Origin of the sequence: Lacrimispora sp., from assembly GCF_032078915.1 — a bacterium.
Lineage (GTDB): Bacteria > Bacillota > Clostridia > Lachnospirales > Lachnospiraceae > Lacrimispora.
Map to the genome: position 1 here is coordinate 36,579 of NZ_DAMAUN010000019.1, position 45,276 is coordinate 81,854.

General features: G+C 43.8%; 41 protein-coding genes. 30 read left to right on the top strand and 11 right to left on the bottom strand.

Going from position 1 to position 45,276, the window contains the following annotated elements; genetic code table 11:
* From RT269_RS09935 to RT269_RS09950, 4 genes are all read left to right on the top strand, one after another.
* Positions 1 to 774 (top strand): thiamine pyrophosphate-dependent enzyme (locus tag RT269_RS09935; RefSeq protein WP_313182280.1); only part of this gene is annotated, 774 nt, incomplete at its 5' end.
* Between the two features lie 24 nt (positions 775 to 798).
* A complete protein-coding gene (serC, locus tag RT269_RS09940; RefSeq protein ID WP_313182281.1) occupies positions 799 to 1,884 on the top strand; it encodes a 3-phosphoserine/phosphohydroxythreonine transaminase in 1,086 nt (361 codons plus the stop codon).
* 25 nt (positions 1,885 to 1,909) lie between these two features.
* Complete coding sequence (locus RT269_RS09945) at positions 1,910 to 3,073, top strand: phosphoglycerate dehydrogenase (RefSeq protein WP_313182335.1); 1,164 nt, start codon at positions 1,910 to 1,912, stop codon at positions 3,071 to 3,073.
* A gap of 134 nt (positions 3,074 to 3,207) precedes the next feature.
* On the top strand, positions 3,208 to 4,446 hold the full coding sequence (locus tag RT269_RS09950) for a DUF1015 domain-containing protein (protein WP_313182283.1): 1,239 nt from the start codon (positions 3,208 to 3,210) through the stop codon (positions 4,444 to 4,446).
* 27 nt (positions 4,447 to 4,473) lie between these two features.
* Here RT269_RS09950 and RT269_RS09955 read toward each other — a convergent pair whose 3' ends face one another.
* Entirely contained in the window at positions 4,474 to 5,490 is a 1,017-nt protein-coding gene (locus RT269_RS09955) for a helix-turn-helix domain-containing protein (RefSeq protein ID WP_313182285.1), read from the bottom strand.
* Positions 5,491 to 5,765: 275 nt separating this feature from the next.
* Here RT269_RS09955 and arcC point away from each other — a divergent pair, with 275 nt between their 5' ends.
* From arcC to aguA, 4 genes are read left to right on the top strand one after another with little or no spacing between them, the layout of a single operon-like run.
* The gene (arcC, locus tag RT269_RS09960; RefSeq protein WP_313182286.1) at positions 5,766 to 6,710 is read left to right on the top strand and encodes a carbamate kinase; all 945 of its coding nucleotides are present in this window, start codon (positions 5,766 to 5,768) and stop codon (positions 6,708 to 6,710) included.
* A gap of 34 nt (positions 6,711 to 6,744) precedes the next feature.
* Complete coding sequence (gene ptcA / locus RT269_RS09965) at positions 6,745 to 7,773, top strand: putrescine carbamoyltransferase (protein WP_313182287.1); 1,029 nt, start codon at positions 6,745 to 6,747, stop codon at positions 7,771 to 7,773.
* Positions 7,774 to 7,780: 7 nt separating this feature from the next.
* On the top strand, positions 7,781 to 9,145 hold the full coding sequence (locus tag RT269_RS09970) for an APC family permease (RefSeq protein ID WP_313182288.1): 1,365 nt from the start codon (positions 7,781 to 7,783) through the stop codon (positions 9,143 to 9,145).
* Between the two features lie 19 nt (positions 9,146 to 9,164).
* Complete coding sequence (gene aguA, locus RT269_RS09975) at positions 9,165 to 10,265, top strand: agmatine deiminase (protein ID WP_313182289.1); 1,101 nt, start codon at positions 9,165 to 9,167, stop codon at positions 10,263 to 10,265.
* Between the two features lie 84 nt (positions 10,266 to 10,349).
* On the opposite strand, the gene RT269_RS09980 is transcribed toward aguA, so the two are convergent.
* On the bottom strand, positions 10,350 to 11,516 hold the full coding sequence (locus RT269_RS09980) for a M23 family metallopeptidase (protein WP_313182290.1): 1,167 nt from the start codon (positions 11,514 to 11,516) through the stop codon (positions 10,350 to 10,352).
* Positions 11,517 to 11,821: 305 nt separating this feature from the next.
* On the opposite strand from RT269_RS09980, the gene RT269_RS09985 reads away from it, so the two are divergent.
* Positions 11,822 to 13,009, top strand: a complete 1,188-nt coding sequence (locus tag RT269_RS09985) for an iron-containing alcohol dehydrogenase (RefSeq protein WP_313182291.1) — start codon at positions 11,822 to 11,824, stop codon at positions 13,007 to 13,009.
* Positions 13,010 to 13,207: 198 nt separating this feature from the next.
* On the opposite strand, the gene RT269_RS09990 is transcribed toward RT269_RS09985, so the two are convergent.
* Entirely contained in the window at positions 13,208 to 13,504 is a 297-nt protein-coding gene (locus tag RT269_RS09990) for a hypothetical protein (RefSeq protein ID WP_025231402.1), read from the bottom strand.
* A 134-nt stretch (positions 13,505 to 13,638) separates the two neighbouring features.
* Here RT269_RS09990 and RT269_RS09995 point away from each other — a divergent pair, with 134 nt between their 5' ends.
* The 7 genes from RT269_RS09995 (at position 13,639) to RT269_RS10025 (ending at position 23,629) form a co-directional block, all read left to right on the top strand.
* A complete protein-coding gene (locus RT269_RS09995) occupies positions 13,639 to 14,007 on the top strand; it encodes a VOC family protein (protein WP_313182293.1) in 369 nt (122 codons plus the stop codon).
* Between the two features lie 320 nt (positions 14,008 to 14,327).
* On the top strand, positions 14,328 to 16,613 hold the full coding sequence (locus tag RT269_RS10000; protein ID WP_313182295.1) for a helix-turn-helix domain-containing protein: 2,286 nt from the start codon (positions 14,328 to 14,330) through the stop codon (positions 16,611 to 16,613).
* 164 nt (positions 16,614 to 16,777) lie between these two features.
* A complete protein-coding gene (locus RT269_RS10005) occupies positions 16,778 to 18,451 on the top strand; it encodes an extracellular solute-binding protein (RefSeq protein ID WP_313182296.1) in 1,674 nt (557 codons plus the stop codon).
* 114 nt (positions 18,452 to 18,565) lie between these two features.
* Positions 18,566 to 19,486 carry an ABC transporter permease gene (locus RT269_RS10010; protein WP_313182298.1) on the top strand — a complete coding sequence of 307 codons (921 nt, stop codon included), beginning with the start codon at positions 18,566 to 18,568 and terminating at the stop codon, positions 19,484 to 19,486.
* Between the two features lie 12 nt (positions 19,487 to 19,498).
* Positions 19,499 to 20,377, top strand: a complete 879-nt coding sequence (locus tag RT269_RS10015; protein WP_313182299.1) for a carbohydrate ABC transporter permease — start codon at positions 19,499 to 19,501, stop codon at positions 20,375 to 20,377.
* Positions 20,378 to 20,412: 35 nt separating this feature from the next.
* Positions 20,413 to 21,591, top strand: a complete 1,179-nt coding sequence (locus tag RT269_RS10020; protein WP_313182300.1) for a glycoside hydrolase family 88 protein — start codon at positions 20,413 to 20,415, stop codon at positions 21,589 to 21,591.
* A 13-nt stretch (positions 21,592 to 21,604) separates the two neighbouring features.
* Positions 21,605 to 23,629, top strand: coding sequence for a heparinase II/III family protein (locus RT269_RS10025; RefSeq protein ID WP_313182302.1), 2,025 nt, complete (start codon positions 21,605 to 21,607; stop codon positions 23,627 to 23,629).
* A gap of 347 nt (positions 23,630 to 23,976) precedes the next feature.
* On the opposite strand, the gene RT269_RS10030 is transcribed toward RT269_RS10025, so the two are convergent.
* The 4 genes from RT269_RS10030 to RT269_RS10045 form a co-directional block, all read right to left on the bottom strand.
* Positions 23,977 to 24,288 carry a hypothetical protein gene (locus RT269_RS10030; protein ID WP_313182303.1) on the bottom strand — a complete coding sequence of 104 codons (312 nt, stop codon included), beginning with the start codon at positions 24,286 to 24,288 and terminating at the stop codon, positions 23,977 to 23,979.
* Between the two features lie 9 nt (positions 24,289 to 24,297).
* On the bottom strand, positions 24,298 to 25,560 hold the full coding sequence (locus RT269_RS10035; protein WP_313182304.1) for a Y-family DNA polymerase: 1,263 nt from the start codon (positions 25,558 to 25,560) through the stop codon (positions 24,298 to 24,300).
* A gap of 234 nt (positions 25,561 to 25,794) precedes the next feature.
* Positions 25,795 to 26,376 carry a hypothetical protein gene (locus tag RT269_RS10040; RefSeq protein WP_313182305.1) on the bottom strand — a complete coding sequence of 194 codons (582 nt, stop codon included), beginning with the start codon at positions 26,374 to 26,376 and terminating at the stop codon, positions 25,795 to 25,797.
* An 83-nt stretch (positions 26,377 to 26,459) separates the two neighbouring features.
* Entirely contained in the window at positions 26,460 to 27,017 is a 558-nt protein-coding gene (locus tag RT269_RS10045) for an SOS response-associated peptidase (RefSeq protein ID WP_313182307.1), read from the bottom strand.
* Positions 27,018 to 27,282: 265 nt separating this feature from the next.
* Here RT269_RS10045 and RT269_RS10050 point away from each other — a divergent pair, with 265 nt between their 5' ends.
* Positions 27,283 to 27,711, top strand: a complete 429-nt coding sequence (locus RT269_RS10050) for a pyridoxamine 5'-phosphate oxidase family protein (protein ID WP_313182308.1) — start codon at positions 27,283 to 27,285, stop codon at positions 27,709 to 27,711.
* A gap of 98 nt (positions 27,712 to 27,809) precedes the next feature.
* On the opposite strand, the gene RT269_RS10055 is transcribed toward RT269_RS10050, so the two are convergent.
* On the bottom strand, positions 27,810 to 28,565 hold the full coding sequence (locus tag RT269_RS10055; protein WP_313182310.1) for a MerR family transcriptional regulator: 756 nt from the start codon (positions 28,563 to 28,565) through the stop codon (positions 27,810 to 27,812).
* Positions 28,566 to 28,724: 159 nt separating this feature from the next.
* On the opposite strand from RT269_RS10055, the gene RT269_RS10060 reads away from it, so the two are divergent.
* From RT269_RS10060 to RT269_RS10115, 12 genes are all read left to right on the top strand, one after another.
* The gene (locus RT269_RS10060; RefSeq protein WP_313182311.1) at positions 28,725 to 30,146 is read left to right on the top strand and encodes an MDR family MFS transporter; all 1,422 of its coding nucleotides are present in this window, start codon (positions 28,725 to 28,727) and stop codon (positions 30,144 to 30,146) included.
* A gap of 256 nt (positions 30,147 to 30,402) precedes the next feature.
* Complete coding sequence (locus tag RT269_RS10065) at positions 30,403 to 32,340, top strand: fructose-1,6-bisphosphatase (protein WP_313182313.1); 1,938 nt, start codon at positions 30,403 to 30,405, stop codon at positions 32,338 to 32,340.
* Between the two features lie 109 nt (positions 32,341 to 32,449).
* A complete protein-coding gene (locus RT269_RS10070; RefSeq protein WP_313182314.1) occupies positions 32,450 to 32,923 on the top strand; it encodes a DUF1700 domain-containing protein in 474 nt (157 codons plus the stop codon).
* A 195-nt stretch (positions 32,924 to 33,118) separates the two neighbouring features.
* Positions 33,119 to 33,811: a C40 family peptidase gene (locus RT269_RS10075; protein ID WP_313182316.1), complete on the top strand. Its 693-nt coding sequence runs from the start codon at positions 33,119 to 33,121 to the stop codon at positions 33,809 to 33,811.
* Between the two features lie 132 nt (positions 33,812 to 33,943).
* Positions 33,944 to 34,675 carry a C40 family peptidase gene (locus RT269_RS10080; RefSeq protein ID WP_313182318.1) on the top strand — a complete coding sequence of 244 codons (732 nt, stop codon included), beginning with the start codon at positions 33,944 to 33,946 and terminating at the stop codon, positions 34,673 to 34,675.
* 350 nt (positions 34,676 to 35,025) lie between these two features.
* Positions 35,026 to 35,232 (top strand): hypothetical protein, encoded by a 207-nt coding sequence (locus RT269_RS10085; protein ID WP_313182319.1) that lies wholly within the window; start codon positions 35,026 to 35,028, stop codon positions 35,230 to 35,232.
* Positions 35,233 to 35,389: 157 nt separating this feature from the next.
* Entirely contained in the window at positions 35,390 to 35,698 is a 309-nt protein-coding gene (locus RT269_RS10090) for a rhodanese-like domain-containing protein (protein ID WP_313182321.1), read from the top strand.
* Between the two features lie 72 nt (positions 35,699 to 35,770).
* Complete coding sequence (gene yfcE / locus RT269_RS10095; protein WP_313182323.1) at positions 35,771 to 36,319, top strand: phosphodiesterase; 549 nt, start codon at positions 35,771 to 35,773, stop codon at positions 36,317 to 36,319.
* Position 36,320: 1 nt separating this feature from the next.
* Entirely contained in the window at positions 36,321 to 37,469 is a 1,149-nt protein-coding gene (locus RT269_RS10100; protein WP_331664128.1) for a class I SAM-dependent RNA methyltransferase, read from the top strand.
* A 39-nt stretch (positions 37,470 to 37,508) separates the two neighbouring features.
* Positions 37,509 to 38,891: a lectin like domain-containing protein gene (locus tag RT269_RS10105; protein ID WP_313182325.1), complete on the top strand. Its 1,383-nt coding sequence runs from the start codon at positions 37,509 to 37,511 to the stop codon at positions 38,889 to 38,891.
* A 25-nt stretch (positions 38,892 to 38,916) separates the two neighbouring features.
* Entirely contained in the window at positions 38,917 to 39,534 is a 618-nt protein-coding gene (gene rdgB, locus RT269_RS10110; protein WP_313182327.1) for an RdgB/HAM1 family non-canonical purine NTP pyrophosphatase, read from the top strand.
* Positions 39,531 to 40,022, top strand: coding sequence for a metallophosphoesterase family protein (locus RT269_RS10115; protein WP_313182329.1), 492 nt, complete (start codon positions 39,531 to 39,533; stop codon positions 40,020 to 40,022). Before rdgB ends, RT269_RS10115 begins: the two co-directional genes overlap by 4 nt.
* A gap of 152 nt (positions 40,023 to 40,174) precedes the next feature.
* Here the strand turns inward: RT269_RS10115 and RT269_RS10120 are convergent, their stop codons facing one another.
* A complete protein-coding gene (locus tag RT269_RS10120) occupies positions 40,175 to 41,572 on the bottom strand; it encodes a family 4 glycosyl hydrolase (RefSeq protein WP_313182330.1) in 1,398 nt (465 codons plus the stop codon).
* Between the two features lie 256 nt (positions 41,573 to 41,828).
* Here RT269_RS10120 and RT269_RS10125 point away from each other — a divergent pair, with 256 nt between their 5' ends.
* A complete protein-coding gene (locus tag RT269_RS10125) occupies positions 41,829 to 42,686 on the top strand; it encodes a helix-turn-helix domain-containing protein (protein ID WP_313182332.1) in 858 nt (285 codons plus the stop codon).
* Positions 42,687 to 42,794: 108 nt separating this feature from the next.
* Here RT269_RS10125 and RT269_RS10130 read toward each other — a convergent pair whose 3' ends face one another.
* Entirely contained in the window at positions 42,795 to 43,916 is a 1,122-nt protein-coding gene (locus tag RT269_RS10130; RefSeq protein ID WP_313182337.1) for a glycoside hydrolase family 88 protein, read from the bottom strand.
* Between the two features lie 28 nt (positions 43,917 to 43,944).
* Positions 43,945 to 45,276, bottom strand: a 1,332-nt coding sequence (locus RT269_RS10135) for a response regulator transcription factor (RefSeq protein ID WP_313182333.1), incomplete at its 5' end; no start/stop codon positions are given.

Consider the following 45,276-nt stretch of genomic DNA (forward strand, 5'->3'; position numbering starts at 1 on the left):
GACCCGGCGGAGATCAATAAGAACGTTAAGACATATGCCAGCGTCGTTGGTGATGTAAAAGTGATCTTAAGAAAGCTGAATGCCCGTTTAGATCCCATCAATCATGAAGAGTGGCTGGCCCATATTGACCGGTTGAAGGATATGTATCCCATGCGCTTTGATAAGAGCACGCTGACCGGTCCCTATATCATTGAAAAGATTTACGAGATCACACAGGGAGACGCCATCATTACAACAGAGGTAGGCCAGCATCAGATGTGGGCTGCCCAGTTCTACCAGTATAAATATCCCAGAAGCTTCCTCTCCTCCGGTGGTCTTGGAACCATGGGCTATGGCCTGGGGGCCTCCCTGGGTGCGAAGCTGGGCTGCAAGGATAAGGTAGTCATAAACGTGGCAGGAGACGGATGTTTCCGTATGAATATGAATGAGATCGCCACGGCTACCCGCTACAATATTCCCATCATTCAGGTGGTTTTAAACAACCACGTATTAGGCATGGTCCGTCAGTGGCAGACCCTGTTCTATGGAAAGAGGTATTCACATACAGTTCTTAATGATCAGGTGGATTTTGTAAAGGTAGCGGAAGGGCTGGGAGCTAAGGCTTACCGTGTGACCAGTAAGGACGATTTTGAGCCTGTCCTTAAAGAAGCTATAGAGTTAAACGTTCCTGTTGTTATAGATTGTCAGATTCATTGTGATGACAAGGTATTCCCAATGGTATCACCGGGAGCGCCCATCCAGGATGCGTTTGACGCAGAAGACTTAAAGATTTAAGACAAAAGTATGAGGAGGAAGATTATGAGCAGAGTGTACAATTTTTCCGCAGGGCCTGCTGTGCTGCCGGAAGAAGTCCTGAGAGAAGCCGCAGAAGAGATGATGGATTACAGAGGTTGTGGTATGTCAGTTATGGAGATGAGCCACAGGTCTAAGATGTTCGAATCCATCATCGGTGATGCAGAAGCGGATTTGCGGGATTTATTGAAGATTCCGGACAATTACAAGGTATTATTTTTACAGGGCGGAGCCTCCCAGCAGTTTGCTATGGTTCCCATGAACTTATTCAAGAATCGCGTAGGGGATTACATCATTACGGGACAGTGGGCGAAGAAGGCATACCAGGAAGCAAAGCTTTTCGGTACAGCCAATGCGGTTGCGTCAAGCGCCGACAAGACCTTCAGTTATATCCCGGATGTTTCGGATCTGCCGATTTCTGATGATGCGGATTACGTTTATATCTGTGAAAATAACACAATTTACGGGACTAAGTTTAAAACATTGCCAAATACAAAAGGAAAAACACTTGTTGCCGATCTCTCCTCCTGTTTCTTATCGGAACCTATTGACATTTCAAAATACGGCCTGATTTTTGCAGGCGCCCAGAAGAACGTAGGGCCTGCAGGCGTGGTCATCGCCATCATCCGGGAAGACTTGATCACAGAGGAAGTGCTTCCTGGAACGCCTACCATGCTCCGATATAAGACTCATGCCGATGAGAAGTCTCTTTATAACACACCGCCGGCTTATGGAATCTATATCTGCGGAAAGGTGTTTCAGTGGTTAAAAAACCTGGGTGGCCTGGAAGCAATGAAAGAACTCAATGAAAAGAAAGCAGCCATTCTATATGATTATCTGGACCAGAGCCAGATGTTTACCGGTACTGTAGTAAAGAAAGACCGTTCTCTGATGAATGTGCCCTTTGTGACCGGAAGCGAGGAACTGGATGCACTGTTTGTAAAGGAATCAAAGGCAGCAGGCTTTGAAAACTTAAAAGGCCACCGGAGCGTAGGCGGTATGCGGGCCAGCATTTATAACGCCATGCCAATAGAAGGTGTGGAGAAGCTGGTTTCCTTTATGAAAGATTTTGAAGCAAAGCATGGGAAATGACCCTACAGTTAAGAGAGGAGACATGATGAGAAAAATTCATTGCCTCAATGCGGTTTCCGACTGCGGAACCGCATTGCTGACAGAAAATTATACCTTAACAGATGACATAAAAGAAGCGGATGGTGTCCTTGTCCGAAGCGCTTCCATGCATGAGCTTGAATTCCCTGAGGGTCTTTTAGCCATCGCAAGAGCTGGGGCAGGAGTCAATAACATTCCCCTGGATGAGTGTGCCGCAAAGGGGATCGTGGTGTTCAATACACCGGGAGCCAATGCCAACGGAGTCAAGGAGCTGGTCATTGCAGGCCTTATGATGGCTTCCAGAGATATTGAAGGAGGCATACGCTGGTGTAAAGACAATAAGGACGATGAGAATATTGCAAAATCTGCGGAAGCAGCAAAAAAAGCCTTTGCAGGATATGAAATTAAGGGAAAGAAGCTGGGCGTCATCGGACTTGGAGCCATTGGCGCGGAAGTGGCCAATGCTTGCTCTTCCTTAGGGATGGAGGTTTATGGGTATGATCCCTTCATTTCCATAAATGCAGCATGGAAGCTTTCCAGAAATATCAAGCACATCACATCTGCAGATACTATTTACCAGGAATGCGATTACATAACCCTTCACCTGCCGTTAATTGACTCCACAAAAGGAATGGTGAATAAGGCTGTTCTTGACCGTATGAAGGATGGGGTTGTGGTACTGAACTTCTCAAGAGACATCCTGGTGAATGAGGATGATATGGCAGAGGCCTTAAAAACCGGCAAGGTGAAAAAGTATGTGACTGATTTCCCCAATCCAAAGTCCGTTCATATGGAAGGAGCCATCGTTATCCCTCATTTAGGCGCTTCTACCGAGGAATCAGAGGATAACTGTGCCAAAATGGCGGTAGAAGAGATCGTGGATTACATCGATAACGGGAATATCCGCAATTCCGTAAACTTTCCTGCCTGTGATATGGGAGTGTGCAAAGCGGCAAGCCGTATCGCAGTGCTTCACTTAAATATTCCAAACATGATCGGACAGATTACAGGAACACTGGCAGCAGGAGATATGAACATCTCCGATATGACCAATAAAAGCCGTGAAAAGTACGCGTATACCCTGCTTGATTTGGAAAGCGTCCCGGATGAAGAGAGCATACGTAAGCTAAGTGAAATAAAGGGCGTACTCCGGGTGAGAGTAGTTAAATAAAGTAGGAGTTTAGCAGTTTGGGCGTCGGCCCTATAGAAACATGTATGTGATTTGTGTTTAGTGAGCGGGCGCACACGCACAAATCACATGCATGTTTCTGCATGACTGAACTGTAAACAAATAAAGGAGATACTATGGCAATTGTAAAACCATTTCAATGCGTTAGACCTGATGAACGGTATGCCAGGCAGGTGGCAGCCCTTCCCTATGACGTATACAGCCGTAAGGAGGCCTGCCAGGTAACGGCAGCCAACCCAAGGTCATTTTTAAACATTGACAGGCCGGAGACACAGTTTTCTGATGATGTGGATACCTATGATGACCGTGTTTATGAAAAAGCCGGGGAAATGCTGAAAAGCTGGATAGAGGACGGGACTCTTAGGAAAGATTGTCTGGAAGCCTATTATATCTATGAACTGACGATGGACGGAAGGCGTCAGACGGGGATCGTGGCTTGTTCTTCCATTGATGATTATGTGAATGGAGTCATAAAAAAACACGAAAACACCAGGGAAGAAAAGGAAGTGGACCGGATCCGCCATGTGGATACTACCGATGCACAGACCGGCCCCATTTTTCTGGCCTACCGTTCCAATGAAACGGTCAACGAAATTGTGAATTTAATAACAGGGACAAAGCCTTTGTATGATTTTGCGGCAGAAGACGGAATCAGCCACAGGGTATGGCAGATCCAGGACAAAGACAGCATCTCCCTGATCGAAACGGCATTCCAAACGATCCCCTCTACTTACATCGCAGATGGACATCACAGGGCGGCTTCCGCTGTAAAGGTTGGGCTTAAGAGGCGTATGGAAAATCCGGGATATACAGGAGAAGAACCATTTAACTATTTCCTTTCCGTCCTGTTTCCCCATGACCAGCTGATGATCATGCCATATAACCGGGTGGTAAAGGATTTAAACGGCCTTTCAGAAGATGAGTTTCTTCAAAAGGCAGGGCAGTCCTTTGAAGTATCCTGTATGGGAACCGAAGCCTTTGAACCTTTGGACAAAGGATCCTTTGGGATGTACTTAAACCGGAAATGGTACTGCTTAAAAGCTTTTGACTCCTTAAAATCCACAGATCCGGTTAAGGGCCTGGATGTATCCATCCTCCAGGATCATCTGCTTGGTCCTGTTTTGGGAATCGGAGATCCCAGAACGGATAAAAGAATTGATTTTATCGGAGGGATCCGGGGGCTTAACGAACTGGAGAAACGTTGCGGCCAGGATATGACAGCAGCATTTTCCATGTACCCCACCTCCATTCAGGAGCTGTTTGCCGTGGCGGATGCAGGACTTTTAATGCCTCCTAAATCCACATGGTTCGAGCCGAAGCTCCGCAGCGGATTGTTTATCCACCTTCTAAAATAAAACACGCCGTCCCCGGCTGGCTAAGGCCTATGGGGACGGCGTTTCTTTTTCCGGTTCTTTATTTAGCTGTTCATCCCGGTAGGTGGCGTAAACCTCGAGAAGCTGAGGGCGTTTTACAACCCCGATTTTTTGAAAGATATTATGAACATGCGTTTTCGCTGTTCCCAGGGAGATATATAAATCCTCGCTTATTTCCTGATTGGTTTTATCCATTAGAAGCACTCTCAGTATTTCCCTCTCCCTTGTTGTAAGATGGTTCGCTTCGCTGAAACGGTACAGAACACTTTCTTCGATATCAGAGGGCAGGTTCCCCCTGGTATGGCTGGTCACTTCCGAAACAATGGTATTATTCTTTAACAATATCTTTAAGTAGTACATAAGATATCCGGCAGAAAATACGGCATAAATAAGATATAGAATATCAGAGGTTAAACTCCTGTTATTCATATTAATATAATATTTTGAATAAGTATCAAAATTAAAGATGACAATGGTATCTTCCACAATGATGAGGATATTCATGATAACAGTGATATAAAAAAGTCTTTTACACCATTTAAAGAAAGGATCCTGATATTCCTCAGGATTCTTTTTTATTATCCTTAAACATTCCGCTCCTATATAAGCGTTGTAAAGCTGGCTTGGGAGGAAATAGAGCCATATTTTCCAGGCACTGTTGTCCATGGCCGGCACGAACAGCATGAAGGTCACGTATACTGCTAAAATTCCATAATCACGGTAGGTTATCGCTCTGTTTAACAGCCGTTTGAAGATGGTTAAGTATCCCAGTGACAGGATCAGGTAGATCATGGTCTTATGGGTCGGAACGATCATAAAAATCCTATTATAAGATTCTGCAAAATTCCCGAACATTTCTGATGCAAAAATCACAATATCATCCGTTAAAACTGCTCCGAATATTATTCCTATCCATAACAGAATCTTTTCTTTTCCATTAAAAAAGAGCGAAAAAGACATCCAAAAGACTCCGGAGTATACCATGATCAAAACCAGATTGTAAATGAATACGATACCTTTTCCCATAATTCCTCCTGACTTTTGTTCGTCCTCAAGTTGTCCATCATCAGTATAGCAAATAAAAAAGTTTTTTCAACTCCTAAATTTCCCGAAAAGCCCATTTATTAGTGCATATTGCACAAGAGTTTAGAGGAGTTTATGTGGATTAGAGTTAAAAGTGTTATAAATATCTATCCTATGGTTGCATTCTCAACCGGCGTTAGAACTGCTATTTTCATCTTGTGACGACGCAGCAAAAGCAAATCACAGCAAATCAAAAATCACAAAAGGAGGTTTTACTGATGGCAGAGAAAATAGTCCTTGCGTTAGGCGGAAATGCACTGCAGTCAGGAAAGGGAGAAGCAACTGCCAAAGCACAGCTTGAAGTCGTTCATAAGACTTGCGAGTATATAGCAGAACTAAATGAGCGTGGCTATGAGATGGCCATTGTACATGGGAACGGACCTCAGGTGGGGAGAATTTTGCTTGCTTCTGAAACTGCTAAAGATGTAACACCGCCTATGCCATTTGACGTATGCGGGGCAATGTCCCAGGGTTATATCGGATATCATTTGCAGCAGGGTCTGAAATATGCGCTCAATAAGAGGAATCAGAACTTTCCTGTTGTCACCATCGCTACCCAGATGATTGTAGACGAACACGATCCGGCTTTTCACAATCCGACCAAACCCATCGGACCTTTCTATACAAAAGAAGAGGCCAGCGCTTTGGAAGAGGAAAAGGGATACGTCATGAAAGAGGATGCCGGCCGGGGATACCGCAGAGTGGTCGCATCTCCGATTCCTAAAAAGATTGTGGAGATTGAGGCCGTAAAGGAGTTATGGCCAAAGGCAATTGTCATTACCTGCGGAGGAGGAGGAATTCCGGTCATTGAAGATCCAGCCGGCGCTCTCCATGGAACAGCAGCAGTGATTGATAAGGATTTTGCAGCAGAACTCCTGGCAGAAGAAGTGGAGGCAGATATTCTGGTGATTTTAACGGAAGTAGAAAAGGTGGCAGTCAATTACAAGAAACCGGATCAGAAGAATCTGGACCATCTTAGCCTGATGGAAGCAAACCAGTATTGTGAGGAAGGACAGTTTGCTCCGGGAAGCATGCTTCCTAAGGTTCAGGCAGCCATGAAGTTTGTAAGATCCAATCCGTCAAAACGGGCGATCATCACTTCTCTTGACAATGCGGTTGAAGCATTGGACGGAAAGACAGGCACCATATTTACATTTAACTAATTAACAATAAAAATTTATATAAGGAGACTTTGCCATGAAAGCAAACGGAATTACACATTTTATTGACACCAACGATTTTACCAAAGAGCAGTTGTTAGACATTATTGAACTGTCTTTGGCAATTAAAAGAAGCATTAAGGCAGGTTATAATCCCCCTCTGTTAAAAGGAAAAACACTGGGAATGATTTTCCAGCAGTCATCCACAAGAACCCGTGTTTCCTTTGAAACAGCTATGGAACAGCTTGGCGGACATGCCCAGTACTTGGGACCTGGCATGATCCAGCTTGGCGGACATGAGACCATCGGCGATACAGGAAGAGTGCTTTCCCAGATGATCGATGTGGTAATGGCCAGAGTGGTTGAACACAATACCGTGGTGGAGTTAGCCAAAGCATGCACGATCCCGGTATTAAACGGTATGAGTGATTACAATCATCCGACCCAGGAAATCGGCGATCTTTGTACAATCGTAGAGCATCTTCCAAGAGGCAGAAAGCTGGAAGACTGCAAGGTTGTTTTCGTAGGCGACGGAACACAGGTATGTGCTTCTCTCGGATTTATCACCACAAAGCTTGGTATGCATTTCGTTCATTACGGACCAAAGAACAATCAGCTTTTAGAAGAGCACAAAAAGATCATGGAAGAAAACTGCAGGATTTCCGGAGGTACATGGGAAGTAACCGACAACCGTGACAGCGTAAAGGGAGCAGATTTCATTTACACAGATGTATGGTATGGACTGTATGAAAACGAGACTCCAAAGGAAGAGCGTGTTGCTACATTTAAGGATTATCAGGTAAACAGAGATTTAATGTCTCTTGGAAATATCGGCTGCAAATTCATGCACTGCCTGCCTGCGACCAGGGGAGAAGACGTGACCGATGAAGTGCTTGACAGCGACAGCTCCATTGCTTTCTTAGAGGCAGGAAACCGCTTAACCGCAATGAGAGGCCTGCTTGTTTACTTTACACAGTATCAGAGAGATCAGGCTCCAAGCGAGCTTCAGATCGCAGCAGCAAAGGAACAGTTAGAGAAATTCATGGATGATAGAAATATCAGATAGGGGGAGAATGATGTCAGACGCGCCAAAGAAGAAGTTTCGTTTAATTGATGCCATAATGACGGTTATATGCGTTGTATTTGTGGCAGAAGCAGCAAGTCCGGTGGCAGCGATTGGTAATTCCCAGTATTTCTGGTGGATTTTCCTCTTAATAGCATTTTTGCTACCATATGGCTTGATCTCCTCAGAACTGGGGACAACCTATGAGGGTGACGGTGGATTATATGACTGGGTGTCAAAAGCCTTTGGTAAAAAATGGGGAGGAAGGGTGTCCTGGTATTACTGGATCAACTTTCCGCTTTGGATGGCTTCTTTGGCGCTTATGTTCCCCGAGGTCATTAATCTTTTGACCGGAGGACAACTTGGATTTTTCCCGTCCTTGATCATAGAGCTTACGTTTGTATGGATCATTGTTTTTATCAGCTTTTTTTCCGTTTGTGACAGTGCCTGGATCTTAAACGGGGCGGCAGTAATTAAAATCCTCATAGCAGTAATCCTGGGCTGCCTTGGTATCTACGGTGCGGTAACTCATGGAGTTGCCAATGAATACACCTTAGCTTCCCTGATTCCAGATTTTAATTTAAACAGCTTATCCTACATATCAGTTATTTTATTTAACTGCCTTGGATTTGAAGTTGTTTGTACCTTTGCGGATGATATGGAGAACCCAAAGAAGCAGATTCCTCAGGCGATTATTGCAGGCGGAATTGTCATTGCAGCGATCTATATCTTTATGGCATTTGGAATCGGTGTTGCGATTCCGGCCGATCAGATCAGTACCAGTACCGGCTTGGTTGCAAGTGTCCAGCTTTTGACCGGAAGCACCAGAGGGATCATTGTAACAGTGGTTGCCATTGGCTTCCTCCTTACTCTTTTTGGAAATATGGTTTCCTGGTCACTGGGAGTAAACAATGTAGCTGCTTATTCGGCAGAGAACGGGGATATGCCGGCGGTATTTAAGATAAGAAGCAAAAAGAATGATATGCCCATTGGCGCTGCCATTATGAATGGACTGGTAGCCAGCACGGTTCTCATCATCGCTCCCCTTATCCCCAATCAGGATCTGTTCTGGTGCTTCTTTGCACTGAATCTGGTTATGTTTTTGCTTTCCTATATTCCTGTATTTCCGGCCTTCTTAAAGCTTCGAAAGATAGACCCGGATACAGAACGGCCCTTTAAGGTTCCGGGAAGCAATGGTTTCTTAAGAGTTCTGGCATTCGTTCCAATGACGCTGATCATCGTTGCGCTGATCTTCACCGCAGTTCCTTTAAGCTTTGATCCGGAAACTCTGGCGGGAGTCCTTCCGATCACCATCGGGGCAGCGCTGTTCCTCATACTTGGTGAGCTGATTGTAAACAGAAAAAGAGATAAATAAGAAAGAGAAGGGATAAATTATGGCAAAGAGAATTGAGAACACAACACCAAAGCAGGATGGATACCGTATGCCTGCAGAATTTGAAGACCAGGAACAGATCTGGATGTTATGGCCGGAAAGGCCGGACAACTGGAGAAACGGTGCAAAGCCGGCACAGCTTGTATTTACTGAGGTTGCGAAAGCGATTCTTCAGTTTGAGCCGGTCACAGTTTGTGTATCTCCTGCACAATTTCAGAACTGCCGTGCCCATCTTCCGTCTGAAATTAAGGTGGTTGAGATGACAAGCAATGATTCCTGGATCCGTGACTGCGGACCGACCTTTGTCATCAATGATAAAGGCGGCATCAGGGGCTGTGACTGGACCTTTAATGCATGGGGCGGCCTGGTAGACGGACTTTACTTCCCATGGGATCAGGATGATCTTGTGGCACAAAAGGTATGTGAAATCGAAGGAATTGATTCCTATCGTACCGAGGGCTTTGTTCTGGAAGGCGGTTCCTTCCATGTAGATGGAGAGGGAACCATCATTACCACAGAAATGTGCCTGCTAAGTGAGGGAAGAAATCCTCATATGACAAAAGAAGAAATTGAAGACATGCTGGATCAATACTTAAACTGCCAGAAGGTTATCTGGATTAAGGATGGCATTGATCCAAACGAAACCAATGGACATGTTGACGATGTTGCCCAGTATGTAAGACCGGGGGAAGTTGCCTGCATCTGGACGGAAGATGAAGAGAATCCTTTCTATAGGGAAGCTCAGGAAGCTTATAAAACATTGTCCGAAGCAGTAGACGCAAAGGGCCGTAAATTAAAGGTACATAAGCTTTGCCTGACCAGGAACCCTGTTCTGCTTCATGGTGCAGATGCGATTGATATGGTAGAGGGTACCCTTCCAAGAGAGGATGGCGAGATTTCCATCGCTTCCTATATGAATTTCCTGGTCGTGAACGGGGGAGTGATCGTTCCCCAGTATGGCGATGAAAACGATGCATTGGCCTTACAGCAGATCCAGGAAATGTATCCGGACCGCAAAGTGGTTGGGGTACGTACCGAAGAGGTTGCATTTGGGGGCGGAAATATCCACTGCATTACCCAGCAGCAGCCAAAAGTAAAATAAAGCGTTATCACACCTGACTCCTCGAATGTATGGAAATACAGGGGCTGTTGCACTTGCCGCAACAGCCCCTGTTATAGTTAGAGATCAATTTTCTTTTTTAGGAGGTTCAGGCGGAATGAAATTATCAGGGATCCCGGGATCCGTCATATCGTAAACACGGTTGTATTCTTTTGTCTCCTGGTTCTTAAGAGTTTCGGAGCGGTTCATGGAAAGAAATTTGGTCAGCTCATAGCAGTTGACCCAGATCTCATTGTTGCCTTCCTTTTGAGACTCGTCAAAAATAAGCTGAAGTCCAAAGTGGAGATGAGGTTCATTGATATTATTGGTATTTTCATTCCGGCTGTATCCGGTACGTCCCAGATAACCGATCACATCTCCCGCCGTAACGATGCTGCCCTGGCTTAAGGATTTATGATAAGGATAATTCTTTCTTAAATGGGCGTAATAATAATACCGCTTTCCATCAAAGCTGCGGATTCCCAAACGCCATCCGCCATACTGGTTCCAGCCGATGGCCTCCACATAACCGCTTTCCACGGCAATGATGGGAGTCCCTACCTGGCCCATCATATCATGCCCCAGATGCTGCCGTCTGTAGCCATAAGAGCGTGCAACTCCAAAATCGTCAAAGTCATTATAGGGGAAGCCCTTGGCAATGGGGGAAAAGCTTTTCAGCCCATACTTTTTTACCCAGACCTTATCCGGATCCTGGGTGCCGTCGGGAAGGAGGGCAGGAGTGGCGTATAGTGGGGCATTTTGAGAGGAAATCTGAATATCATACTGGCCGACAAGGCCATCAAGCACAGCTCCATAGGCTTCTCTGTAATAGGAATAGTGGGTCATTTTTGCAGTCAGTTCTTCCATGGTTTTACCGGAAAGAAGCTGCTCCGCCAGCCCGTCTAAATCTTTGGTGGAATATCTGGAAAAATCCCCCCCGTACTTGGCACCAAGATAAGCAAGTAAATCCACCCAGTTTAAATGAGGCTCAGACTGGCAGGTGTTGACATCGTATCGGAAGGCCTCCTGCATGGCCTTTGCAGTCACATCAAAATCCACCCATTTTATAAATTTTTTTGCTTCCGAGGGACTGGCGTTACTGTCCTGATTGACTACCGGAAATGAAAGCTTCCCGCCTGGGGATATGAAAAACAAGGAGACCAGCAGAAATGTCAGAATAATGACTTCTATGTAAATGATGATATGGTGTCTGGATACATTGGAAAGTCTGATATCTTTATTAAATAGGTTCATAAGCGTTCTCCTTGTCATTCCATGGCATGATTTACATTAAATAAAGGCAAGCCAGGCCCGGACTGAAAAAAGCAGATCAGCCGTTCGATGAGCCGCCAGGTGAATCGAACTACTTACATATGAAAAAGGAAAGCAGATTACTAAGGCTTTCCTTTATAAGATATGCTGTGATAATAAAAAATATGAAGGGAAACAGGTGGGGAGAGTCCATATTGGAAAAAAGAAATGTTCGTGGTATAATTTCTGTTAAGAATAAAAATGATGCGGAACATGAGAAATAAACCGCAGCGGAAAGTGAGGTTAGAATGAATAATTTTGAGTATTGTGTACCTACAAGGGTGATATTCGGCCGTGATACCCACAAAAAGGCAGGAGCCATTATTTCTGAATATGGATTTCATAAAATCATGATTCATTATGGAGGAGGCAGCGTAAGAAAAAGCGGCCTGCTTGGGCTTGTGGAAGAATCCTTAAGAGAGCATGGAATCGAATATGTTCTTTTTGGCGGAGTGCAGCCTAATCCGGTTTTATCCCTGGCAAAAGAAGGCATGGAGCTATGCAGAAGGGAACATGTGGAGTTCATTCTGGCAGTGGGCGGCGGAAGTGTTATTGATTCGGCCAAATGCATTGCCGACGGAGCACTTAATCCGGAGATTGATCCCTGGAAATTCTTTTTAAAGGAAGAGGTTCCGGCAAAAGCACTCCCCCATGGAAACATTCTAACCCTGTCTGCTTCAGGGAGTGAGACAAGCTTATCCTGCGTGATCACAAATGAAGAGGGAGGCTTAAAGCGAGGGTTTAACAGTCTGACCCATCGTCCTCTGTTTGCCATCTGCAATCCGGAGCTGACGTTTACTGTCAGCAAATTCCAGACCGGATGCGGAACCGTAGATATCATGATGCACACGCTGGAGCGGTATCTGGGAGGGACGACAAAGGATACGCCTTTGACGGACCGGATCGCGGAAGGGCTTTTAACCTCTGTTATGGAAGCTGGAGCTGTGGCAGATAAAAATCCAGAGGATTATGAGGCCCGTGCAACTCTTATGTGGGCAGGAAGCCTCTCCCATAATGAGCTTACTGGCCTGGGAAGGGAATATATGATGCAGGTTCACCAATTGGAGCACGAGCTGTCAGGGATGTATCCGGCCATTGCCCATGGCGCCGGTCTGTCTGCCCTGTTCTGTTCCTGGTCCAGGTACGTATGTGAAGTTGATCCCATGAGGTTTGCCCAGCTGGCTGTCCGGGTATTGAATGAGGAAATGAACTTTGAAGAGCCTTTAAAAACAGCTCTTCATGGGATCAGCAGACTGGAAGGATTTTTTAAGAGCCTTGGAATGCCTGTCAGCTTAAGAGAGCTGAATGCGGGAATAAAGGAAACGGATTTAGAAATACTGGCGGATAAATGCTCCTTTTACGGAACCAGAACTTTGCCCGGAATCCGGTCACTGGGGAAACCAGAGATGATTGATGTATACCGGCTGGCTTATTAATGCTTTTGATAAACCGCTGCCACTGGCGGCTGTTATCAGGGTGAGGACAAACTTTAAATCTATGGCAGCATAAAAGCGGCCTGCTTTGATCCGTTCAAATCATGATCAGGCAGGCCGCTTCCAATGAAAGAAAACCGGGGCAGGATAGATCCAATCTCCGATCTTGGTTTTCGCTTTCATAAAATCACCTTATTTTCACTAACCTTTATAGCATCCCATTTTGCATATACTGGTTACAACCGCCCTTAACTCCTCCTTTTCTCCCTCTTTGCAAAAGGGTTTGAAAATGCATACCATGGTTATGGCATTCTGGGGAGGACGTGTCATAATGAAGGAATTGCAGATAAAGCGGAAGTTGATTCCCCTGGCCTCTTGAATGGATACCAGGTAGGGCTTATAGGTTGCGCCCCGTAATTCCCTTGTGGCCTCATAGAAGATCGCCAGGTCTTTGCAGTTTACATCGCGGTATGGGGTAAAAATGCATGGGCTGCACATATAAGAAACTCCTTTGCTTTTTCTATTGTTATATCATATGCGGAACTTGACCTTAAGGTACGGGAAAATCCAGCGCTGTATTTTTAACCATACCTTTGATACAATGAAATAAATGAGAGTTTATGGAGGGAAAAATGAGACAGGAAGCATTGTTAGGTAATGTAATGGTTGATTGTGATGATGAAAGAAAGTTACAGAAATTTTATGGGGAATTGCTGGGCTGGGAAATGTGTGAGTTATTTGGCCGGCCGGCTGTCAGAAGCGCCACTGGAATTGTATTTTTATTCATGGAAGAACCAGGGTATATCCCGCCCATATGGCCGGAAGCAAATGAAAAGCAGCAAAAGCAAATGCATTTTGATTTTCAGGTTGACGATGTTTTAGAAATGGCAGAAGCAGCAAAGGAATTAGGGGCCGTTATGGCGGAGGATCAATACGGCGGTGATGACTTTATCACAATGTTTGACCCGTCAGGGCATCCGTTCTGCTTATGCAGGAAGTAAGAATAACAGAAAAAAGGTTCAACCGTGAGGGCGGCTGAACCTTTTCGTAATATTATTTGCAGAACTGAGAAATTAAATCTAATAAATCGCTTAAGTTACATGAGCTGAAATCAAAGAACATGATATGTAGCCTCCTTATTATTTTTTGTTTTTGAACAACTTTATTGTAACACTTATGTAATAGAATTGTAACATATAAAAGATGGAATTTAAGGAAGGATTTGGCCGAATTATAAAAAGCAGACCAAGACATCTATATTTAGTTGTATATTTATGATAAAATATACCATAAGAAGATACGATTAAAGGAAGTAAAAAGTATGATAAACAAGGGAAAAGCTTATAAAAAGCTGTATTTATCTTATGGCTTCATTTTTTTAATCCCGATTTCCATGGGGATTTTGTTTTATTTTTATGCTTATTATATTGCAAAGGAACAGGCGGATACCTCTAACCGAAGTTTGATTCAGACTGTGAAAAATACCTGTGACAGAGAGCTGGAATACTATGAGAATATTTTAACACAATTGGCTCTTAACAAGAACGTACAGCAGCTGTCTGTGGTGAAGGGGGAATTTCGGTCCGACAATTCCTATCAGCTTTATACGATTCAGAATGAAATTATGGATCTTAAGGTAACGATCAATAAGAGCGGAGATTACTGCAAAGATATCATGGTTTATTTTAAGAACTGTGACAAAGTGGTCTCTTCCTTTGGTAACATGGATTTTCCCATGTATAGCGATCTTTATTGTTTTGGAGCGGAAGATACAAAATCAGCTGAGATTTTGAAAAAGCATCTGTCTGAATATCACTTTCGTGATTCGATTCCAATGAATTCCAAATGGACGCAGGGGAGACCTACCCTCCTTTTGACCATGAACAACTTAAAAGGAGAATTCGGAGAATCCTCTGCAATGATCGGAATCTGGCTGGATATGGATGCGTTAAACAGCAGTATTGAAATGGCTTCCTGGGAGTCGGGCTTGGATTGGCTGATTATAAACGAGGATAATCAGATTATGAACCGGTCGGAAGATTATTCAAGCATTGGAATCCAATATGACCATTTAAATCAGGATGGGGATCAGAAAATAAGATGGAATGGGGAAGATTATATTATACGCACTGTATTTTCAGATGCGTTTAATTGGAAATATGTTCTGTTGATGCCTGAGAGAATGATAAGCGGTTCCGCAGGAAAGATGCGGAATATTTTCGTTATTGGCATATTTATCTGTCTGTTTACCGGTTTCGGGGCCGCTTCCAGGATGATGAAAATCAATTACAATCCTTTAAAGGTTTTGATGGAGGTATTCCGGAAACACGATAATACTCAGGAGATATTTGTTGACAATGAATATTTGTACCTGGAGGAAAAAACCATTTCACTGCTGGCAGAGCGATCGGATTTTAAACAGATGGTGAGCAGGAGCCAGGACGTGGTAAAACAGTATTATTTAACGGATCTGATGATAAACTCCTTTGAACAAAGTAAAGATACACCGGATCGGGAAGCGATTGTTAAGAAGTTCCGGGAAGAAAGCAACCTTGTACTGCTTATTACAGGAAAGGACGCTTCCGGGCGGGAGGAAAATCAGGAAGAATACATACAAATAAACAGTCTGAGAAAGTTTATTATTGGAAATGTGTTTGGCGAAGGAATTGAAGGCAGCTTTCGTCTGGAGAAGGTGGAGATGGGAGATACCGTTGCGATGATTGTCAATATCCCTGAACGTTCAGCGGGATATGATGAGAGGTTAGAGGAAATCATCGATGCAATGCAGAAATATATTTATGAGAATTTTGGATTTATGACGGTTGTATTGGCAGGAGAAGCTCATAAAGGGCTTGAGGGGATTCATTTATCTTATATGGAAGCAAGAGAAGCAGAGGAATTTGTGGCTGTTCTGGATCCTGATTACATCAGTTATCGGGAAATTAAAAACAGTACCCATAAAAAGTACGATTACTCGACAGATCAGGAACTACGGATCATTGCAGCGATCAAAAGCCGCAACAGCGCATTGGCTTCTTCTTATATTAATAAAATTCTGGATGTCAATTTTCTGGAGAATAAAGCATCTCTGGATATGTTGAAATGCCTTCTGTATGACTTAATGGGAACAATTATGAAAGGAGTACAGGAAGTAGAGGAGATCCCAGGTGAAGATTTAGGATTAAAGCGCATTTCTGTAAAAATGCCTCTTGAGAAAATCAAGGAAACCTTTGGAGAAGCCGTTGATAAATTGTGTAAATCCTCGGACAACTCCAAAGAGTGCGGACAAAATCAACAATTGTGTGAAAAGCTGCAGAAATATATCCAGGAGAATTTCAGCGATCCTGACTTAAATATATCTCAGACAGGACTTCATTTTCATATGACCCCTGCCTATCTATCCTCTATTTATAAAAAGTACACAGGGGAAAGCCTTCTAAAGGTCATCAATCAAACGCGGATCGATGAAGCGGAGAAACTTTTGGCAGAGGGGATTAATGTGGTTGAGGTAGCGGAGAGAGTAGGTTTTCGGGACAGCTCCACTTTTATCAGAACCTTTAAGAAATTTACGGGAGCAACGCCTGGACAATTAAAAAATGGACGGTAAGGATTCGATAAATTGTAAATGAATTTTAGTTTTAGTCAAGAAAGGTTGATGAAATCATGTGATTTTGTCAACCTTTTTCAATATTTGAATATATAAAATGCACATATTACCATGTAGAATATAAGGAAATAAGTGCAATGTGCATAAAAAAAGGAGGAAGTATTATGAAGAGAAATTTTAAAAAGCCGATTGCTGTATTAGTAGCAACGGCGGCTGCCATCTCTCTGCTGGCAGGGTGTGGAAGTAAAACAGGGGCAAACCCAGGTGCAGGCGGGGAGACAAAGGAAACAGCAAAAACGGAAGAAAACAGTTCGAATGCGGAAGCAGGGGGAGAGGTATCTTATCCTCTGACAAAGGGAGGGGAGCTTACCTACTGGCTTGCGCTAAATCCTAACGCATCAGCCAACTATACTAATTTAGGTGAAACTGAATTAGGAAAAGCGTTACAGGAACAGACCGGTGTTACAATTAAGTTCCAGCATCCCGCAGCAGGTGCGGACCAGGCAAAGGAACAGTTCAATTTAATTATTGCGGATGGAAATCTTCCTGATATTATGGAGTGGCAATGGGTAAAGATGTATCCAGGCGGCCCGGAAAAAGCAATTAAGGATGGAGTTATCATTCCTTTAAATGATGTTTTTGATATGTATTGTCCGAATCTTAAAAAATACCTGGCAGAAAACCCTGATGTAGATAAGATGATTAAGACAGATGACGGCCACTATTTTGCATTCCCATTCATCCGCGGCGAAGATAAGCTGCGCTATACAGTAGGTGGGTTCATCCGTAAAGATTGGCTGGATGAACTGGGACTTGAGGTTCCTACAACCATCGACGAGTGGCATACGGTACTGACTGCATTTAAGGAAAAGAAGGGTGCCGAGGCTCCTGTCAGCTTTGACTGGACCAACTTCAAACAGTCCAATCCATTTGCATTCGCCTACAATGTAGGAGCTGCAAACTCTACATGGTTTATCATAGATGATGAGGGCAAGATCGCTTTTGCACCTGCTCAGGACGGATATAAGGATTATCTGATGACTATGAACCAGTGGTATCAGGAGGGACTGATTGATAAGGATATTGCTACTCTTAACGGTGATCAGGTAACGGCTAAGATGACCAGTGATAAAGCAGGTGTTTCTGTAGGCTGGGCAGCAAGCCGTATGCAGCTGTTTATGACAAGCGCACAGAAGAGCAATCCTGACTATTTGCTGGTTCCGACTCCAACTCCAACGTTAGAAAAGGGTGCTACACCTGAATATGGCTATATGGAAAATAAGTTCCCTGACGTGGGAGCAGCCATTACCTCCAGCTGTAAAAATGTAGAATTGGCAGCCAGATTATTGGATTATGGCTATTCTGATGCAGGGCATAACTTATTTAATTATGGTGTTGAAGGTATTTCTTATGAGATGAAGGATGGAAAAGCCGTTTATACCGATCTGGTTATGAATAACCCGGATGGCTGGCCTCTGGCACAGTCTTTATCTAAATACGTACGTGCTAATTATAACGGTCCGTTTGTACAGGATCTTAACTATCTTGAGCAGTATTTACAGCTACCTACCGTTAAGGATTGCCCAAAAGTATGGGAAGTTGCAGACGCAAACAAACATACGGTTCCCAATATCACTCCAACACAGGAGGAGTCTAAGGAACTGGCCACTATTACAAATGAACTTAATACTTATATAGATGAAATGACCCTTAAATTTATCTTTGGTACAGAAAGCTTTGATAAATGGGATAATTATATCCAAACATTAAAGGATATGAAACTGGACCGTGCACTTGAGATTGAGAACGCAGCTTTAGAGCGTTATGAGGCTAGATAATTCTGGTTGATTTCCAATTAAAATATGGCCGGGCGATTGCATAGTCAGTCCCCGGCTGTTTTCAGATCAAAGTTTTTGGATCAAGTATTCAGATGAAAGGAAGGGATGGAAGGAATGATGGGAAATTCGTTGAGCAATAGAATCAGGAAAGATTTACAGAGAAACTGGACTTTATATCTGCTGGTGCTTCCTGTCCTTATTTATTATGCTGTTTTTATGTATAAACCGATGTATGGTGCAATTATTGCATTTAAAGATTTTACACCTGCCAAAGGAGTATTTGGCAGTGAGTGGGTGGGGTTTGAAAATTTCACCAGATTTTTTACAAGTCCTTATTTTGGAAGGCTTTTGAAAAATACTCTGTTGCTAAGTATATATAGTATTATATTTGGGTTCCCGGCTCCTATTATTCTGGCCCTTTTGCTGAATGAAGTAAAAAGTGCAAAGTTCAAGAAATTTTCTCAGACAATTACCTATCTGCCTCATTTTATTTCACTGGTAGTTGCCTGTGGTATGATTAAGGATTTCTGCCTGACAACCGGGCTTTTTAATGATATTGTCGCGCTGTTTGGGGGAACGCGGAATCCTCTTCTTCAGAACCCTGCGTATTTCCGGACAATATATACAGCCACCAGCATATGGCAGGAGATTGGCTGGGGATCGATTATCTATCTTTCTGCACTATCTGGTGTTGACAGTCAGTTATATGAAGCAGCCTCTATTGACGGTGCAGGGAAATGGAAACAGCTTCTTAACGTAACGCTGCCTGGAATTGCACCTACGATTATCATCATGCTGATTTTAAGAATGGGTTCCCTGATGAGTATGGGATATGAGAAAACGATTCTGCTATATAATCCGTCTACCTATCAAACTGCAGATATTATTTCTTCTTATGTATACCGTGCAGGTCTGATTGAGCAGGATTGGAGTTATTCAACCGCTATTGGTCTGTTTAATTCTGTGATCAACTGTGTTCTGTTGTATTTTACGAATAAGGTCTCTAAAAAAACAACAGAAAACAGCCTGTGGTAAAGGAGGAGAAAGATGAAAGTTAAAATTTCCCGCGGAGAGAGAATATTTCATGTAGTCAATTATATTATTTTGACTATTATTGCATTAATCTGTTTATATCCCATGTGGTTTGTGGCTATGGCTTCGTTCAGCGACAGCAGCCAGCTGATCGCACATTCAGGATTCTTATTAAAGCCTTTGGGATTCAATCTTCAGGCATATTTGAAGGTATTTGAAAACCCAATGATTTTAAAAGGTTATGCAAATACACTGTTTATTCTGGTGGTAGGTGTTGGTCTGGATCTGGTAATGACTGCAATTGCAGCTTATTTCTTTTCCAGAAAGGGTGTTATGTTTAAAAAGCCTTTGATGCTGTTCGTGTTGTTTACCATGTTTTTCTCAGGAGGAATGATTCCGTTTTATTTAAATCTAAAGGATTTGCATTTGATTAACAGCAGATGGGGACTCATCATTCCTTTTATGATCAGTACTTATAATATGATCATCTTAAGAACATCCTTTGAATCCATTCCTGACAGCTTAACGGAAGCGGCCAGAATTGACGGGGCTGGTCATATTACCATTTTGTTTAAGATTATTTTGCCGCTGTCTAAAGCAATTATGGCAGTTATGGTTCTCTATTATGGCGTTTCCATATGGAATGCATGGTTCTGGGCTTCTGCGATCTTAAGAGACCGGGAATTATACCCCCTTCAGGTTATCTTAAGGGAAATCCTTATATCCAATGATTTACAGGCGATGAACGGAGGAGCGGGAGCTGATGCGGAGGCCATTGCACAGAGCATTAAGTATGCCACAATCATGGTGGCTACTGTTCCGATTTTATTCGTATATCCATTTTTACAGAAATATTTTACAAAGGGAGTTATGATTGGAGCAGTGAAGGAATAAGAGTATCTTTTGCCTGAATTGAGGAGGAACGGTATATGCAAACAAGAGAAGAACTATTACAGCACAGGGAAATTGATGATGGGATGCTGAAAGCTGCCTATGATAAGGCGGCAGAACTGATCAAAAAAGCGACGGATCAGTTTACAGAACAATTTCCCCAGGAAGCCAGTGTGAATAATTTCTACCAGCAGGGAACCAACTACGAATGGACACCTGGGTTCTGGACTGGTGAGGTATGGCTTTCTTATGAGAAAACAGGAGATGAGGCATTAAGAACTGCAGCTGAAATCGAAGTAAAGGATTTTTACAGAAGGATCAAAGAAAAGGATGGGGTGAATCACCATGACATGGGATTTTTATACTGCCCCTCCTGTGTAGCCGCATACAAACTTACGGGAAATACGGCTGGTAAAGAAGCTGCTATTATGGCAGCAGATAATCTGATGACGAGATTTCATGAAAAGGGCCAGTTTTTTCAGGCTTGGGGAAAGCTTGGGGAAGAGAACAATTACCGTATGATTATCGACTGCCTTCTTAATATGCCTCTGCTTTTCTGGGCAGGTGAGGTGACTGGAGAGGATAGCTACATAAAAAAAGCAGAAGCACATATTAAGACCGCAATGAAAAATATTATTAGAGAAGATCATTCCACCTATCATACTTTTTTCTTTGATATAGAGACAGGAGAACCAAAGAAGGGCGTTACCCATCAGGGGTACCGGGATGGTTCTGCCTGGGCAAGAGGGCAGGCATGGGGAATCTACGGATCTGCACTCGCTTATAAATTTCTTAGAAATGAGGAATATGCTGATATTTTCTGCAAAGTAACGGATTATTTTCTGGAGCATTTGCCCAAGGATATGGTCCCTTACTGGGATTTTGATTTTAGTGACGGAAGCGATGAACCAAGGGATTCTTCTGCAGCAGCAATTGCAGCCTGCGGTATGCTTGAGATGAGCAAATATCTTCCAAATGAAAAAGCAGAATATTATACAGGTATGGCGAAAAGGCTTCTCCATGCACTGGTCATGGAGTGCGCGGTGACTGATCCGGCCGTATCAAATGGTCTTCTGTTACATGGAACCTATGCAAAGAGTTCTCCATATAACACATGTCCAAACCACGGAGTTGATGAGTGTGTTCTTTGGGGCGACTACTTTTATATGGAGGCATTGACCCGGCTTTCTACGGACTGGGAGCCATACTGGTATTAATGGAGAATTGGAAATGACAATAGAACAATATTTTGACAGACCGGATGCTTCTTATTTTGTCCCTGACCCGGAGAATTCAGCCTGTTATTGTAAAGAACATTGGAATGATGATGTGGAGCATATTTTCCGGATTGCAAATGAGGTATGTGAAAATACATTTCTGTTTGATTTAAACTGGGATATGGAGCGTACCTATGAACCTGTGTTTTTTTCCGGGGAAATTGACTGGAGCTATATGCCTTCCGGTGATCCGGAATTTGTCTGGCAGTTTAACAGACACAGGTTTTTCATTTGTCTGGGGCAGGCCTGGCAGATGACAGGAGATGAAACGTATGTAACATGCTTTCTGAGGCTAATGAATGATTGGATAGACAGGGTTCCCCTTGATGAAAAGACAGTGATGGGACCGTGGCGCCTGTTGGAAACAGGGCTTCGGGGAGAGACATGGACGAAAGCGATCCGCTATTTTAAAGACAGCAGCTTAATTACAGAGGACTTTTTAGACCGATTTGCAGAATCACTGCGGCTCCATGCCAGAAGACTGGTGGAAAAGGGCGGAGACGAAAGACTGCAGAGCAATTGGTGCATCCTTGAAAACAGCGGGCTTTTTGAGATCGCAATGGGACTTCCTCAGAGCGATGAAACAAAAGAATGGGCGTCCATTGCTCTGGAGAGGATCTATAAGTCCGTAAAGGTGCAGATTTACAAAGACGGCAGCCAGTGGGAGCAATCCCCTATGTATCACAATGAAGTATATCATTGCCTGTGCTGTGTGATTTTCCTTGCAAGAGCGAACGGGATATCACTTAAGCCGGATTTGGAGGATGCGGTTCATCGCATGGCACTGGCAAATGTTATCTGGAAAAAACCAGACAGCCATCAGTTTACTCATGGAGATTCTGATGATACCGATTTACGGGATAAAATCACAATGGGAGCCTGGTTATTCCAGGATCCTGTCTTAAAATGGGGCGGTTATGAGCTTATGGATTATGAAGGAGCCTGGGACTTTGGAAGCAATGCCTGCGCTGACTATGCCTTTCTTCCTGCAAAAGAACCGGATTTTATATCAGCATGCCTGGAGAACAGTGGAAATTATTATTTAAGGGAAAGCTGGAACCGGAATTCCAATCTTCTTCATTTTACCTGCGGGGCAATGAGCACCGGCCATTGCCATGGGGATAAAATGCATGTGGATTTAGTTGTGAACGGAGAAGATGTACTGGTTGATGGCGGCAGAGCAACCTATATGAACGTTCCTCTTCGTTTTACTTTGAAAGACAATCCAGGCCATAATACCACAACCGTAGATGGGGAATCCTTTACTGCATTTGAAGATTCCTGGTATACAAATAAGCTTTCTCTTCCTGTAAACAGAACATACAGAGCGGGAGAGATCGCAGAATTTGTCCAGGGAGGTCATCTGGGATATATAAAAAAGGGTATCTTTGTGAATCGGCGTATCGTCTGGATCAAACCAGATATTTATCTGATTCATGACCAGTTTTACGCAGAAGGAAAACATGAATACAGGCAGTATTTCCATTTCGCACCGGAAGGAAAGGTTTTCACAGAAGTAAATTCAGTGACTTTCCAGGGAAAAGAAACCAGAGTATTTTTAAACTTTCTGACAAAAGATGCCATACTTGAAAGCAACAGGGGAGTGAACTCAAGGCATTACAATCAGTGGGAAGAAAATGAAGTAGTTACTGCAGTTTTGAAAAAGAAGGGATTTGCCAGTATGATTACGGTCATAAACGGCGGGACTTCTTCGGCAGCAGAACCGGCTAAAGTGAAGGCTGTGGAGACATACAGCCACACACTTCATAAACCACTGACAGAGAGCGAAGCTCAGGCCGTGAAAATCACAGTCGGAAATCGAAGCTATGTTGTAATTCTCTGCAATGATGAAGTCCTCCATACTTCCGATGCTGTCATAGCAGAAGAATGTTTTGCTACAGGAAATGTCTGTGTATTCAATGTTAGTGACAGGAAAGAAGGAGAAAGGCTTTATGCCGGGGAAGTGCTCCATGTATAATTGATTGTGGGAGTGTTGCTCCATGGCTGAATTTTAGCCATGAGTAATGCGCCCTCTTTCTTTATAAGCCGTTAAACAAGGCCTGGCCTGGAACCTGATTTTCACATCTCGTCTATTGATACCATAAAGTATAGTATAACGTTACTTAGAAGGGAGGGAAATATATGTGTTGCTTTAACAGAGGCTGCCGGAGAAATTGCAGATGTAATTTTTGTAATGGCTTTTTTGGATGTAACAGATGTAACTGGTGGTGGTAATAATCACTAAAGGATAGCAGGGTACTGCAGGATCCGGGACTATCAGTGTAAATAATACAGGTGGGTACCCGGGATTCCGGCCCCACCTATTTATATTATCATGACCCATTTACAGGATTCCATATAAAAGATCAGTTTAAATTCTCTTTTCAGGCCCCCAATGATTGCATCACATTGAAATTCTTTTGATGCAATTCCGTTATAATTTTTATCTTCTGAACATTTTATGATTATTTCAGATACTGTTTGTATGATACCATCATCGCCTTCAAACTTAAGACTTAAAGGCCTGGGGCTGCAGCTGGCGGTGAACCATACCTTGCAGGCGACATGATACATTTTACCTTGCGGTTCTTTGCTGTTAATATCCTTTGCATTAGTCCCAATTCCAAATACTCCCATATCTGTCACCTACAATATCTGTTGTTTGCTGTAGTCTACGGTCCGTTTCTCCCGGCTGATTCCGCCGCTCATGTGATCGACTGCTTTATCATTTAAAAAGCTTGCTCTTTTAATTGAGTCAATTCCAAAACGCTTTCTGATTTCATCCACTGCTTTATCCAGCCGCTCCATTTTTTCATAATCTACTTTATCGAATATATTTAATTGACGGCTGTTCTCTGTGGTTACATGGCTTGTATGGATCCCTAGATGACGGATAGGAATCTTATTCCACATCTCATCAAATATCTGGCAGGCGGTTTCATAGATTTCATAAGTGATATTTGTTGGCGTATCAAGGGTTCTTTGATGACCATAATATACAAAGTTATAGTCCTTTATTCCCACGGAAATCACACTGATTTTCACGTTGTCCTCTCTTAATCTGGCAGATACGGTCTCTGCCAATGATAACAGTACTAACCTGGCGGTGCTTGCATCCACTAAATCAAATGCAGTGGTTGTACTATTCCCATAACCTTTATTCGGCGGGGGAGCAGGTTCCACTGCTGTAACATCGATTCCGTTTGCAAAAGACCATATGACCTCTCCATACTTGCCAAAATGACTTTTAATAATTGATAAATCAGTCTGTGCCAATTCTCCTATGGTCCTGATTCCCAGATTCCGTAATTTCTGAAAGGTTGCCCTGCCCACGAAAAATAATTCTTTTACAGATAATGGCCACATTTTTTCTTTTATTTCACTTAGCCACAGCGTATGCACTTTGTCAGGCTTTTTAAAGTCGGATGCCATCTTGGCCAGGACTTTATTGTTTGAAACTCCAATGTTTACGGTAAAGCCAAGTTCTTTGTGTATACGTTCTTTTATATCATTTGCAGTCTGATAAGGATCTTCAAACAGGACTTCAGTACCAGTCATATCCATAAAAGCCTCATCAATGGAATACTGCTCCACAATAGGAGAATATTGTTTCAGGATATGAATAAATGCAGATGAAGATTTCTGGTAGAGGTTGTAGTTTGGGGGAACTAAAACCAGGTCAGGGCACTTTCTTAGTGCCTCAGTCACGGACTCCCCGGTTTTTATATGATACTTCTTTGCCGGTACGCTTTTGGCAAGTATAATACCATGCCTTTTTGTAGTATCTCCGCCAACCGCTGACGGTATATCCCGCAAATCTAAAGTTCCTCCCAAATGATGGATTCGATATGCTGCTTCCCAACTTAGAAAGGCGGAGTTTACATCGATATGAAATATGACATTATTCATGGAATCACCTCGGCTATATTATAATCGAATATATGTTCGATTAATAGTGGAAATAAAAGGGAGGGGTAAAAGGGAGGGGTAAAAGGGAGGACAAAAAAACAGCAGGCTGACTGAAACCTGCTGATATCATTAAGTAAAATTTATATTACCGATAGCAAAAGACGCTTTCGATAGCCGGATGGACGGGCTAAAAACAGCTCTTTTATCGAAACCTGCTTCGCAAGTTCCCATAAGCTATAATATTTGAATATGGAAAGCAACTGCTTGATATGGGATAACCTCAGTTTGAATTTCGGAATGGATCACGTTTACTAATAAACCAGGGTAAAGTGTACGGAAAGGAACAGGGTAGCCATTTTTATCGCGAACGGTAGCCTTAGTGGCAATATGAAATTCTATCTGATCACCGGGATTATCAGGATCGTAAGTATAGAAAAGAAAATCATCGATGTCCACTACTGTGATTTGAGCTGTGGTAGAATCAAATGATGGCTGACCGTATTCTCTTGCGACAATTAAATAAGCGTTAGCTTGTGGCGGAATGCGCCATTCCATGATCGGTGAAAATAAGGCGTCCACCACCATGCCTTCTTCGATGTCACATAAGCATATATGCTGACCGGATGGATTCAGAACATCTGTGTAAAAGCTTGCATTAAGCCTTAAGGGTTCGGATATCGTTTCATTTTGTACAGACTGGGAGTAGATAATGTCTATATATCCGGTGACTCTGCTGCGGGTAAAAACCTCTGTAACCATTGCATTATTAACTTGCAGGATTCGTCCCATTTGCGTGATTGTACCTAAATCATTCATGTGCATTTGGCCTCTTAGAGATTTTATATAATGGTTCTATTATATGCATGGGTTTTTAAAATTGCTATGGTTGAGCTGGTCCTTTATATAGCCTTATAATGTATTTCATTAATTGCCTGATTCATTGTACTAATTGGGTTATGTCCATAAAGCCATTCGTCATGGCTTTTTTGGGGGAGAATTACCGGCATTCTGTCATGAATAAATGAAATGCCGGACCAGGCCGGACGAGTCAGGATAACGAAAGAGGAGTCTCCTGTTTGTAAGTCTGTTTTTGACAGTCCCGCCATCCATACCGGACTCTTTTCCGGAGCCATCAGGGCATACTTCACCTTTTGCTTTCCCCGGCGTTCCCATTCAAAATACCAGCTTGCAGGGACCAGGCAGCGTCCCTCCATCATCGGGCGCCGAAACATATTTTTCTCCGCTGCCGTTTCGCTTCGGGCATTAATTATCTCACCTTTGCCGTCATATTTAGGAAATCCCCAGCGCATTGCTTTCATGATTCCATCCGGGGATAAAACAGGTGCAAGGTCAGTCGGGAATATTTCTCCGGTTTTTATAGCAGTTTTTCTCTCTACTTCGGCAACAATAGAACGTAATTCGCTGTCATCAATTTCAATGTAATATCTGCCGCACATGTTATTTAACCACCTTTCCAATTGAACTTTGATAAATCAGGATTGAAGAGATTATATCACTTACTGTATGCAGCATCAAGGTGTGCTTTATAAGCATAATGAAAATTTAGCCTTATGAAGCAGGGGCGGGGATTGGGAATATCCGATTGACGATTGATAATTGGTAGTTTTTTAACAATATGATATTATTAAAGTAGGAACATGACATACTGTTGTCTTAATTGATGTGATATATTTGTTTCAAATAAAAAAACAGGAGGCAAATATGATGAATGAAGAAGTTATTACCAGAGCCGGAGAAATTATTGCAAGAAAGACCGGTGGAGGAAACGAGGGATATTGCGTATTGGCATTGATTGATAAAGATGGTTATCCGACCGCCTCCACGATATCCGCATCAAAGGCAGAAGGTATCAGCTGGGTCACATTCTGCACTGGACTTGGAAGCAATAAATCCGATCGCATTAAACAATGCAATCTCGCCAGTGTTTGTTTTAACGGAATAGACCACAATATCACCCTGGTGGGTACAATAGAAATATTAACCGGTGCGGATATAAAAAAAGAGATGTGGTACAAGGGGCTTGAAGAAAATTTCGAGGGACCGGAAGATCCCAATTACTGTGTGTTGCGTTTTAAGACAGAACATTACAATCTGTTTGTTGATTGGAAGGAAGCAAAAGGGACATTATAAGAGGATTTTGATTGGCTTAAAGGACTGCCGGCCAAATGGCAGTCCTTTTGTCAAATGGCCGCGGGAAACAGAGCCATAGATATGACATGGCAGCGGAACTATAGATAGACATGCTCAACAGCAGCGCTTACAAACTCTGCAAGTCCCGGAATCTTTTTATCTATTTTATCCTTATACTCCAGATACGACTGGCCAATTTCGTGAAAATCCATATCATTGTTTGGATTCAGTATTCCGATAAACTCTCTTAGCAATCCGACCGCCTCCTTTGCGGCCAGGCTGTCCGGACCATCCATCATGGCGTCACAAAACCTTTGGTAAACATCGTTGCCAAGCGTAATTAGTCCGCCCAAATCAAGATTCATCATAAATGCAACTTTTTTTGTAATAGATTCTTTATTGAGAGCTGTAAAGTTTTTAGCTAATGGCAGAAAAAAATTGTTTTCAAATAATACATGAAGCTCCTTTGCATATGCCTTCGCAATTGAATTAATTCGGTTTTTATCAAAATCCCGAAGCATGGAAATATCAAACTCATCGTTTAAGACACGGTCCACGGAATGGATCATATTCTGTAATTGAGCAACCTTTTCCGAAAGAATTTGCTTATGCTGCAGCAATACCTCTTTTTCCATCTCTTTTGGATTCTCAAGCAGTGACCGGATGCCGCTTAGAGAAATGCCAATCTCTTTATAAAATAGAATGCTCCACAACCGGCGCAAGCTCTCGTCGTCATATTGGCGGTAGCCCGATTCTTTCACCGAGCTTGGCGGCAGCAATCCGATTTCATCATAATATTGCAAAGTGCGGCGGCTTACGCCGGAGAGCTTGCTCACTTCATTTACACTTTTCATTGCCTTTCCCTCCTTATAAAAAATAAAATTTTTCAATATGAAAAAAAGCATTTGACTCGAACGTTACGTGATAGATTATACTGCATTATAAATAAAGAACGGCGCTTTGTAAAGTAAAAAATGTGAGCACAAAACGCTGTGTACAAGGAGAGTTTATTTATGATGAGTAAAAATAAGAAGGCTCCGGAACTTGAGCCGATTCCAAAGAACGTCATGAACATTGCTTGGATTTTAGTGCTTGGAGCAGTTATGCCGCTGCTTGATTCAACAATGGTCAATATTGCCATCAAGCACTTGAGTAATGATTTCAGTATCGGACTTGATTTAATTCAATGGGTAATTACGGGTTACGTGTTATCTATGGCAATTTCAGTCCCCCTTGCTGGTTGGATGGTTCAGCGTTTCAACGGCAAATGGCTAATGATTGGTGCTAATATAGTCTTCTTAGGGGCTTCAATTGCCTCGGGATTAAGCGGCAGTATCCATTCACTGATTATTTTCCGGATTATTCAAGGCTTCGGTGCCGGCTTTATTATAACATTGGTGACTACTTTGTGTGTTGAAATCGCCGGAAGGGATCGAATGGGACGTTTGATGTCGACCATTGGCATCCCAACGGTCTTAGGTCCGATCCTTGGCCCGGTTATTGGGGCTGTGATTGTTCAATTCTTATCATGGCGTTACATTTTCTTTGTCAACATACCAATTGGTATTCTTGCCATCATTTTGATGACTTTGAAGTTGCCTGACTTCACGCCGGCTAACATGAAAGCCAAATTCGATTTTATTGGTATCATTTTATTGGGTGCCAGTTCCGCCGCCTTGATTTATGGGATCACGAAAGCAGCGAAAAGTGCTGCATTTAACAACAGCACGACGATTGGTTATGTTGTTGCAGGAATCGCAATTTTAGCTGTTTACATGATATATGCTGCTGTTAAAAAGGAACAGGCAATTCTCCCATTACACCTGTTTAAGCTGAAAAATTTCAGCGCTGTCATGATTGGCTTGTTCCTTGCAGGGATTGCCACCAACGGTCCAATGCTGTTATTGCCTTTATTTTTCCAAAACATTAAGGGCTTCTCAGTTTTGAGCGCCGGACTGATCCTCATTCCCCAAGGGGTCGGTATGTTAATTGCCCGTCCATTGATTGGTAAGCTGACTGATCGATTGGGAGCGCGTAATGTTGTCTTGGCAAGTTTGACATTAGCCATGGTTGGCACGATTCCATTTGTCTTCTTCAATGAGGCATCTTCACTCATTGCTGTGAGTATCGCTTTGTTTGTTCGGGGTATAGGTATCGGTGGTATTACCATTCCAATGATGACTGATGCATACACTGGTATGGTCAAACAGGAAATCGCACAAGCCAGTGTCGGTACCCGGCTCATGCAAAATATTGGCGGTGCGTTTGGCTCCGCAGTACTTGCAACGGTCGTCAGCCTTTCAATTCAAGGGAAAGAACCAACGGTTCCGCTCATGACCACTGCTTACCACAATGGTTTTACGTTAGCCTTAACCCTTTGTTTGGTATTGCTCATTCCAGCTTTGTTCTTAACGAACAAAAAACAGGCGCATTGAAAGTAAACAGAGGTATAATAACCGGATTCGCCGGCCTGAATGGAACCGGGAAATCATCGGAGAAAAACAGATAATTTTGAAGCTGCCGGCTATGGTGTTTAAGCCGGCAGCTTTCTTTTAGTATGGAATCAAATCAAGGGAAGCCCTGGACCCACGGGGACTGCCTCGCTAAAAAGGGTTTTAAATTGAAATCTTTTATGTTACTATAGCTCTATAGAAATGCAGCAGCATCGCTTCAGGGAGAAGGGGAGGTATTATGAGAAGTTTGGCGTATTTAAAACTGATGGCCAGGGAGTATCCGACGATTAAGGCTGCTTCCAGCGAGATCATCAACCTTACGGCCATACAGGGCTTACCAAAGGGAACCGAATATTTTTTCAGTGACTTACATGGTGAGCATGAGGCATTTGTCCATTTATTAAAAAGTGCCTCAGGCGTTATCCGTGAGAAAATCACGGAAACTTTCAGCCACATCATACCAGAGAAAGAAGAAGTGGCGTTAGCCAATTTAATTTACTATCCGGAGCGGATCTTGAATCAGCTGGAGCTTAAGGGCCTGGCAGACGGAGACTGGCAGAGAGTGACCATTTACCGGCTGGTACAGATTTGTAAGGTGGTTTCATCAAAGTACACCAGATCCAAGGTGAGGAAGAAAATGCCCCCGGAGTTTGCCTACATCATAGATGAGCTGCTTCATGTGGATTATAATGATGATAATAAACGTGTATACTATAATGAGATCATACGGTCCATCATTGACATCAGGGTGGGAGATAAGTTCATCATAGCCTTATGCGAGCTGATCCAGAATCTGACCATTGACAGCCTGCATATTATCGGAGATATTTTCGACCGCGGTCCAAGGGCTGATATTATTATGGATGAACTGCTGCAATTTCATGACGTTGATATCCAGTGGGGCAATCATGATATTTCCTGGATGGGAGCCGCCACCGGGAATCTGGCCTGTATCTGCAACGTACTGCGTATCGCCATCAGCTATAACAGCTTTGATGTGCTGGAGGACGGATACGGCATTAACCTGCGTCCCTTATCCATGTTTGCGGCCAGGATTTACAGAGAGGATCCCTGCGATCGGTTTGTTCCCCAGATCCTTGATGAAAACATCTATGACGCGGTGGATCCGGGGTTGGCGGCAAAGATGCACAAGGCCATTGCCATCATTCAGTTTAAGGTAGAAGGCCAGATCATAAAACGCCATCCGGAATATGAGATGAGTGACCGGATCCTGATTGAGTCCATTGACTTTGAACGGGGCGTTGTGACCGTAGAGGGTAAGGAATATCCAATGCTTGATAAATTCTTCCCAACGGTAGACCCTAAGGAACCATTAAAGCTGAGCAAGGAGGAAGGAGAGCTTCTCCATACCCTTCAGCTTTCTTTCATGCATAACGAGCTTCTTCATAAGCATATTCGTTTTCTGTATTCTCATGGAAGCATGTACAAATGTTACAATTCAAACCTCCTCTACCATGGCTGTATTCCCATGAGGGAGGACGGCTCCTTTGAAGAGATCGTGGTGGATCACCAGGCTTACTCTGGAAAGGCGTTAATGGATTACGTGGACCGGAAGGTTCAAAATGCATATTTTATGCCGGAGGGTTCTGCGGAGAGTGAGGATGCCAGGGATTTCATGTGGTATCTGTGGTGCGGAGCCAAATCTCCGGTTTACGGCAAGGGGAAGATGACGACCTTTGAACATTATTTTATCGAAGATCCTTCTGCCCACAAGGAGCCTATGAACCCTTATTACAGGCTTAGCATGAAGGAAGAGTCCTGTGATAAGATATTGGAAGAATTCGGCCTTCCTAAAAAAGGTTCCCACATCATCAACGGTCACGTTCCAGTAAAAATAAAGGAAGGGGAATCGCCGGTGAAGGCAAGAGGCAAGCTGTTCCTTATAGATGGAGGGCTGTCAAAGGCCTACCAGACTAAGACAGGAATCGCAGGCTATACACTGATTTATAACTCCAACCATCTGGCACTTGCGGAGCACAAGCCCTTTGATCCGAATAAGGAAAGCACACCAAGGGTTTCGGTCGTTGAGAACATGAAGAACCGGGTCATGGTGGCGGATACGGATAAAGGCGCGGAGCTGGCGGAGCGGATTGCAGATTTAAAGGAACTGGTGGCGGCATACCGGGATGGCGTAATTAAGGAGAAGGTAGAGTAGTCTGTCATATTATGAAATTTTAAGAATTTTTTCAGAGAAGGTTTCTTTACGAAATCCCTGTCGGATGATACAATAATCAAAGCTATTTACTTAATTGAAGGAGGCTCAGATGAGCAGACAGGAGTTTTTACAGCGCTTAAGGGAGGCTTTATCAGGTGAAGTTTCTGGAAGCGTAATTGAAGAAAATATCAGGTACTATGAAGAATATATCGGCACGGAAGTGAGAAATGGTTCTACGGAAGAGGCGGTCATAGCCTCCATCGGCGATCCAAGACTGATTGCCAAGACTATTTTAGAGGCCAGCGAGAATGCAAAGAGCAGCGGATCCGGCAGAACTTTTTATGAATCCTACTCTGGCGCGGACCGGAATGTGTATGAAGATCCGGGTAATTCCGGACGCCGTATGCATTACATTGACTTGAGTAAATGGTACTGGAAGCTTTTGGGAGTTACGGTTCTCATCTTATTTTTCTTTCTGATTGCCAGCATTGTTACAGGGATTTTCAGCCTTCTGATGCCTATTATGGGCCCCTTGCTTTTGGTATTCCTCATTGTCTGGTTTGTAAGAGGAACGAAACGATAAAGTCAAATAAATTTAACAAGTCCGTGGAAATATTACAAAACTGTGACGGCAGTTATGACGCATAAAGCGCCATGACTGCCGTTTTTGCTTGACAAACTCGAGGAATAAGTATATAATTCGAAATGTAACAATTATGTAACATATTAACGAAGTATTGCGGGAACGACAGAAAAACGTAAAAACAGGAGATTTGATATGAAGAATAAAATGTGGAAAGCGATGGGCCTTTTAGGGATTTTAGCCAGCTTAAGCGGGACTCCCCAGATAGAGGTGAAAGCAGCGGAAATTGCTGTAGAAACCAGCACAACACTTTATGCGAAGATGGATATGCCTGTGTCTGTCAGAGAAGCTGCTGATAAGTCGGGAACGGCTCTTTCCCAGGCAGGGGAAGGCCAGACTTATGAAGTGGTTGAATCCCCAAGGGATGGCTGGATTAAAATAAAGACTCCGGAAGGAGAAGGTTACATACAAAGCAGTGCTGCGACCCTGATTGAGAAGACTCAGGAAAAGGTGGACAAGTCTGTAATGCAGCGCCAGAAAATTGTAGATTATGCGCTTCAGTTTGTGGGCGGACGCTATGTCTACGGAGGAGTCAATCCCAAAACAGGAGTGGATTGTTCCGGATTTACCAGCTATGTGTTAAGGAATGCGGCTGGTGTAAGCTTAAGCCATAGCTCTAGGTCTCAGGCAGGAGAAGGCCGCAGCGTCAGCTACGAGGATGCCCGTGCAGGGGATCTGGTATTTTATGGAAAAAATGGATCCATTAACCATGTTGCCTTATACATGGGAGACGGCCGTGTAGTCCACGCTTCCACAGAAAAGACCGGAATTATCGTAACAAACGTCATGTATCGCAAACCTGTGAAATTTGTCCGGGTTTTAAACTAAAATATTTTTAAATTCGTGCACTTTTAAATAATACTTGACGAAAAGATAAAATAATTGTATAATAACCGTAATGAATTTAATACTTATGTAACATTTGAAAATCAAAAAGTAAAAATAGGAGCAAATTTCCCGATGATAAACAAAGCATGGAAAACGTTAGGGCTTATGGCTTTTTGCGGAGCAATGGTAATAGCAGTTCCTTCAGATGTAAGAGCAGATGAAATTTCCGGTCCAGGACTCAGTTATGGGAACTATATGGTGACCGTTGATGCAGATAATGTAACGATCAGCAAGGATGAAGCTGGTAAGGAAGCGCTTATGACCGCTTCCAAAGGGTCCGCCTTTGAAGTTGTACAGGATATGGGCGGCGGATATATGAAGGTTAAGATCAATGATACATATGGCTATATGCCAGTAGAAGGCAATGCAACCGTATCTTTAACCGATGAAGAAACACTGGCTGCATTAGAAGTTAAGACTCAGGCAGAGGCAGTTGTTAATTTCAGACAAAGCATTGTTAATTACGCTCTTCAGTTTGTAGGCGGACGTTATGCCTATGGCGGCAGCGATCCGCGCACCGGAGTAGACTGCTCCGGATTTACCAGATATGTGATGCAGCATGCAGCTGGCCTTACTTTAAATCGCTCCTCAGGTGGACAGGCTTCCCAGGGAAGAGCAGTCGGCGCAGATCAGATGCGTCCGGGCGATTTGATTTTTTATGGAAGCGGATCATCCATAAACCACGTTGCCATGTATATCGGTAATGGACAAGTAGTGCATTCATCAACTTATAGTACAGGTATTAAGACTTCTCCGTGGAATTATCGGGCACCTGTAAAAATCGTCAACGTTCTTGGCGATTAATGAAATAGCGGATAACCGGATTTTGGAAGGGATATAAGACCCTCGGCATTTTATGCCGGGGGTCTTTTGATGCTTATGGTCAGTAAAAAGAGAAACAGCCGGAATAGGGGAGCTATTTCGGCTGCTTCTGAGGGGAGTATAAATAATTAATAAGGATGAGGGGAAAACCCCTCATTTTGATTATAATATAGCTGTGATAAAAATGCAAAGTATTTTTACAAAATATGGCCGCATTTTCGAATAATATATTATTTCTTCTTTAATTTTAAAATAAAAAAACAATTGTATAATATTTTGCAAACCTGCCATACTAACGATGTAACGAAAAACGCTGACAGGAGGTATTTATTATGTCTAAGAATAACTACAATGATATGGAGAACTCCAGGAACTCCCAGAACAACAATCAGAACAACAATCAGAACAACAATCAGAACAGCAATCAGAACAACAATCAGAACAACAATCAGAACAACAATCAGAATAACAGCCGCAACTCCAGCAGAGACAGCAGCCGTGATTCCAGCAAAGACAACAACCGTAACAGATTCAACTAATAACGGAAGTTGATCTAATTGTTCTTGAGAAAAGGCGCGGGAAAGTGACAAAGAGGTCCTTTCCTGCGTTTTTTTGTTGAAATCTTCCTGTTTCCATATGATTTTCGCAAACCTGAAAATATGGAATATATTATTACTAGAAAGGACAGGTGATAATATGTTCAGGACCATACCGATTTGGGAAATCGATCACTATATCGATTACTATAGTGATATTATGATAATAGATCTTCGCAGTCAATCGTCCTACAGGCAGTCCCATATTCGGGGAGCGGTAAATTTGCCATATGAAAATATGGATCGTTGGGCGGGCAGCTTGCCAAAGGATAAACTTTTGATTATTTACTGTTCCAGGGGCGGACAAAGCATGATAGTCTGCAGAAATTTGGAGCAGTCTGGATATAATGTAGTCAATATAGCCAATGGAATCACTTATTACAAAGGAAAATATATGGTTCGCGGATAGGTAAATTCATTGACAGAAATACCCCGCTAGCCTTAAAATATACCTATTAAATACAAAAGGAGAAAATAACCTATGAAATATATGATTGCTTCCGACATTCATGGTTCTGCCTATTTTTGCAGGAAGCTGTTAGATGTATATAAAACTTCCGGAGCCGGCAGGCTGATCCTGTTAGGAGATATTCTTTATCATGGCCCCAGAAATGACCTTCCAAGGGAATATGCCCCTAAAGAGGTGATTTCCATGCTAAATGACTGCAAAGACCAGATCTATAGTGTAAGGGGAAACTGTGACACAGAAGTGGATCAGATGGTACTGGAATTTCCTATTCTTGGGGATTATGCCCTGCTTGCCGTCTCCGGCCTGACAATCTATGCCACCCATGGTCACATTTACAATCAGGAAAACCTGCCTCCGGTACAAAAGGGAGATATCTTGCTTCATGGACACACTCATATCCTGGCAGCGGAGCGTTTTGGAGACATTACCATATTAAATCCAGGCTCTGTGTCCATTCCAAAGGGCGGTAATCCTCCTACTTACGGTATGCTGGAGGATAAGGTGTTCCGTGTCATGGATTTTGACGGGAATGTAATAAAAGAGATGAACTTAGGAGAATAAAGTGAAAAAAACATTTGAGCTGATCGCACCCTGCCATTTCGGCATGGAAGCGGTTTTAAAAAGAGAGATCACGGATCTCGGTTATGACATTGCATCAGTAGAAGACGGAAGGGTTACCTTTATTGGAGATGATGAGGCTATCTGTCGTGGGAATGTGTTTCTTCGTACGGCAGAAAGAGTTTTGCTAAAGGTGGGATGCTTTCATGCAGAATCCTTTGAAGAGCTTTTTCAGGGTACCAAGGCAATTTGCTGGGAAGATTTTATACCTCAGGATGGGAAATTCTGGGTGGCAAAAGCTTCCTCAATTAAAAGTAAATTATTCAGCCCCTCAGACATCCAGTCTATCATGAAGAAAGCCATGGTGGAACGGTTAAAAGGGGCTTATGGTGTAGAGTGGTTTCCGGAGACCGGAAGCAGCTATGCTCTGCGGGTATTCCTTCATAAGGATGAAGTGACCGTTGGCATCGATACCACTGGAGATTCTCTCCATAAGAGAGGATACCGTACATTAACCAGCAAGGCTCCGATCACGGAAACCCTTGCTGCGGCCCTTATTATGCTGACTCCATGGAACAAGGACCGGATCCTTGTGGATCCTTTCTGCGGAAGCGGGACCTTTGTGATCGAAGCGGCTATGATGGCGGCCAACATGGCCCCAGGCATGAACCGTTCCTTCCTTGCCGAGGACTGGAAAAACCTGATTCCAAGAAAGTGCTGGTATGAGACAATGGATGAGGCAAACGACCTTCTGGATTCAAATGTCAAGGTGGATATACAGGGCTATGACATAGACGGTGAGATTGTAAAGGCTGCCAGAGCTAATGCAGAGTCAGCCGGAGTGGATCACATGATCCACTTTCAGCAAAGACCCTTAACTGCCTTAAGTCATCCCAAAAAGTACGGTTTTATTATTACGAATCCCCCTTATGGAGAACGAATTGAGGAAAAGAAGAATTTACCGGAGCTGTACCGGCAGATTGGAGAACGGTATAAGGCTCTTGATGCCTGGTCCCTGTACATGATCACTGCCTACGAGGAAGCTGAGAAATACATCGGCAGAAAGGCGGATAAAAACCGGAAAATTTATAATGGTATGATGAAAACCTATTTCTATCAGTTTATGGGGCCAAAGCCCCCAAGGCTTCGATGAGCCAAAGGCGAATCGGACTTTCTTAAAAAGGAGCTTCGGTTGAAGAATAAAGGATGGTTTTTCCTATTTCTGATGATCATCTGTTTTTCTGCAGGATACCGGATTCCCAGTCCGGAAATTATTCCTGTGAATATAGCAGACCAGGATTACTTAAAAGAGCCGGGAAGTGCTCAGGCGGACAGCCGGAGGGTGTCATCGGAATCGGAAATTATAAATGCGCAGCTCCCGGCCTTTTATGATGGGAGAAAGGAAGGCCGGGTTCCCTCTGTGAAAAACCAGGGTTCCATTGGAACCTGTTGGGCTTTTGCCTCTCTGCAGGCCCTGGAAGCAGCCCTGCTTCCAGGTGAAAGCTATGAATTTTCGGAAGACCATATGTCTTTGAATAATGGGTTTTGCATTCCCCAGGAAGAGGGCGGGGAATATACCATGTCCATGGCCTATCTGCTGTCATGGAGAGGACCGGTATTGGAAGCAGACGACCCATACGGCGACGGTATCTCCCCCGATGGCTTAAAAGCGGTAAAGCATGTTCAGGAGATTCAGATCCTGCCAGATAAAGATTTCAGGAAAATCAAACAGGCGGTTCTTATGTATGGCGGAGTTCAAAGTGCCCTTTATACTTCCCTTGCGGAAGGGGACATCCGGTCAGAGTCCTATAATGAGGAGGCCTATGCTTATTGCTACACTGGTACAGAGCCTCCGAACCATGATTCTGTGATCATAGGCTGGGACGATGCTTATCCGAAGGAGAACTTTCATGGGGAAGTTCAGGAAGATGGGGCATTTATCTGTATGAACAGTTGGGGAGATGGATTCGGAGACCAGGGATATTTTTATGTATCCTATTATGATTTCAATATTGGAAGGAATAACATTGTTTATACGGTTGTGGAAGATACGGACAATTATGACCACATTTATCAGTCGGATCTCCGGGGCTGGGTCGGCCAGCTGGGATATGGAGAAGATACCGTATGGTTTTCTAATGTTTACGAGGCCGGAACCTCCCAGAGCCTTGAAGCGGCAGGCTTCTATGCAACAGGTCCCCACACTTCCTATGAGGTTTACGTGGTTCGTCATGCGGGGATAGAATCCGATATTTTGGAAGGTCAGGATTTTGAGCGGAAGGTTCTTCTTTCCAAGGGAAGCTTTGACTATGGAGGATACTATACGGTGCCTCTTATGGGAAATCATCGGGAAGATTTAGAGCTTTCCCCAGGGGAACGCTTTGCGGTTATCGTAAAGATTACTACGCCGGATGCAGTTCACCCTGCGGCCATTGAGTATGATGCGGGAGATGGACGTACCTTTGTCAATGTGGCAGATGGAGAAGGCTATATCAGTGCTGATGGCATGACATGGGAACGGGCCGAAGAGAAAAGGTGTAACCTGTGTTTAAAGGCATACACAAAAGACCGGTGAAAACGTTTTATGGAGGACGGAATAGATGAACGATAAAAAGATCGTATTTGCCACAGGAAATGAAGGCAAAATGCGGGAGATCAGGGAGATCCTAAAAGACTTAGGAATGGAGATCCTCTCCATGAAAGAGGCCGGTGCAAGCCTTGATATTGTGGAAGATGGAGCTACTTTTGGGAAAAACGCGGAGATAAAGGCCAGGGCAGTGTGGAAAAGAACCGGAGGAATCGTGCTTGCAGATGATTCCGGCCTGGTTGTGGACTGCTTAAATGGAGAGCCTGGGATCCTTTCTGCCAGATATATGGGAGAGGACACTTCCTATGAGATCAAAAATCAGAATATCCTCGACAGAGCTGCCCATGCAAAGGGCGGAGAAAGAAGCGCCCGTTTTGTCTGCAATATCGCCGCAGTGCTGCCTGATGGAACAGTGCTCCATACGGAAGAATCCATGGAAGGGCTTCTGGCTGACCAGCCTGCCGGAAAGGAAGGCTTTGGCTATGATCCCATCCTCTATATACCGGAATTCGGAGTAACCAGCGCCCAGCTTACCATGGAACAAAAGAATAAAATCAGCCATCGCGGAAAGGCTCTGGAGGCCATGAAAGGCCGGCTTAAAGAAACTTTTACAGGAGGGAGAGAATCATGAAAATACTGATTGTCAGTGATACGCACCGCAAAGATGAGAGTTTACATAAGATCATTGCAGAAACCGAATCGCTGGACATGCTGATCCACCTGGGAGACTCGGAAGGCAGCGAAGACAAAATAGCGGGCTGGGTTCCCGCAGGCTGTGAGCTTCAGATGGTTCTTGGCAACAATGACTTTTTCTCGGATTTAGAACGGGAGAGGGAAGTGGTAATAGGGAAGTACCGGGTTTTGCTGACCCATGGTCATTATTATAATGTATCCCTTGGGGTTGAGCGCCTGGAGCAGGAAGCGGCGGACAGAGGAATTGATATTGCTATGTACGGCCATACCCACAGGCCTTTTTATGAGGTACATAACGGGATCACGATCTTAAACCCGGGCAGCCTTTCTTATCCCAGGCAGGAAGGGAGAAAGCCATCCTACATGATTATGGAGATCGATGAGCAGGGGGAGGCACATTTTACCCTGAAATTTCTGGAGAAATAAACGCCTGTTTAAGTAAAAAGCCGGATTACCCAAGAAAAACTGGGGGAATGGCTCAGAATAGAATAAGAAGCTGCTGCAAAAGGAGAATCTGTATCAGATATAGTATCTGATGTTTGATTAGCTTTTTGCAGCAGCTTCTTATTTTTATAATACTATTTCCAGCCCTCCGGCAGATAAGCCAGGGTGTTTTTGATCATGTCGTCTGCCAGTTTTTTGATTTCTTCTTCTTTGGCCCGGTCTTTTACGAGAGGATCGTTTAAGAAGGCTTCGTATACCAGGGAGCGGTCATGAGTGAGAGCGGCTTTAAGGATCCGCTGATGGTTGGCAACATGCGGCTCGATCAGTTCAAGGACTTTTTCCGGAATGGCACCAGCCACCACCGGTTTAATGCTGTCACGGCTGAACAAGGCGTTGGTTTCAACCACGGCTTCTGCCGGCAGGTTAGGAATTTGCAAGAAGGAATTGGGGATATTGACATTGCTCACTGTTTTTTCAAGTCCGCATAAGGCTTTGATCAGAAGGATTCCTTCTTCTCCTGATGCTTTCAGTTCAATTTCCTCTTCGCCCCCTGCAAGACGGTGGCTCTTAGCTAAACGGTTCGTCAAATCCTCTTTTCGCCAGGCAACGGTAGTGAGGCCGAATTTCCAGCTTTTCACGGTCTCCGGGTCTTTTAAGTATTCGCCTCCAGGCATGAATTCTGCAAGATGGCGGTCACCGGCAGCAGCGATCAGGCCATAGCGGCGGAAAAGATCAAACTTTACCCTGTGAGCGCATTCGAAGCTGTTGTTTGCCCAGTTCTTATCTGGTTCGTTGTAGCCTTCCTGGTAGTGAGCATCAATATAATCACGGTAAACAGGGAATAAGTCGATTCCCTTGTAGGAAGCCTGGTCAAACCAGGTGAAATGATTGATTCCCAAAACATTTACATTGATGTCCCGGCGGTCAACGTTTTCAAAGCCAAAGGTTTCTTCACAGATTCCCTTTAAAACCTTCTGGGTGCCGAATACCTCATGGCAGCAGCCGAAAGCCTTGATCTCAGGGAATACGTGGTAGAGAGTCTTTACGCAAAGGGACATTGGATTCGTGTAGTTGATGATCCAGGCATTTGGTGAATATTCTTTTATGGCTTCTGCGATGGTCACAAACATCGGGATGGTGCGGAGGGCACGAACCATTCCTCCAGGACCGGCGGTATCACCTACGGACTGGTAGATGCCAAGCCGTTCAGGAAGATGAACGTCTGAATCCATCTCATCAAAGGTTCCGGGGAGAATGGAGATGACTGCAAAGTCACAGCCCGTTAAAGCTTCCTTTAAGGAGGCGGCGGTGACGTAATTCCATTTTCCAGTGGTGTCCTCTCTGTTTGTCAGTTTGTTGCCGATGATTTCATTATTTTTTGCGGCTGTCTCATCGATGTCATATAAACGGATCGTTCCGCTTAAGGAATCGTCCATGGACAGATCCGTCATAAAGGTCCAGGCCCAGCCTCTGGAGCCGCCTCCGATATAGGCGATATTAATATCGCTGACTTTGTTGTCTGCATAGTTCATAAGGGTTTCCTCCTGTTAAAAGATTAATTTTATAAAAGGTTTCTTGGACATTGCTGCAAGTTCATATTAGTTATATTAAGAAAACAATAGGATGTTTTCTTAATCAGATGGACGGGCGAAAAGCAGCCCTTTTATCTATGCTTGCATTGCAAGAGAAGATAAGTTATATTATAATGGATTATAGTATTAGAAATCTTATATAATTGGGGCTTTTTTTAATAAAATCATACTTTTGGCTACTATTTTGGAGGCTGAGATGGAAAAAACCATATTTTCGGAAAGCATGGAGGGAATCACCATTGATGAGGTGGTCCGGGACCAGGAATATTCCATGACAATGAAGCATTTTCATGATACCTACGAACTTTATTTTCTTCTGGAAGGGGAACGTTACTATTTCATCGAAAAAGAAACCTATTATGTGAAAACAGGGGATGTAGTTTTGGTGAATCGGGAACAGGTCCATAAGACGAGCCAGGCTGGAAGCAGGAGACATGACAGGATCCTTCTCCAGCTAAGCGGGAGAGTCCTTGAACCATGGCTTAAGCAGGCAGGGGTCTCTTCCCTTGAGAAGCTGTTTGGAGATTATTATGGAGTGGCAAGGCTTTCCCAGGCGGAATGGGAAGAAATGAAGGAGCTGTTGCTGGGGATTTCAGAGGAACTGATACACCGGAGAGAACGGTATGAGATAATGGTAAGGCTGAAGCTTTCCCAGATTTTACTGATGGTCTACCGAAGCAGGAAGAAGACCGTACTTAAGGAGATGCCCCCGACGGTTCAGACTGCAAAGCATGGAAAGGTGCATGAGGTGGCGGAATATTTAACACTTCACTGCGAGACAGGAGAGAGCTTAGAGGAATTGGCAGAGTCTTTTTTTATCAGCAAATCCTATTTAAGCAGAATCTTTCGGGAGGTGACCGGGTTTTCAGTAAATGAATACAGGAACCTGGCCAGAGTGAGAAAGGCGAAAGAACTTCTGACAAACAGTGGGTATTCTATTACGGAAATATCAGAAATTCTTGGATTTGAAAGTATTACCTATTTTGAGCGGGTATTTAAGAAGCATACGGATGTGACGCCGTTAAAATACAGAAAGGATGGGGGAGAGGCCTAGTGACATAAGAGGCAGCAGAGAAGGTTTATGAAAAGGCATAAAAAGAAGGAACATGGCAAGAGCACAGCCATGTTCCTTCTTTTCTTTCCGGGCAGCATTGCCGAAGGGTTATTCCTTTTCCAGAGCTTCGCACAGAGCGGTCAGGGCAAGAGCCTGTCCATAGGCCATGGGCATGATGGCGATGTTCTTATAATGGTCGGAATCCATGCCGATTCCGGTTCCTGCCGATACATTTAACACAGTTCCATCTTCAGAAATATTGGCGCAAATGGCTTCAATGGCCCGGTCGGCCGCAGCCTTATAGGAACCGTCAAGTATTCCTGCCTTCACCCCTCTTAAAAGTCCCGCGGCAATGGCGGCAGAGCCGGAGACTTCGCTGTAGCTTAAATCATCGGTGAGAACGGTGTTCCACAGTCCTGATGGGGACTGAAGGCGTAAAAGGGCGGAGGCCTGGGATTTGAAGGTGTCAGTCAGGAAAGCCTTCACCCCATTATCTAAGCCGTCCCCGCAGGTATCTATATATTCCATGATCCCGTAGGTAAACCAGGAGTTCCCTCTGCACCAGAAGATGCCTCCGAAGTTATCCATGCGCTCAAAGCTGAAGCCGTGGTGGAAGAGGCCGGTCTGTTTATCAAAGAGATATTTGATGTGGACCAGGAACTGATGAAGCGCTTCGTCTTTCCAAAGAGCGTTTTTTGATATGCATCCCATTCTGTTTAAGAAAAGCACGGACATGAACAGAGTGTCGACCCAGATCTGTCCGTTGTTTAAACTCACGCCATCCCGGTCTCCGATGGCGCTGGTCACATGCTGGAATCCGTTGTCCGGAGTTTTTGGGAGGCCGTTGATGAGCCAGTCCGCCCTCTGAACGCACAGATCGTAAAATTCCTCCGGATTGCCAAGGCCTTCGTATAGAAAGGACAGGGGTAGAAATGGAGCGGTGGTATTGATGTTTTTAGAAGGAAGCCCCTTTTTCTGGTGGCCGCTGTACCATCGCTCAAAGAAGGGAAGATACCGGCTGTCTCCGTAAAATTCCTGGAGTTTATATAAGCCATATAGTCCGACTCCCTGAGGCCAGTCCCACTCCTCGATGCCAAAATCTCTTTGGATAAGCCCTTTTTTTGTATCAGTGCTGCTGACGCTCTTGTCTTTGTCATAGTCATATCCTCCAAGATTCATCAGCTTCTCCACAACCAAATTGATTTTTTCAAGTAGCTGTTCGTTTGTCATCATTATTTTTCTCCTTTTCCATGCATGCTTAATGTTTGTTTTTCAGCTTTTCTATATATTCGGTCGGCGGGTAGCCGGTATACCGCTTGAATACCTGACTGAAGTACTGGGGATTGCTGCCGAATCCTACCTGACGGGCAATGTGCTTTATGTTATCATTCTGATAATAGGTCATCAGCCGGATGGCTTCCTCCATCCGCTCCTTGTTTAAGTAATCGGAAAAACGCATCCCCTCTTCCTTTACGAACTGCTTGCTTAAGTATCCTATGCTTACGAAAAGATAATTCTCGGCCAGCCACTTTAAAGAGAGATTTTCAGAGTACAGATGTTCTCTGATGTAGGCTTTTAATAGGGCGATGTTGGAGACGGTCTTATGAGGTCCGCATGCGGTGTCTTTCCGGACCAATACCACACGAAGAAGCTCCCGGATCCCGGATACCGTATCACAGGAGTAGAGCCGCCGGAAGAAATCACAGGCGGCGTCTACAGGAAACTTTTCCCGTTCCGGCCCTATCTGAAGGAATAATCCTAATGCAAGGTTTCTGGCGGTAGATAAAGGAATGGAGTCCATAAAGACGGAGCCAAGGAGTTCCTCAGCCTGTACCATATCCTCTGCAGAGGTGATAGAGTTCTCAAGCCTGCTGATCATCCAGGGGGAAGCGATATGGTTTCTGATTTCATGGACATCTCCTCCTTCACTGAAGAGAAGAATCCGTTCAAAACGGGAAATCTTCTGAATGATATCCTGAAAAAGCTTTTCAGATGAATCCCTGTGAAGGAATTCTGCCTCAAAAGTAACGGACTGACCGGGATACCGGAGCCCGGTTATGGCACTTTCGATCCGTTCCTGTATTGCCAGAGTAAAAGCCGGGAATATAAGGACCGCAGTGTTTTTTACATAAATAATGGAGAACTGCAGGGGAACCTTGGAAGCATCTAAAAGCTTTTTGACGTCACAAATAAAGTTTTTAATATAGTTTTCTTCCACAAAGGAACAGATACAGGCATAAATGCAGTTCTTCGGAAGGGATAAAAGGCCCTGGTATTTACGGAATACGGCCGGAAAGGAATCCTGGTGCTCCAATGCCTCCATAATAAAGCTCTGCTCCAGGGGGAAATGAAGGCTTCTTAAGAAATCCTGCTGCTGCATCTTCCTGCTTTCATCCTCCTGAAGGCGTTCCTTCCTTATGGAAACCAGAGATTCGATCAGCTCATTTTTATCTGTTGGTTTTAAAAGATAATAACGGACCCCGTATTTCATGGCCTGTTTGGCATATTCAAAATCATTGTACCCGGAAAGGAGAATAAAGGTAATATGGGAATCTGATTTTATGGAACGTTCAATAAGGTCCAGGCCGTT

Coding starts and splice junctions, on each gene's coding strand:
- RT269_RS09955 (WP_313182285.1), bottom strand. CDS start 5,490: ATGGGAAAAGGTATCGTATTCATTTACAATCTGGTTTTGATCATGGTA.
- ptcA (WP_313182287.1), top strand. CDS start 6,745: ATGAAAGCAAACGGAATTACACATTTTATTGACACCAACGATTTTACC.
- arcC (WP_313182286.1), top strand. CDS start 5,766: ATGGCAGAGAAAATAGTCCTTGCGTTAGGCGGAAATGCACTGCAGTCA.
- RT269_RS10005 (WP_313182296.1), top strand. CDS start 16,778: ATGAAGAGAAATTTTAAAAAGCCGATTGCTGTATTAGTAGCAACGGCG.
- RT269_RS10125 (WP_313182332.1), top strand. CDS start 41,829: ATGGAAAAAACCATATTTTCGGAAAGCATGGAGGGAATCACCATTGAT.
- RT269_RS10090 (WP_313182321.1), top strand. CDS start 35,390: ATGTTCAGGACCATACCGATTTGGGAAATCGATCACTATATCGATTAC.
- RT269_RS10080 (WP_313182318.1), top strand. CDS start 33,944: ATGATAAACAAAGCATGGAAAACGTTAGGGCTTATGGCTTTTTGCGGA.
- RT269_RS10015 (WP_313182299.1), top strand. CDS start 19,499: ATGAAAGTTAAAATTTCCCGCGGAGAGAGAATATTTCATGTAGTCAAT.
- RT269_RS10035 (WP_313182304.1), bottom strand. CDS start 25,560: ATGAATAATGTCATATTTCATATCGATGTAAACTCCGCCTTTCTAAGT.
- RT269_RS10120 (WP_313182330.1), bottom strand. CDS start 41,572: ATGAACTATGCAGACAACAAAGTCAGCGATATTAATATCGCCTATATC.
- RT269_RS10130 (WP_313182337.1), bottom strand. CDS start 43,916: ATGACAAACGAACAGCTACTTGAAAAAATCAATTTGGTTGTGGAGAAG.
- RT269_RS09985 (WP_313182291.1), top strand. CDS start 11,822: ATGAATAATTTTGAGTATTGTGTACCTACAAGGGTGATATTCGGCCGT.
- RT269_RS10020 (WP_313182300.1), top strand. CDS start 20,413: ATGCAAACAAGAGAAGAACTATTACAGCACAGGGAAATTGATGATGGG.
- RT269_RS09990 (WP_025231402.1), bottom strand. CDS start 13,504: ATGTGCAGCCCATGCATTTTTACCCCATACCGCGATGTAAACTGCAAA.
- rdgB (WP_313182327.1), top strand. CDS start 38,917: ATGAACGATAAAAAGATCGTATTTGCCACAGGAAATGAAGGCAAAATG.
- RT269_RS09995 (WP_313182293.1), top strand. CDS start 13,639: ATGAGACAGGAAGCATTGTTAGGTAATGTAATGGTTGATTGTGATGAT.
- RT269_RS09950 (WP_313182283.1), top strand. CDS start 3,208: ATGGCAATTGTAAAACCATTTCAATGCGTTAGACCTGATGAACGGTAT.
- RT269_RS10065 (WP_313182313.1), top strand. CDS start 30,403: ATGAGAAGTTTGGCGTATTTAAAACTGATGGCCAGGGAGTATCCGACG.
- RT269_RS10055 (WP_313182310.1), bottom strand. CDS start 28,565: ATGAAAAGTGTAAATGAAGTGAGCAAGCTCTCCGGCGTAAGCCGCCGC.
- RT269_RS10030 (WP_313182303.1), bottom strand. CDS start 24,288: ATGGGAGTATTTGGAATTGGGACTAATGCAAAGGATATTAACAGCAAA.
- RT269_RS10070 (WP_313182314.1), top strand. CDS start 32,450: ATGAGCAGACAGGAGTTTTTACAGCGCTTAAGGGAGGCTTTATCAGGT.
- yfcE (WP_313182323.1), top strand. CDS start 35,771: ATGAAATATATGATTGCTTCCGACATTCATGGTTCTGCCTATTTTTGC.
- RT269_RS10025 (WP_313182302.1), top strand. CDS start 21,605: ATGACAATAGAACAATATTTTGACAGACCGGATGCTTCTTATTTTGTC.
- RT269_RS10000 (WP_313182295.1), top strand. CDS start 14,328: ATGATAAACAAGGGAAAAGCTTATAAAAAGCTGTATTTATCTTATGGC.
- RT269_RS09980 (WP_313182290.1), bottom strand. CDS start 11,516: ATGAACCTATTTAATAAAGATATCAGACTTTCCAATGTATCCAGACAC.
- RT269_RS10075 (WP_313182316.1), top strand. CDS start 33,119: ATGAAGAATAAAATGTGGAAAGCGATGGGCCTTTTAGGGATTTTAGCC.
- RT269_RS10060 (WP_313182311.1), top strand. CDS start 28,725: ATGATGAGTAAAAATAAGAAGGCTCCGGAACTTGAGCCGATTCCAAAG.
- serC (WP_313182281.1), top strand. CDS start 799: ATGAGCAGAGTGTACAATTTTTCCGCAGGGCCTGCTGTGCTGCCGGAA.
- RT269_RS10050 (WP_313182308.1), top strand. CDS start 27,283: ATGATGAATGAAGAAGTTATTACCAGAGCCGGAGAAATTATTGCAAGA.
- RT269_RS10115 (WP_313182329.1), top strand. CDS start 39,531: ATGAAAATACTGATTGTCAGTGATACGCACCGCAAAGATGAGAGTTTA.
- RT269_RS09970 (WP_313182288.1), top strand. CDS start 7,781: ATGATGTCAGACGCGCCAAAGAAGAAGTTTCGTTTAATTGATGCCATA.
- RT269_RS10010 (WP_313182298.1), top strand. CDS start 18,566: ATGATGGGAAATTCGTTGAGCAATAGAATCAGGAAAGATTTACAGAGA.
- RT269_RS10085 (WP_313182319.1), top strand. CDS start 35,026: ATGTCTAAGAATAACTACAATGATATGGAGAACTCCAGGAACTCCCAG.
- RT269_RS10045 (WP_313182307.1), bottom strand. CDS start 27,017: ATGTGCGGCAGATATTACATTGAAATTGATGACAGCGAATTACGTTCT.
- RT269_RS10040 (WP_313182305.1), bottom strand. CDS start 26,376: ATGAATGATTTAGGTACAATCACGCAAATGGGACGAATCCTGCAAGTT.
- aguA (WP_313182289.1), top strand. CDS start 9,165: ATGGCAAAGAGAATTGAGAACACAACACCAAAGCAGGATGGATACCGT.
- RT269_RS09945 (WP_313182335.1), top strand. CDS start 1,910: ATGAGAAAAATTCATTGCCTCAATGCGGTTTCCGACTGCGGAACCGCA.